Source organism: Actinomycetota bacterium, from assembly GCA_004297305.1.
Classification (GTDB): domain Bacteria; phylum Actinomycetota; class Actinomycetes; order S36-B12; family FW305-bin1; genus FW305-bin1.
Map to the genome: position 1 here is coordinate 514,944 of SCTR01000006.1, position 56,798 is coordinate 571,741.

A 56,798-nucleotide genomic window follows, 5' to 3' on the forward strand; every position below is an offset into this window, starting at 1 on the left:
CGCTGCCGGGCCGCACCTGCGCGACATCATCACCGACGAGCGGCGGCTGACTGCCGATGAGGTCTGTGAACGTCTGCAGGGCATGGTGCTGCTGACCATGGCCACGGTGACCTCGGACGGCCGGCCGATCGGCGCCCCCATCGACGGCTACTTCCTGCACGGCCGCTTCCACGTGAGCACCGGACCGGACTCGGTCCGGCTGCGGCACCTGCAATCCCGGCCGGCAGTCACCGCCACGCACCTGCCGGGTGAACAGCTGGCGGTGACCGTCCACGGCCGCGCCGAGCTGTACGACGGGACCGACCCGGCCTGGGTGCGGCTACGGCAGGCGATGCTCGACCACTACGTGCCGACGCAGGGCCCGCAGTTCGCCGAATGGCTGGACAGCATCGCCCCGGTCGCCGCGGTGATCGTGCCGGACAAGATGTTCACGTTCGCGATGGACTAGCCGCGTCCTCGGCTGCCGCCTCACGTGGCAGCTCCGCGGCGCGCCAGCAGTACCAGGCCGCGACACTGCGGTACGGCCGGAAGGGGTCCCCCAACTCGGCCAGCGCCCGCGGGCTCGGCAGCGGAACCCGCCAGGCCACGGCGTACCCCTTCCGTACGCCGAGGTCGCCGGTCGGCCAGACGTCCAGCCGGCGCAGGTGGAAGATCAGGAACATCTGGGCGGTCCACACCCCGATACCCCGGACCGTGCTCAGCCGCGCCACGACCTCCTCGTCGCTCTCCCGCGCCAGGCCTCGCGCGTCGAGGACGACGGTTCCGTCGACGACCTTGCCGGCCAGGTCGCACAGCGACGCCAGCTTGTTCCCCGACAGACCGGCCGCCCGCAGCGTCTGCGGTGCGGTCGCGAGGATCCGTTCCGGCGTCACCTCCCCGCCGAGCGCGGCGACGACCCGGCCGTGGATCGTCCGGGCCGCCGCGCCCGCCAGTTGCTGGTGGGTGATCGAGCGGACCAGGCTCGCAAAGTGGCTCTGCCGCGGGACGGGCACCACCGGGTACCCCACCTGGCGGACCAGGTCGGCGATCACGGGGTCGCGACCCGCCAACTCCGTGGCCGCCTGACGGTGGCTGACCCGACCGGCACGGCCGGTCCCGGGGCGTGCGCGGCCGGTCCCGGAGCGCGCGGGAGGGGACACCGCCATCCCTCCCGCCGCTTCGACCGGCCGAGCCTAACCGCGTCAGGAACCCTCGCGCACCGGGAAGATCTCGTCGGCGACGAGGCCGTGCGCTTCCCGATGCACGCTGGCCGCAGCCTCGGCGTCGGGCGCCTCCACCAGGCAGAAGATCTTGCCGGCGGCCTCGTCGACCCAGTACCGCTGATAGGTCACCCCGTACCGGTCCTGCGTCTTCAGGTCGGCGACGTGCGCGTTCTCGACATCGCCGAGCTCGACCGGGCCACCCAAGCTGTGAACGTCCATGAACAGGGCCATCAGATCCTCCTACCCGCACCGCCACAACGGCTCTCGTTGTGTCACCATGAGCGTCGTCCCGTTGCCCGTCGGAGGCCATGACCGGATGACCGGCACCGTTGACCCGTTGCCCACAACCGTCCAGTCGGCGGTGGCCGACCCGTTGGGCGTGGTCCTGCAGGGCCTGCGGCTGGAGGGCGCGATCTTCCTGCGGGCCGAGTACACCGAGTCGTGGTCGTACGAGTCGGCGACCGGGGCCGTCACCGCCCAGCTCCTGCGGCCGGGCACCGACCGGGTCGTGCTGTTTCATGTCGTGGCCCGCGGGACCTGCTGGGTCGCCATCGGAGACGGCGAAAAGCATTGGGCCGCAGCCGGTGACGTCATCGTGCTGCCGTACGGCGATCAACACCGGATGGGCGGTGTCGGCGAGGCCGAGAGCGTCCCGCTGGCCACAATCCTGGTCCCGCCGCCGTGGCATCAGATGCCGGTGATCCGGCACGGTGCGGGCGGCAGCCGGACCGACGTCGTGTGCGGCTACCTGCACAGCGACGACGCACTCTTCGATCCGCGACTGCGGGCGCTCCCCCCGGTGTTCGTCGTACGACCGCCGGAAGGCCCTGCGGCAGAATGGGTCAGCGCCAACATTGCGTACGCCCTGGCCCAAGTCGACGGTGCGGCGATGGGCCCGAGCACGATGTCGGTACGGCTGCCGGAACTGCTGTTGGTCGAGGTACTCCGGTTGCATCTGGCGACCGCCCCCGCCGTCGAGCACGGGTGGCTGGCCGCGTTGCACGATCCGGTGCTGCGACCGGCGCTGGCGGCGATCCATGGCGATCCGGCGCACCGGTGGACCGTGCCGGAGCTGGCGCAGCTGGCCGCGGTCTCGCGTTCGGCGCTCGACGCGCGCTTCCGGCAGATCCTCGGCCTCTCACCGATCCGCTACCTGGCCGACTGGCGACTGCACCTGGCCCGTGACCTGTTGTCCACCACCGACCTTGGCAATGCGACTGTGGCACGCCGCGTCGGATACGAAGCTGAGGAAGCCTTCAGCCGGGCGTTCAAGCGGGCCTATGGCCGGTCGCCGACCAGCTGGCGTGCCGAGCATCGGATGCGGTAGCCGCCCGGCGAGATCGACGGGACGATCGAGAACTGCTTGTCCGCGCTGCGACGCGGGTCTAGCGTGGCCGCCGCAGGTGCGCATCAGCGAGCGGCAGGAGACGCCCATGCTCAGCAGCGGCACCGTCACCGCCAACATCCCCGCCAGCGATCTGGGCCGGGCGCGTGACTTCTACCTCAACAAACTCGGCCTCACCCCGACGACCGAACTCGAAGGCGTGATGCTCATCTACCAGACCGGCGGCGGGTCGACGTTCTCGATCTACCAGACCCAGTACGCCGGTCAGGCCGGTCACACCATCGCGCAGTGGCACGTCGACGACGTCGACGGCGAGGTCGGCAGTCTCCAAGCCAAGGGTGTGACGTTCGAACGGTACGACGACATGCCCGGGGTCACCTGGAACGGCGACGTCGCGTCCATCGACGGCATGGGCAAAGCGGCGTGGTTCAAGGACACCGAGGGCAACATCCTCTGCATCGACAGCGGCTTCCCGAGCTAGGCGGCACGGCCCAACTCGTTGAGCTGGCAAACCCGTTCCGGCACAGGCAGTTTCGGCTCGCCTGCTTCGGCAACGCGACTCCGCCGTGCGCCCGGCTCGGTGGCTCCGGCAACGGGACTCCGTCGTACGCCGCTTCGGTGCGCAGCTGACGCCTAGGCGGGGCTGATCAGGTCGAGCACCCGTCGCAGATCGGCGGCGTCGGCCACGTCGATGACGATCCGGCCGCGAGCCCGGCCGAGTTCGACCCGAACCCGGGTATCCAGCCTGTCCTGCAAGCGTTCTGCGGCCTCGCGCGCCCGCGGATCGCTCGGCCGCTCTCCCCTGGGCCGCGCCACCCGGGTTCGAGCCCGGCCGTCCGCCTCGCCGACCGAGATGATCTCCTCGACGGTACGGACCGACAGTCCCTCCGCGACGATCCGGCCCGCCAGGTGCTCCATCACCTCGGGGTCGTCGAGCCCGAGCAATGCTCGCGCGTGCCCGGCCGACAACACGCCCGCGGCGAGCCGTCGCGCCACCACCGGCGGCAGCCGAAGCAGCCGGAGGGTGTTGCTGATCTGCGGCCGCGACCGCCCGATGCGGGTGGCCAGCTCCTCCTGGGTGCAGCCGAAGTCGGTGAGCAACTGCGCGTAGGCCGCGGCCTCCTCCAGCGCGTTGAGGTCGGCGCGGTGCAGGTTCTCCAGCAGCGCGTCGCGCAGCAGCACGTCGTCGGCGGTGTCGCGCACGATTGCGGGGACGACCGGCAGGCCCAGTTGCTGGACCGCGCGCCAGCGCCGCTCCCCCGCGACCAGCTCGTACCGATCGCCGCCGACCGGCCGCACCACGATCGGCTGCAGCAGGCCGATCTCGCGGATGGAGTGCACCAGCTCGGCCATGGCCTCGGGATCGAAGACCTCACGCGGCTGCCGGGGATTCGGGTCGATCGCGGTGACCGGGAGCTCGACGTAGCGCACGCCCGGCACCTCGGCCAGCTCCGACACCTCGGCCGGCGCAACCCCGGCGTCCCGCGCCTCGGCGAAGCCCGGCACGCCAGCCGAGTCGATGGCCCGCGCAACGCCGGCGTCCGGCCCGGACTCACCGGCTTCGGCAGGGGTCGCGGCGAAGGACCGCTGGTCGGGCTGCACGCGCGACTCGACCACGACTGAGTCAGCCCCGACCGGATCCGTCGCCGTCCGGCCGGCCGCCAGGGCGTCGGCGGACGCGTCGACCGCGGCGGCCGATCCTGCGGCGCTCTCCCCGGCCGCGGCGGAACGCTCGGGCGGCCCGGCGGCGAACGGCGGGGCCCCACGCTGGGCCAGCGTGCTGTCCGACACGTCGACCACGACCGACGGCGAGGGCTCCGGAGGAGTCGCCGTACCCGGCTCGACCTCGACCTCGACCTCAGCATCGGGTGACACGGTCGTTGAGGGTGCGCTCGACGTCGGAATGAGGGCTCCCAGCCCTCTCCCTAAGCCTCGGCGTTGGGCCATGACCTTCCACCTCTCCCTGCGAACAACCTGTGGACAGCGACGTGGACGGCGTCACCGATGGATCGACCTCCGGCATCGGTCGAGACATCGAAACCGCAGGCCAGAGCCATGACACCGCGCCGACAGCCATCGTGGACACACTGCGGCCCGGCTGTGGACACCGCTGTGGACAGCACCGCGGGCACGGATCCCCCCGACGTCACGAGCCGGATCCGGTCAGTTCGCGGGCGACTTCGAGATAGGAGAGGGCACCGGACGAGCCCGGGTCGTACGTGAGCACCGTCTGCGCGTACGACGGGGCCTCGGACAGCCGGACAGAACGTGGGACAGCCGTCCGTAGGACGAGATCCCCGAAGTGGTCGCGGACCTCCTGTGCGACCTGCGCGGCCAGCCGGGTCCGCGCGTCGTACATCGTGAGCAGGATCGACGACACATGCAGCGCGGGGTTCAGGTGCGCCTTGACCAGGTCGACGGTGCCCAGCAGTTGGCCGAGACCTTCCAGCGCGTAGTACTCACACTGGATCGGGATGAAGACTTCCCGTGCGGCGACCATCGCGTTGAGTGTCAGCAGACCGAGGCTCGGCGGGCAGTCGACGAGCACGAAGTCGAGGGGACGTCCGTGCCGCGCCTCGTGGACGGGCAGGTACGCCGCGATCGCCCGGGCAAGCCGGGTCTCTCGGGCGACGAGGGACACCAACTCGATCTCCGCACCGGCCAGGTCGATCGTCGCCGGGACGCCGGTCAGCCGTGGCAGGTCGGGCACCGGCCGAACGACGTCAGCCAACGGCAAGCCATCGATGAGCACCTCGTACACGCTGGACGTCCCCGCCTGGTGCGGCAGACCGAGGGCGGTCGACGCGTTGCCCTGCGGGTCGAGGTCGATGACGAGGACGTCCAGGCCCTGCAAGGCAAGAGCGGCGGCGGTGTTCACGGTTGTCGTCGTCTTGCCCACGCCACCCTTCTGATTGGCGACAGTGAGTACCCGGGTCTGTGCCGGACGCGGCAGCGCCTCAAGCGATCCGGCTTGGACCCGGACCGCCGCCCGGGCAGCACGAGCGATGGGCGTGTCGAATGCGGCGAAGGCGCTGTCGTCGTCGGCAGCCGACACCACGTCGCCCGTGGCGCTCAGCGGTGTGCCGAGCTCGCCCGCACTGTCGCTCCGTTGCCCCAGAGCATCGCCACCGGACGACACCGGCGTATCGCTGTCAGCCGACGCTGACGTATCGCTGTGGGACCACACCGCACCACCATCGGCCGGAGTGCCCGCGGAGGCCGGGGTGCCCGCGGAGGCCGGGGTGCCCGCGAGGGCTGCGGCACCAGGGTCCGGGGTAGCAGCACTGCCGGCGGCCGGGACAGTCGTACCAGTGGCGTCGAACTCGGCAGTTGTTTCACGGGAATCCTGCATGTGGTCGTTCACCGCGGGAGCCGGCGGGTCGGGACGGCGCGGGCTGTCGATCCGGCGGTACGTCGCTCGACCACGACCACCCGAGCCGGTGGATCCGCGACACCGGCGCCGCATTCGACGACCCGGGCTGCCGCTCCGAGCCGGCGTAGCGAGGTCTCCGCAGCGCTGATCTCCGCTTCGGCGTTGGCGCCTTTGAGCGCGAGCACGACACCCTCGGGCGCGAGCAGCGGGAAGGTCCAGCTCAGCAGGCGGTCCAGGGGAGCAACGGCCCGCGCTGTCACCACCGGCACGGTGCGCTCACCAACCAACTCCTCCGCTCGACCACGAATCACGTGCACCCGGTCCTGCAGACCCAGTTCGGCGACCGCCTCCGCGAGGAAGGTGGACCGGCGCAACAGGGGATCGACCAACGTGAGCTGCAGGTCGGGACGGACCAGTGCCCACACCAATCCGGGAAGCCCGGCGCCGGATCCCACGTCGATGACGGACGACCCGGACGGAACGAGGCCGACCTCCAGATCGGCAACGACCGCGCAATTGACCAGATGACGGTCCCAGAGCCGCGGTACCTCCCGCGGGCCGAGGAGACCGCGTTCTACCGCTGGTCCGGCCAGCAAGTCTGCGTACGCCGACAGACCGGCCCAGTGCTCCGGGAACAATCGACGTGCCGCCTCACGGCCGCCGTCCGCCGGGACTTTGCGACCGCTCTCCGCTGACACGGCGTCAGTCTGCCCGGTCGCGGCGACTATTGGCGTACCGCGGCGGGTGGCGCCGCGCGTCATGTCCCGCTTTGGGTCAACGCAGGGGACCTGGGAGGCACGGACTCGTTTCACAGGAAACCTTCGCGCGTCAGCGGCCCGGCCGCGACGACGATCGCGCCATCGCGACGGATCGGCTCGGCGAAGCGCAGGACGCGTGCGGTCGGACGGGACGCCAGGCAGCCTGGTACGGCGACGTTCCGCTAAGCCGGCAGGACTACGACCCGACGGTGCGGCTCCTCACCGGTCGACTCGCTGGTGAGACCCGCTGCGGCGACAGCGTCGTGCACGACCTTCCGGTCGAACGGCGACATCGGATCGAGCGTCACGGGTGCGCCCGTCCGCGTGACCTCGGCGGCCGCGGCGCGACCGCGTTCGGCGAGCAGTTCCCGCCGCCGCTCGCGGAAGCCGGCGACGTCGAGCATCAACCGGGACCGATGACCGGTCTCGCGGGCTGCCGCCAGCCGCGCCAGATCCTGTAGTGCGTCGAGAACAGTCCCGTCGGGACCCACCAGGTGCGCGAGCTCGCCCTGCGTTGCCTCGACGACCGACACCCTCGCCCGATCGCCTTCGACGTCGATCTCGATATCGCCATCCAGGTCGACGATGTCGAGAAGGACCTCCAGGTAGTCGGCCGCGGCGTCGCCTTCGGCCACCAGTGCCGCTGTCCGGCTGCCGGGTTCGACGGCGACGGCCGGCTCGGGCGTCGCGTCAGCAGTCGTGTCAGTCACGGAACGGTCCCTCTCGTCTCGACCGAGGTCGGTCGGTGATGGTGGCGCCATCGCCCTGCCGGGGTCTGGCGTGGTTGGTCTGCACGACGCCGCAACGTCGGTCCCTACTCCCCTGCGGCAGCCGGTTCATCCGAGGTGCTCGACCCCGAGGCGCCCGGGCCGGCCGCAGGCGTCTTGGTCGCCGGTGCCTTGCTCGCGGGAGCCTTGGTTGTCGGCGTCTTGGTAGCCGGCCCCGTTGTCGGGGCCTTGGCCCCCGCTGGCTTGGGCTGCTGGGCCTGCCGCTTGCTCTTGGATTGCCGCTTCGGCTGCTGCCGCGGTGGGGCTGCCACCGCGGCAGTTTCCTCCGCAGCGGCCGGTGCCGCATCACCGCGCCGGGCCGCCTTGCGGGCCGCCTTCGCCGCTCGGCGCGCCTCCTGTGCAGCCGCTGCCGGCGTCCCCGGCACGGGGTTGTTCCGGATGACGTAGAACTGCTGGCCCATCGTCCACAGGTTCGTGGTGAACCAGTACACCAGGACACCGATCGGGAAGTTGATGCCGCCGACGGCGAAGACCAGCGGGAACACGTACAGCAGGATCTTCTGCTGCTTGACCATCGGGTTGTCCGGAGCGGTGTTCTTCACGATCAGCTGACGCTGTGTGATGAACGTCGTCGCCGACATCGCGACGATCAACACCATCGCGAGAACCCTTGTGGCAGTAGGGTAAGGTGTTTCATTGGCGTTGAGGAACGTCCCATAGATGGGGACGCCGAAGATGTTCGCGTCCTGCGCCTGGCTCAGCAGATCGGCGTACTGCGGCCACGTGAAGACGCCCTCGGGGACGCCGCGGGCGATGCCCTGCAGCACGCTGAACAGGGCGAAGAAGATGGGGGCCTGCAGCAGGATCGGCAGGCAGGACGCCAGGGGATTGGTCCCGGTCTCCCGGTAGAGCTTCATCATTTCCTGCGACTGCCGCTCGCGGTCGCCGGCGTACTTCTTCTGGATCGCCTTCATCTGCGGCTGGATGATCTGCAGGTTCCGCTGGGCCTTGATCTGCTTCACGAACAGCGGGATCAGCAGGATCCGGATGACGACGACGAGCCCGACGATGGACAGCACCCACGCCCAGCCACTCGAGTCGCCGAAGATCGCGCCGAACACCTGGTGGAACTGCACCAGGATCCACGAGACTCCTGTGCGCAACCAGTCGAGGATGAACACTGCGCGCTCCTGCTACTCGTGCTCTTCGGTGGCCGGGACCGGCTGGTCGTCGGCTGTCGTCCGGGTGGGCGGTCGGGTGGCCGTCGCCGGAGCGGAGCCAGCCGTCGTGGCTGTCGTACGGGACATCGTCGCGCACCCGCCTGAGTGCCCGTCACCCGGCGGCCGATGTCGCGGCCGCCCGTCCGGCTCGATGTCGGCTCGCCAGCGGCCGCGCGGCGGAACGGGGTCCAGACCACCTGGCGTCCACGGATGGCACCGGCACAGCCGCCAACCGGCCAGCAGCGAACCCTTCACCGCTCCGTGCGTCGTCAGCGCCCCCAGAGCGTACGCCGAGCACGACGGGTACCAGCGGCAGCGGGCACCCAGCAGAGGGGACAGCACGAGTCGATAGAGCCGGATCAGGCCGACGAGCACGGCGGTGACAGCGCGCCCGATCGTGGCGCCGGCGAACGCGCCGACACCCCGCCCGACGTGCCAGACGCTGGTGCGGAACGACACGACGTCATTCTCCGGTCATTCGCCCGACGGCACAGCCGGTAGCGGGACGGCCGCGCGACCGGCTGGGTCCGACCGGCCGAGAAGTCGTTGCAGCGACGCGGCCAGATCCGAGCCGAGGTCACGCGAGGTGGCTGTCGCCGCCGGGGGCAGCGCCCGGATGACGAGCCTGACGCCGGGCGGGATGGTGGGGAGCGCTTCGGCGGCCAACGCCCGCAGTCGGCGCTGCACCCGGTGACGCACCACCGACCCGCCCACCGACCGGCCCACGGTGAAGCCGAACTGCGGCGGCGACGTCGGCCGAGACGGTGTGCTTCCGGGCCGCGCGGCTGACGGCGCGTCGAGGGACCCGCCCTGGGGCGAGACGGGTTGCAGCGATGCCGGCTCGAGAAGGTGAACGACCAGCGTGCGGCGGCCGGCACGGCGGCCGCGGCGTACCACCTCGGCGAAGTCCACCGATCGCCGCAGACGGGACCGGGCGGGGATCACGGACGGAGCCGCGCTGATCGGGCCAGCTCAGGCCGACAGGCGGTCGCGGCCCTTGCCCCGTCGAGCGGACACGATGGCGCGGCCGGCGCGGGTGCGCATGCGCAGGCGGAAACCGTGCGTCTTCGCGCGACGACGGTTGTTCGGCTGGAACGTGCGCTTCATCGGGATACTCCTGGGGCGGTGACCGATACTCCTGGGGCGGTGACCGTGGCCGCGAGCGGCGGCCGGGGACGGCCCCGAGCGCCCGCGGGCCGGCCCACGGTACGGAACGCCGCCGGACGCGGTCAAACTCGGGCCAGCGGCGTCCCGCCAGGGCAACAGCACCGGGACGCCGACACGCCGTCGCCAGGCCACCTCCCGCTCGCGGGTTGTGGACAACCGGTTGCTGGCCCCCATCAGCGCTCACTAGGGTCCGCGGAGTCGTCGCACGACCTACCGCTGCGGCGGTCCTCCCCGGGTCGCGCGAGTCGAGCGCCGCTGCCGCACGATGCGGTTGGCCGGCATCTGCCGTGGAGCCCGGTCCACATCCTGTGGACGTGTATGTGGATGAAGGTCGAGGGGAGGATCGACGTGGACGAGCATCTCGATCAGGCGGTCGACCTCGACCGGTTGTGGGCCGCAGCCCTGGCAGCGGCCGACGCGGCGATCTCGCCACAGGTCCGCGCTTTCGTCTCGCTCACCCGGCCACTGGGTCTGGTCGAGGACACCGCTCTGGTCGCCGCGCCCAACACCTTCACCCGGGACGTGCTGGAGACGCGCCTCAAGCCGCTGCTCACCGGGGCGCTGTCCGAGGCCCTCGGGCGCCCGGTCAAGCTCGGCATCACCGTCGACCCCTCGATCGCGCCCGATCTGGACGACGAGGCGACCGACGCGCTCGCGGACGCGACGTACGCCGCCGATGACGCCACCGAGCCCAGCCTGGACCTGCGGGCAGGCCACCGGGACGAGGCCCTCGCCGGTGTCGCCGAGCCGGCTCTGGCAGCCAGGTACGCCGTGGCGCCGTTGACCGAGCGGCGGGTCGGACCGCCCGCCGGGCCTGACGGCGCGCAGCGCGACGGACACGGCCGGCCGGGGGAGCGCGTCGCCGCGATCCGGACCGAGGAGGGCCGGCTCAACCCGAAGTACACGTTCGACACCTTCGTCATCGGTTCCAGCAACCGGTTCGCGCACGCCGCGGCGATCGCGGTGGCCGAGGCGCCGGCGAAGGCGTACAACCCGCTGTTCGTCTACGGCGAATCAGGACTGGGCAAGACCCATCTCCTGCACGCCATCGGGCACTACAGCCGGACGTTCTACAAGGGCCAGCGAGTCCGGTACGTCAGTTCCGAGGAATTCACCAACGAGTTCATCAACTCGATCCGGGACGACAAGGCCGCGACGTTCCAGCGGCGCTACCGCGACGTCGACGTCCTGCTCGTCGACGACATCCAGTTCCTGTCCGGCAAGGTGCAGACGCAGGAGGAGTTCTTCCACACGTTCAACACCCTGCACAACGCCAACAAGCAGATCGTCATCACTTCCGACCTGCCCCCCAAGCAGTTGCAGGATTTCGAGGACCGTATGCGGTCCCGTTTCGAGTGGGGCCTCATCACCGACGTCCAACCGCCCGACCTCGAGACGCGCATCGCGATCCTGCGAAAGAAGAGTCAGCAGGAACGCCTGACCGCTCCCGCCGATGTCCTGGAGTACATCGCCTCGAAGATCTCCACGAACATCCGCGAACTCGAAGGTGCGCTCATCCGCGTCACGGCGTTCGCGTCGCTGAACCGGCAGCCGGTCGATCTTGCCCTGGCCGAGGTGGTCCTCAAGGACCTCATCCCCAGCGACGCGGGGCCCGAGATCACCGCCGCGTTGATCATGACCGAGACGGCGAAGTTCTTCAGCATCACCATCGACGACCTCTGCGGCTCGTCCCGGTCACGGGTGCTGGTCAACGCCCGGCAGATCGCCATGTATCTGTGTCGTGAGCTGACCGAGCTCTCCCTGCCGAAGATCGGGCAGGCGTTCGGCGGCCGGGATCACACGACGGTGATGCATGCGGACCGCAAGATCCGTCAGCTACTCAGTGAGCGGCGCACGCTGTACAACCAGGTCGCCGAGCTCACCAGCCGCATCAAGCTTCAAGCTCGTGCCTCCTGACCCGCAGGTCCATCTGTTCACACCCTGGGGATGAGCTTGGGGATGGACCGGGGACGGGGCCGGGACGACACGACAAGTCCTCGCAACGACCCGGCGACGGTCCACCGCCGCCGTCGCCCATCCCCACGACGTACTCGCTCGGCCACAACCCTTGGGGGCGACGACACGCCAGCTGACCAGCACCGATCCAGGTTGTCCCCACTGTCCACCGCACCGATGACGACCACGACAGACATCAGTCGGTCGATTGATCCCCATCACCAACCGCGGCCAAACCTGGGGATAGCCCCGACATTCCGCGGCGCCGCCGACAGGGACGCCGGCCGACAGCGCAGCGGCGGGAACCCCGTCCTGACACCGCGTCCGACGAACGGGCTCGGGATGGTCGAGCACGACCTTGTCGGCCCGCCCGGTACCACCCGTCAGCGCGTCCTGACAGGATGCGCTGAGCCCGATCAGCCCTGGAGGACCCGTGAAGTTCCGCGTCGAGCGCGACGTGCTCGCCGACGCCGTGGCGTGGGTTGCCCGGACGCTTCCCAGTCGACCGTCGATGCCGATGCTGGCCGGGCTGTTGCTCGAGGTCGGGGACGGACCGGAGCCCGGTCTGACGCTGTCGACGTTCGACTACGAGGTGTCCGCGCGCGTCGCCATCGCTGCTCAGGTGGATGACCCGGGCCGGACGTTGGTGTCCGGCCGGCTGCTGGCCGACATCGCCCGGGCGCTGCCGGCCGCCCCGGTGCAGGTCGATCTGGAAGGTAGCCGGGTCTCGCTGCGGTGTGGTCGGGCTGCTTTCACGCTGCCGACCCTGCCGGTCGAGGACTATCCGTCCCTGCCGGCGATGCCGTCGGCATCCGGGTCGGTCCCCGGCGCGGTCCTGGCGGGTGCTGTCGCCCAGGTGGCCATCGCCGCCGGTCGTGACGACACCCTCCCGACGCTGACCGGGATTCGGGTGGAGATCGACGGCGACCTGGTGACCCTCGCTGCGACGGATCGCTACCGCCTGGCCGTCCGGGAGTTCGCCTGGTCGCCGCAGACCGGTGGCCTGCAGACCGCGGCGCTGGTGCCGGCCCGCACCCTGGCGGAGACGGCGAAGGCGTTGGCCGGAGCCGACGAAGTGCTGCTCGCCCTGTCCGCGTCTGGCGGCGGAGAAGGGCTGATGGGTTTCGAGGGCGTGTCCCGCCGGACGACCACCCGGCTGCTGGACGGCGAGTTCCCGAAGTACCGCTCGCTGCTGCCGACGGAATCGGCGACGGTCGCCAGCGTCGACACTGGTCCGCTGGTCGACGCGGTGAAGCGCGTGGCTCTGGTCGCCGAACGCAACACCCCGGTCCGGCTGTCGTTCGCCGCGGACGAGCTCGTGCTGCGCGCTGGGACCGGCGACGAGGCCCAGGCGACCGAGGTCCTGGAGTGCCAGGTCGAGGGCGACCCGATCGAGATCTCGTTCAACCCGCAGTACCTGCTCGACGGCCTGGGAGCGGTCGAGGCGCCGGTCACCCGGCTGGCGTTCACCTCGTCGGCGCGTCCGGCCGTGCTCACCGGCCTTGCGGAGGCCGGTGGCCAGGTGTCGACGGCGTACCGATACCTGCTGATGCCGGTGCGGCTCACCGGCTGACGTGGAAGTCCGCCGCCTGTCACTGACGGACTTCCGCAGCTATCCGCAGGTCGACCTCGCGCTGGATAGCGGAGTCACCTCGTTCGTCGGTCGCAACGGCCAGGGCAAGACGAACCTGGTCGAGGCGATCGCGTACGTCGCCACCCTCGGCAGTCACCGGGTGGCCACCGATGCCCCGTTGGTCCGCGCGGGCGCGACACGGGCGATCGTGCGGACCGAGGTGGCCCGGGGCGACCGCCGTACCTTGGTCGAGCTGGAGATCAACCCGGGCCGGGCCAACCGGGCCCAGGTCAACCGGGCACCGGTCCCGCGGCCCCGGGAGATCCTGGGGCTGCTGCGGACGGTCGTCTTCGCGCCGGAGGATCTCGCCCTCGTCCGCGGCGACCCGGCGCAACGGCGGGTGTTCCTCGACGACCTCCTCGTCGCCCGCAACCCGCGCTACGCCGGCGTGCGCTCCGATCTTGACCGGGTGCTGCGCCAGCGCAATGCGTTGCTGCGCAGCGCCCAAGCGGCTCGCCGGGCGGCGACGGCCGACGTCGAGCGGACGTTGAGCGTCTGGGACGACCAACTGGCCGACCTCGGTGCCGAGTTGATTGCGGCGCGGCTGAGCCTCGTCGAGGCTCTCGCCGGACCCGTCGCCACCGCCTACGACCGGGTGTCGACCGGCGCCGGACCCGCGACACTGACCTACGTGAGCTCGTTGGCCGAGTCGGCTCCGCCGTCCGCAGATCGACAGCAGTGGCGTGCCGCCCTGCTGGAGGCCGTCGCTCGTCGGCGTCGCGACGAACTCGATCGCGGTGTCACGCTCGTCGGACCGCAACGAGACGACCTCGCGCTGGGCATCGGCGAACTGGCCGCCAAGGGTTACGCCAGTCACGGTGAGTCGTGGTCGCTGGCATTGGCGCTGCGGCTGGCGTCGTACGACGTGCTCCGCGGCGACGACGATCCCGATGCCGAGCCGGTGCTGATCCTCGACGACGTGTTCGCCGAACTCGACGCCGGCCGGCGTACGGCGCTGGCCGAGGTCGCCGCCGGAGCGGGCCAGGTCCTGGTCACCGCGGCGGTCGCCGCGGACGTGCCCGAGGTGCTGACGGGAGCGCGCTACGAGGTGGCCGGGGCGAGCGTGAGCCGTGCCTGACCAGTCCGCGCAGACCCCTGCCGCAGTCCGGCCCGACGACCCACCGGAAGCGCTCGACGGGATCGACCTGGCCCGCGCCTCGCTGGACCGGGCTCGCGCCGATGCGCAACGCCGGGCAGCGGGCGCCGTGGCACGCCCGGCCACCGGCCAGTCCGTCCGGCAGCGCCCGGACGCACGTGGGCAGCAGCTGCGCAGTGGCGCCGGTCCGGACGAACGCGACCCACAGCCGATCGGCCGCTCGGTGGACCGGCTGCTGCAGGAACGCGGCTGGCAGGGCCCGGCGGCCGTGGGCGGGCTGACCGGGCGCTGGGCGGACATCGTCGGTCCCGACGTGGCCGCCCACGTCGTCCCTGAGTCGTTCGAGCTCGACGATGCGCAGCCCGGCCGTCCGTCTCAGGCGGGGGGTTCGCCGCAGTCGGAGGCTTCGTCACAGCCGAGCGAGCGACCGCAGCCGACCGGGCGACCGCGGGGCGGGCGGCTGGTGCTGCGGGCGGACTCCACGACCTGGGCGACGCACCTGCGACTGCTCTTGCCGGTCCTGCGGGAGCGACTGGATGCCGAACTCGGTCGCGGGGTCGTCGGCCAGGTGACGATCGTGGGGCCGGCGGCGCCGCGGACGGGCGGCGCCTGGCGGGTACCGGGCCGCGGGCCGCGGGACACCTACGGCTGAGCCTGGTGGTGTCCGGCCGCATCACTGAGACCGCGGCCAGGAGTCGTGAGGCCATGGCGGGATCGGCGATCTCGTCATCGGCCCGGAGCCGCGCTACGGATCCGGGGCCGCGAGGGGGAGTACGCCGTCAGCCGATTCGGCCGTCCTGGGCGTCCCCAGGGCGCGCCAGGGGCCATCGGCGAGCTCAGATCACGGTAGGATGTCGACGTTCGAGGCCGCTTCCCGCCCCGCGCTGGTGAGGCGGCCTCCGGCACGCACGGGGGCTGTCCGGCTCGGCTGTCGTCGACGGCACGTCCTGTGCTCGTTCCGATCTTGAGGAGGCGCCTCGCCCGTGTCGTATGACGCCAGCGCGATCACCGTGCTCGAAGGGCTCGACGCGGTGCGCAAGCGCCCCGGCATGTACATCGGCTCGACCGGCGAGCGGGGACTGCACCACCTGGTCTACGAGGTCGTCGACAACGCCGTCGACGAGGCACTGGCCGGCTACTGCGACACGATCACGGTGACGCTGCTGCGCGACGGCGGCGTTCGGGTGGTCGACAACGGCCGGGGGATCCCGGTGGACGAGCATCCGGTCGAGAAGCGGTCCGCGGTCGAAGTCGTGATGACGGTGCTGCACGCCGGTGGCAAGTTCGGCGGCGGCGGCTACTCGGTGTCCGGCGGCCTGCACGGCGTCGGCATCTCGGTGGTCAATGCGCTGTCCTCCCGCGTGGAGACCGAGGTACGCCGCGCCGGCCACGTCTGGCGGCAGACCTACGACCGCGGTGTACCGCGAGCCCCACTCGCGCAGGGGGAGCCGGCGACGACCACCGGGACGACGCAGACCTTCTGGCCGGACGAGACGATCTTCGAGACGACCCATTTCGACACCGAGACGCTGTCACGGCGGTTCCAGGAGATGGCCTTCCTCAACCGCGGCCTCACGATCGTGCTGACCGACGAGCGCGTCGCGGCGGCCGAGGCCGACGCGGACCTCGCTGTCGCGGCGCCGAGCACCGTGGACGACAGCGGTGCGCCGCACACCGTGACCTACCACTACGACGGCGGCATCTCCGACTTCGTGACGTACCTCAACGCCAGCAAGGGTGCGGCCCACCCGAGCGTCATCGCCTTCGGCAGCGAGGACGACGACCGGCGGATCTCGGCCGAGGTCGCGCTGCAGTGGAACAGCGGTTTCGCCGAATCGGTGTACACCTTCGCGAACACCATCAACACGACCGAGGGCGGTACCCACGAAGAGGGCTTCCGGGCCGGACTCACCGGCCTGGTGAACAAGTTCGCCCGCGAGTGGGGGGTGCTCAAGGAGAAGGACACCAACCTCACCGGCGAGGACGTCCGCGAAGGGCTGACCGCGATCGTGTCGGTGAAACTGGCCGAACCCCAGTTCGAGGGTCAGACCAAGACGAAACTCGGCAACACCGAGGCCAAGACCTTCGTCCAGAAGCTGGTCAACGACCAGCTGGGCGCCTGGTTCGAGATGAATCCGGGTGAAGGCCGCGACATTGCGCGCAAGGCTGTTGCTGCCGCCTCCGCTCGGCTGGCAGCCCGGAAGGCTCGCGACCTGGCGCGCGGCCGCAAGGGCCTGCTGGAGTCCGGCGGCCTGCCCGGCAAACTCTCCGACTGTCAGTCCACGAATCCGGCCGAATGCGAGCTCTACATCGTCGAGGGAGACTCGGCCGGCGGGTCGGCCAAGGGCGGCCGCGACTCGCGGTTCCAGGCGATCCTGCCCATCCGCGGCAAGATCCTCAACGTCGAGAAGGCCCGGATCGACCGGGTGCTGCAGAACAACGAGGTGCAAGCGCTGATCACCGCGCTCGGCACCGGTATTCACGACGACTTCGACGTCGCCAAACTCCGCTATCACAAGATCGTCCTGATGGCCGACGCGGACGTCGACGGCCAGCACATCCGGACGCTGTTGCTGACGTTGTTGTTCCGCTTCATGCGGCCGCTGGTCGAAGCCGGCCACGTGTACTTGGCGCAGCCGCCGCTGTACAAGATCAAATGGGCGGGTGGCCGGTCCGTCCCGGTGCAGTACGCCTACTCCGACCGGGAGCGTGACGGTTTCATCGCCGCGGGCCAGCAGGCCGGCCGGAAACTTCCCAAGGAGGACGGCATCCAGCGCTTCAAGGGGCTGGGGGAGATGCCGGCGAAGGAACTGTGGGACACCACGATGGATCCCGATCACCGCGTGCTGCTGCAGGTGACGCTGGACGACGCCGCCCAGGCCGACGAGATGTTCAGCGTCCTCATGGGTGAGGACGTCGAAAGCCGCCGATCGTTCATCCAGCGCAACGCACGCGACGTGCGTTTCCTCGACATCTGACCGCACCCGATCGGTGGGCGCCCCGAGGCGCAACGCCGTACGACGGAAGGACTTCCGTGCCCGACGATATCGAGACCAGCATCGCGGCGGGGACCGGCGAGGGCGGCCGGGTCGAACCGGTCGACCTGCAGGTCGAGATGCAGCGCTCCTACATGGACTACGCGATGAGTGTCATCGTGGGCCGGGCGCTGCCTGACGTCCGCGACGGGCTGAAGCCGGTGCACCGCCGGGTGCTGTACGCGATGTACGACGGCGGCTACCGGCCCGATCGCGGCTACTCCAAGTGTTCCCGGGTCGTCGGCGACGTGATGGGGCAGTACCACCCGCACGGCGACAGCGCGATCTACGACGCTCTGGTGCGGCTCGCCCAGACCTGGTCGCTGCGCTACCCGCTGGTGGACGGCAACGGCAACTTCGGTTCTCCGGGGAACGATCCGGCCGCGGCCATGCGGTACACCGAGTGCCGGCTGGCACCGCTGGCGATGGAGATGATGCGCGACATCGACCAGGAGACGGTCGATTTCTCGCCGAACTACGACGGCCGGGCACAGGAACCCCAGGTGCTGCCCAGTCGCTTCCCCAACCTGCTGGTCAACGGCAGTTCCGGTATCGCGGTCGGGATGGCGACGAACATCCCGCCGCACAACCTGCGCGAGGTTGCCGCCGGCGTGCAGTGGTACCTGGAGAACCCCACTGCCTCGCCGTCAGAACTCCTCGAAGCCCTGCTGGAACGCATCAGCGGCCCGGATTTCCCCACCCGCGGCCTGATCGTCGGCCGTCGCGGCATCGAGGACGCCTACCGGACCGGCCGCGGCTCGATCACGATGCGCGCCGTCGTCGAGGTCGAGGAGATCAACAACCGGACCTGCCTGGTGGTCACCGAACTGCCGTACCAGGTCAACCCCGACAATCTCGCCCTGAAGATCGCCGATCTGGTCAAGGACGGGCGGATCGCCGGTATCGCCGACGTCCGCGACGAGGGCAACGAACGGCTGGGCCAGCGGCTGGTCATCGTGCTGAAGCGGGACGCCGTCGCCAAAGTCGTCCTGAACAATCTCTACAAGCACACCCAGCTGCAGGACACGTTCGGGGCCAACATGTTGGCCCTGGTCGACGGTGTCCCGCGCACGCTCACGCTGGACGCCTTCGTCCGTCACTGGGTGAGCCACCAGATCGACGTCATCGTGCGGCGCACCCGGTTCCGGCTGCGGAAGGCTCAGGAACGCGCGCACATCCTGCGCGGCTACCTCAAGGCGCTGGACGCGCTGGACGCCGTGATCGCGTTGATCCGGGCCAGTGCCACCGTGGAGGACGCGCGGGCCGGTCTTGTGTCGCTGCTGGACATCGACGACCTGCAGGCCACGGCGATCCTGGACATGCAGCTGCGCCGGCTGGCCGCCCTCGAGCGGCAGAAGATCATCGACGAGTTCACCGAACTCACCGCGCTCATCGCCGACCTCGAGGACATCCTCGGCAGTGAGCTGCGGCAGCGCGCGATCGTCGGCGAGGAACTGGCCGAACTGGTCGACCGGTACGGCGACGAGCGCGCCACCCGGATCGTGCCCTGGGACGGCGAGGTGACCAACGAGGACCTCATCGCCGAAGAGGACGTCGTCGTCACCTTGACGCGGACCGGTTATGCCAAGCGCACTCGCACCGATCTCTACCGGGCGCAACGTCGCGGCGGGAAGGGGGTGCGAGGCGCGGCCCTGCGCGAGGACGACGTCGTCGAGCACTTCTTCGTCACCACGACCCATCACTGGCTGCTGTTCTTCACCAACGCCGGGCGGGTCTACCGGGCGAAGGCGTACGAGCTTCCCGACGCCGGACGTGACGCCCGCGGGCAGCACGTGGCCAACCTGCTGGCATTCGGTGCCGGAGAACAGGTCGCGCAGGTCCTGGACCTGCGCGACTATCAGCAGGCGCCGTACCTGGTGCTCGCGACGCGGCACGGCGCGGTGAAGAAGACCCGGCTCGAGGAGTTCGACAGCAACCGCAGCGGCGGCATCATCGCGATCAATCTGCGCGACGGCGACGAGTTGATCTCCGCGCAGCTGGTGAACGACACTGACGACCTGTTGCTGGTGTCCCGCAAGGGAATGTCGGCCCGCTTCACCGCGGACGATACCCAGTTGCGCCCGATGGGCCGGGCGACCAGCGGGGTCACCGGGATGCGGTTCCGCGGCGAGGATTCGCTGCTGTCCATGGAGGTGGTCCGGCCGGACGCGTTCGTGGTGACGGTGACCGACGGGGGCTTCGCGAAGCGGACGCCGGTGGCGGAGTGGACGGCCAAGGGCCGCGGCATCCTCGGGGTGCGCGCGATGAGGCTCGTGGCCGATCGCGGGTCCCTGGTCGGGGCGCGGGTCTGTGACGCCGAGGACGAGTTGTACGCGATCGCGTCGAACGGAGTGGTGATCCGGACTCGGGTGGCCGAGGTCCGGGCGACGTCGCGGGACACGATGGGCGTCTCGCTGATGGACCTGGGACCAGCCGAGTCGATCGTCGCGGTCGCCCGGGCCGCCGAACGCGAGGACGACCTCGACGACACCGACCTCGACGACTCGGCAGCAGACGACGTGTCCGCGGACGACGCGGCCCCCGACGACGCTGTCCCGGACGTCGCGACCACGGACGACGCTGCCCCCGAGAACGTTGTCCCGGACGACGCGGCCACGGCCGGCGACGCGCCGAGTGGCGGTGCGGGCGCCTCGGCGGGTCGTACGGGCGATGATGGGGGATAGCCCTGTCGCCGCGTGCCCGGCTTACGCCGGGCACCGGCAGGGCACGACCCATCGTTGACCGGACGAGGCACGGCCGGACGAGGCAAGGGGAGGAGGCAGGCGTATGTCGGATACGCGTACCTCCGGACCCACGCCCCCTGGCCGTGCCGGCGAGCCGGACGACGCCGAGCCGGCCCGCTCGGACGCCGCCCGCCCGTCCACTCCGGTGGGCGCCGGTACGCCGCCTGACCGTGCGGTCGGCCGGCCGGGTCCGGCGCCGCGGCCGGCCGCCTCGCCGGCAGCTGTCCGTAACCCCGCGACCCCGCGGCCGGGGTCCGTTCCGCCGGTGAACCCGACTCCGGGGCCGGCAGTCGCCGCGCCACCTGCGTCCACGCCCCAGCCGGCGGCCGCAGCACCAGCGACCTCACAGCCGGCGCCCCCGCAGCAGGCCTCTCCACAGCGGGCCCGACCACAGTCGGCCCCGGCGCGACCGTCGGCCGCGGCGCAGTCGGCCCGGGCACAGCCGGTGCCGCGGCAGTCGCCGCCCGGCCAGCCAGCCCCGCCGTCCGGTCAGCCAGCCCCGCCGTCCGGTCAGCCGGCCCAGCCAGCGCCGTACCCGGGAGTCGCCGGTTCGGCTCCCGCGGTGGCGGTGCGGGCAGCGCCTCGCGCCCCCGGTGCCCGGCGGGCGCGGCTCTACATCACCCGAATCGACCCGTGGACGGTCATGAAGGTGGCCTTCATGACCGCGCTGGCCGTCGCGATCGTGCTGTTGATCGCCACGGCGGTGCTCTGGTGGGTGCTGGACGTCACCGGCGTCTTCCGGTCGATCACGCAGTCCGTCAACGACGTCGTCGGGTCGGGTTCGGTCAGTTTCGACATCGCCGGTGCCCTGTCGTTCGACCGGGTCATGGGGATCTCGTTGGTCATGGCCGCGATGGAGGTCGTGCTCGTCGCGGCGCTCGCGACCCTGTTCGCCTTCCTCTACAACCTCAGCGTCGGTATCACCGGCGGCCTGGAGGTCACGCTCTCCGAGGAGTCGTAGGCGGTCCGGTACCCTTGCCCGGCACTCCGGGGCCTATAGCTCAGACGGTTAGAGCGCTTCCCTGATAAGGAAGAGGTCAGTGGTTCAAGTCCACTTAGGCCCACGAACCGGTCGATCGACGCCAGACTGACCGCGGGACGCCGTCGCCACGACGGCTGTCGTCCTCCATGGGCAAGGGAAGGAATGAGCGACGTGAAGAAGCTCCTGCTCCTGCTGATCCTCGCTGGTGTCGGCTTCCTGGTGTACAAGGTCGTCACGCGCTCCAAGGCCGAGCAGGACCTGTGGACCGAGGCGACCACGGAGCCCGACCTGCGCTGAAACGCCCTGGCCTGCTGACGCGGCCCGGTCGGCCGCAGCCTGATCGTCGGCGGCCCAGCTGTCCGCAGCCCGGTGGTCCGCAACCCGTCGTCCGCGGCCTGGCTGCACGGGGTACCGCGCGCTGGGCTCCCAGCAGCACCAGCTGATCCCGGGTCGGTGACGGCCCGGGATCCCACCGTGCCCGGGGGCGTAGCTCAACTGGCAGAGCACCGCCTTTGCAAGGCGGGGGTTAGGGGTTCGAGTCCCCTCGCCTCCACCCCGGGCCGGGGTCCGTGACAGGATCCCGGTCGTGGCTGACTCCCTTTTCGCGACCCTGCACACCAACCGCGGCGACATCCGGCTGCAGCTGTTCCCCGATCACGCGCCCAAGACGGTGCGCAACTTCGTCGGCCTGGCCGAGGGCACCCAGGAATGGACCCACCCGGCGACGAAGGAGACCACGACGGCGCCGCTGTACGACGGGGTGATCTTCCACCGCGTCATCGCGGGGTTCATGATCCAGGGCGGCGACCCACTGGGCCAGGGCTTCGGCGGCCCCGGCTACACCTTCGGCGACGAGTTCCACCCCGAACTCGTCTTCGACCGGCCGTACCTGCTGGCGATGGCCAACGCCGGCCCGGGGACCAACGGTTCGCAGTTCTTCATCACCGTGGGACCGACGCCGCATCTGAACCGGCGGCACACCATCTTCGGCGAGGTCGCCGACGCGCCCAGCCGTGAGGTCGTCGACGCCATCGCAAACACGGCGACCGGGCGCAACGACCGTCCGACGGAGGACGTCGTGATCGGGTCGGTCACCGTCGAGCGAGTCGCCGGCTGACCGGCCCGACCCGGCCGGCTGCGCGGCAGTGGTGAGCGAACCGCGGTACGGCGCCAACCCGGCCGACGGGCCGGCTCCGGAGTGCTACCGCCATCCTGGCCGGCCGACCTGGATCCGGTGCGCCCGCTGTGAGCGGCCGATCTGCCCGGACTGCATGACCCAGGCCGCCGTCGGCTGGCACTGCCCGGAGTGCGTCCGTGCCGCCGCGGCGACGGTGCGTGCCCCGCAGGGGCGGTTCGGTGGCCGGCTGGCCACCGGGACGCCGGTCACGCTCCTGCTGATCGCGGCCAACGTCGTGATCTTCGTCCTCACCCTGGTGGGCGGGCAGGCGGCGGCCAACGACGCCGCGGGCCTGCACCCGTACTCGGTGGCGCTGCTGGGCGAGTGGTGGCGGTTGCCGGCGTCGATGTTCCTGCACACCGGATTCCTCCACATCCTGTTCAACATGTACGTGCTGTACCTGTTCGGCCAGCCGCTGGAGCGGCTCTTCGGTTCGCTCCGCTTCGCCGCGCTGTATCTGCTGGCGGGCCTGGGCGGCGCGGTCGCGTCGTACTGGTTCTCCGACCCCCGCACCGTGTCCGTCGGTGCCAGTGGGGCGATCTTCGGACTGATGGGCGCCCTGGCGGTGGTCGGGCGCCGGCTGCAGTACGACATCGGGACGGTGATCGCGGTCATCGCGATCAACCTCGTGCTCGGTTTCATCGTGACCGGGATCGACTGGCGCGCGCACCTGGGCGGCCTCGTCACCGGTGCCGTCGTCGCGGCGGTCCTTGCCTACGCCCCCCGCCGGGGTCGGCTCGTGGTCCAGTGGGCCGGGCTGGCCGCCATCTTGCTCGCGCTGGTCGCGGCCACGGCGCTGCGGACGCAGGACCTGCGCAGCCCGCTCGGGCTGGCCGCCGTACCGCAGCCTGTCCACAGTTCATCCCCAGCTGGGGACGAAATGCCAGCCGTGTCATTCAGCCGAGTCACAGCGGCGTGACTACGCCGTTCGGGTAGGGGCTGGTTCACCCGAACGGGTGAGGGAAGGTGGCGGAGCGCTACTTCCAGCGGGTCGCGGTGACGAACCCGGCGCCGATGAGCACGAATCCGATCACGACGTTCCAGAACGTGAGCGGCCGCATCAAGGCGTTGTCGGGCGCGATGTACCACACGACGATCCAGACCAGCCCGACCACGAACAACGTGACCATCGTCGGCGCGACCCAGCGGCCGGAGCCGACCCGGACCGGCTTGCGGCTGTCGTCGAGGGCAACGGCGGACGCCTTCTTGCGGCGGATGCGCGACTCGGGCATGGGCTCAGGGTAACCACGCGACGGCCCGCCGGAACCCCCGCGGAACTCGGGCGTGGCCGGAGGCGTCGTACGCCGCGGGCCCGTACCGTCGCGTCGATGCCGAGGCCGGCCGGGCGTACGGCGCAGCAGAAGGTGGGACGCAGGCGGTGGTCCGCAGACTGATCCGGGGTACCGGCGAGCTGCTGCTGACCGCCGGGGTGGTCCTGCTGCTGCTGGTCGTCTACCAGCTGTGGTGGACCAACGTGTCGGCCGCTCGGGCCGCGGATGCCGGCCGTGCCGCGTTGGAGCAGACCTGGGCGCAGCAGCCGGCCGGAGCCACGCCGGCGCCCACCGCGGCGGCCAGCAAACCGGCGCTCGGCGACCCGATCGCCCTGCTGTACGTGCCACGGCTGCGCGACAAGGTCTGGGCGGCCCCGGTGCTGCAGGGTGTCGGGCTCGAGCAACTGGCCGAGGGTGTCGGGCACTATCCGAGGTCGGCCATGCCGGGGGAGCTCGGCAACTTCGCGCTGGCGGCGCACCGCGCCACCCACGGGGAACCGTTCCGCGACATCGACCGGCTGCGCGACGGCGATCAGGTCATCGTCGAGACCAAGGACACCTGGTACGTCTACGTGCTGGACAAGGACCGGATCGTGCAGCCCACCGACGTCTGGGTGGTCGACCCGGTGCCCGGCGCGGCCGCCGGCACGACGCCGACCCGCGCGCTGATCACCCTCACCACGTGCAACCCGCGGTGGGCGTCGTACGAGCGCTGGATCTGGTGGGGGACCCTGAGCCAGACCCTGCCGAAGTCGCAGGGCACACCGGCCGCGATCACGGCAGGCTGAGCGGGTGTACGGCTGGTTGTGGCGAGTGCTGCCGGGTTCCTGGCCGCTGAAGGTCGCGCTGCTCGTGCTCGGGTTCGTCGTGGTGGTGCTGGTGCTGTTCAGCTGGGTCTTCCCCTGGCTGGAGCCCCGGTTGCCGTTTACCGATGTGACCGTGGACTCCGCGGGCGTCATGATGCACCGGTGAGCACGCGGATCCTCGTCGTCGACAACTACGACTCGTTCGTGTTCAACCTGGTGCAGTACCTCGGGCAGTTGGCCGCCACGGTCGAGGTACGCCGCAACGACGAGGTCGGTCCCGCCGATGTCGTCGCCGGGGGGTACGACGGCGTCCTGCTGTCACCGGGACCCGGGACCCCCGAGGACGCCGGCGTGTGCATGGAGCTGATCCGGACCCTGGGCGGCACCGTACCGATCCTCGGTGTCTGCCTGGGGCACCAGGCGATCGGCGCGGTGTACGGCGCGACGGTGAACCGCGCCCCGGAGCTGTTGCACGGCAAGACCTCGCAGGTCCATCACGACGGGGCCGGAGTGCTCGCGGGACTGCCGGATCCGTTCACCGCGACCCGCTACCACTCGCTGGCGATCGACCCCGCGACCGTGCCGGCCGTGCTCGAGGTCACCGCCCGCACCGACAGCGGCGTGATCATGGCCGTCCGCCACCGTGAGCTCCCGGTGGAGGGGGTGCAGTTCCACCCGGAGTCGGTTCTCACGCAGGGCGGTCACCGGATGCTGGCGAACTGGCTCGCCAGCTGCGGTGATCCGGACGCGGTGCCGCGCGCGGCGGGCCTCGCCCCGGTCGTCAGTCGCTAGCCGGTCCGGCCGACACGAGCGCGGTCACGGCGACGGTGCCGGCGAGCCGGTTGCCGGCGTACTCGGTGACACCGACGCGGACTGGCTCGGGGACACCGGGGGAGACGACGGCGGCGGCGCCACCGCCACGGTGATCGTCACCGTGGAGCCGCGCTTGGCCTTGCTGCCGCCGCGGGGCGACTGCGCCAGGACGGTGCCGGCCGGCCGGGTGGACGGGCTGGTCTGCGGGGTGGGGACGACGAAACCGGCGTTGGTGAGGTCGGCGATCGCCTGGGCCTGCGTCGAGTTCACGACATCCGGCACCGTGACCTCGCCGGAAGACACCGAGATGTCCACCACCGAGCCCGCCTCGACCTTCTGGTTGGCCGGCACCGACTGCGCGGTGACGAAGCCCTCCGGCTCGTCGCTGTCGACCTCGGACACCTTGCCGAGCACCAGCCCCGCGCCCAGCAGGGCGCCGCGGGCGGCCGCCTGATCCTGCAGCCCCACGAGGTTCGGCACGCTGACCTGTTCCTTGCCGGCGCTGACGGTCACGCTGACCGCTTGGCCGGACTCCAGCTGCTCACCCCGCTGCGGCTGCTGGGCGATGATCCGGTCCTTCAGCTTGTCCGAGACCACCGGGGTCTGCTGGCCGAGGATCAGCCCGACCTGGCGCAGCTGGACCTCGGCCTCGGCTGTGGTGAGGCCGGTCAGGTCCGGCACGGTCACCTTGGCCGCGTTGGAGGCGAACAGCGCGCGGCCCAGCAGCAGGGCGGCAACCGCCACGGCGACCGCGGCCAGCGTGACCGCGACCCAGACCCAGGGCGACCGCGGCGCCGGGGCGGCCGCGGCGCCGCCGCCCGTGGGGTTCACCGGGCCGGCCACGGGGGCCAGCCGGGCGGTCTGGTCGGCGACGATCACCGGGACGCCGGCGGTCACCGGCGTCCCGGCAATCGCCCGTTCGACGTCGGCCCGGAATTCCGCGGCGGTCTGGTAGCGGTCGTCGGCGCTCTTGGACAGCGCCCGCATCACCACCGCGTCGACCGCCGGCGGGATGACCGCGTCGAGCTGCGAGGGAGGCGCTGCCTGCTCGCTGACGTGTTGGTACGCCACGGAAACCGGCGAGTCGCCGGTGAACGGCGGGCGCCCGGTGAGCAACTCGTACAGCAGGCAGCCGGTGGAGTAGAGGTCCGACCGGGCATCGACGACCTCGCCGCGCGCCTGTTCCGGCGACAGGTACTGCGCGGTCCCCATCACCGCCGACGCCTGGGTCATGGTCTGTCCGACGTCGGCCAGCGCCCGGGCGATACCGAAGTCCATCACCTTGACGTCGCCGGCGCGGGTCAGCATGACGTTGGCCGGCTTGATGTCGCGGTGCACGATGCCGTGCCGGTGGGAGTAGTCCAGCGCCGCCAGCACACCGGCGGTCAGTTCCAGTGCGCGTTCGGGCAAGAGCCGTCGCCCGCTGTGCAGCAACTGCCGCAACGTCATTCCGTCGACGTACTCCATGACGATGTACGGCACGGTGACCGCCTGCGGGCCGTCGAGGACGTCCTCGCCAGTGTCGTAGACCGCGACGATGTTCGGGTGGTTCAGCGAGGCCGCCGACTGCGCCTCGCGGCGGAACCGTTGCTGGAAGGCGGGATCCTTCGCGAGGTCCGGGCGCAGGATCTTCACCGCAACCCGCCGGCCGAGCCGGAGGTCCCGACCCTCGTGGACCTCCGCCATACCGCCGCGGCCGATGGTCTCACCGAGCTCGTAGCGGTCGCCGAGCCGCCGTGCCTGGCCGGTGTCGTGGTCGCTCACGCGAACTCCCTCATTGTCACTACCCTCGCGACCGCAGGACGGCCTGGATGACGCTACGCGCGATGGGCGCGGCGAGTCTGTTGCCGGACACCTCGGTCTCCCCGGCGTCCTCGACCACCACGGCGACCGCGACCTTGGCGTTCGTACTGGGCGCCAACGCGACGAACCAGGCGACCGCGGGATTGTCGTTGCCGGTCTGTGCCGTCCCCGTCTTGCCGCCGACCGAGACGCCGGGGATGCGCGCGTTGCTGCCGGTGCCGCTGTCGACGACGCTGACCATCATGCTGACCAGCGACGCCGCGTTCTGCGCCGTCATCGACGTGGCGAACTGTTCCGGCTTCGCCGTGGACAGCACCGCGAGGTCGGGACCGCGGACCTCTTTGACCAGGTAGGGCTTCATGGTGACGCCGTTGTTCGCTGCGCCCGAGGCGACCATCGCCATCTGCAGCGCGGTGGCCCGTACGTCGAACTGACCGATCGCACTCATCGCCGTCTGGGCCGCGTCGGGGTCGGCGGGGAAGCGCGATGCGGCTGCGCGCAGCGGCACCTCCATACTCTCGTCGAACCCGAATGCCTGTGCCTGCGCGCGGATCGCGTCGTCGCCGAGCTGATTGCCCAGCCAGGCGAATGCGGTGTTGCACGACACCGCCAACGCCTCGCGCAGCGTCACCTGATTGTTCGGTCCGCATGCCGAGCCGGTCCAGTTGTTCAACGACCGGGTCGAGCCGGGCAGCGGGTACGTCGCCGGCCCCGGCAGCACACTGTCGGGAGTGAACCGGCCGGATTGCAGGGCCGCTGCCGCCACGACCAGCTTGAACGTCGATCCCGGCGGGTTCAGCGCCACCAACGGCCGGTTCAGCATCGGCTGGGCCGGGTCGGCCTGCAGCGCGTCGTACGCCGCCCGGATCGCTGCCGGGTCGTGCGAGGACAGCGCATTCGGGTCGAACGACGGTGTCGAGACCAGCGCCAGGATGGCGCCGGTCGTCGGATCGATGGCCGCGACCGCGCCGCGTTTGCCCTGCAGCCCCTGCCAGGCGGCCTGCTGTGCTGCCGCGTCGAGGGTCAGCGTCACCGCCCCGCCCTGCGGTTGCCGGCCGGCGAACAACTGCTCGAGCCGGTCGACGAAGAACAGGTCCGACGAGCCGGACAGTACGGCGTTCTCGGTCCGCTCCAAGCCGGTGGCGCCGTAGACGATCGAATAGAAACCGGTGGCCGGGGCGTAGATCGGGCCGGCCGGGTAGCGGCGCAGGTAGCGGAGGTTGTCGGTGGTCTCCACCGACCGGGCGACCGGTTCGTTGCCCACCAGGATCGGCCCGCGTTCGCGGTCGTACTCCTCCAGCAGGACTCGCTGGTTGCCCGATCGGGCCCGCAGGTCGGTCGCCTGCAGCACCTGCACCACCGTGAGATTCACCAGCAGCGCGACCAGCAGCACGCCCAGCAGCAGCGACAGTCGTCGTACCGAGCGGATCATGACGGGATCCGCATGACCGTGGTGAGTTCGTCGTCGGCCGGCGTCGCCACCGGTTCCGGTCGTCGCGCGCTGTGCGAGATCCGGATGAGCAGCGCGACCATCATCCAGTTCGCGACCAGCGCCGACCCGCCGTACGACAGGAACGGGGTGGTCAGACCGGTGAGCGGGATGAGCCGGGTGACGCCACCGACGACGACGAAGACCTGTAGCGCCAACACGATCGACAAGCCGGCCGCCAGCAGCGTGCCGAACGCGTCGCGGCAGGCGATCGCGGTCCGCAGCCCGCGTTCGACCAGGATCGCGTACAGCACGAGGATCGCGAACAGGCCGGTGATACCGAGTTCTTCACCGAACGCCGCGACGATGAAGTCGGTGTTGGCGAACGGCACGAGTTGCGGATACCCCTGTCCCAGGCCGGAGCCGAGGATGCCGCCGCCGGACAGCCCGAACAGCGACTGCACAATCTGATAGCCGGCGTCGGCCTGCTGCGCGAAGGGATCCAGCCAGACCTGCACCCGCAGCCGGACGTGGCCGAAGGCCAGGTACGCGAAGGCTGCGCCCGCGCTGAACAGCACAGCGCCGAGGATGAGCCAGGACCGGCGCTGCGTGGCGATGTACAGCAGCGAGACGAACAGCCCGAAGAAGATGATCGACGTCCCGAGGTCCCGCTGGAACACCAGGACGCCCAGCGACACCAGCCACGCCACGATGAGCGGGCCGAGGTCCCGGCCGCGCGGGAACTCGATACCGGCGACCTTGCTGCGGACCAGCGCGAGGGAGTCCCGGGCGCGGACGAGGTACCCGGCGAAGAACACCGTCAGCACGATCTTGGCCAGTTCCGCGGGTTGGAAGGAGAAACCGGCCACCCGGATCCACAGTTGCGCACCGTTGACCGTCGTCCCGATCACCGGGACGAGCGGCAGCAGCAGGAGGACCAGCCCCAGCAGCATCGCGGTGTAGGTGAACCGCTGCAGCCGCCGGTGGTCGCGGACCGCCAGGATCACCGCGACGAACAGCAGCGCGCCGACCAGGAACCACGTCAGCTGCGCGTAGACGTCCGGCGTCGGTTCCGGTGCCCCGTTCGCCGCCGCCCGCTGCGAGGCGGCGATGTCGAGGCGATAGATCATGGCCAGTCCGAGCACGTTGAGCAGCAGCGCGGTCGGCAGCAGGATCGGGTCGGCGTACGGCGCCGCGCGGCGGACCACCAGGTGCATCACCAGGGCCACCACGCCCACGACCCCGACGCTAAGGCCGAACGACTCGGGCAGCCCGTCGGAGGTCGCCCAGCTGATCTGGGCGTAGGCCAGCACGCCGATGCCCCAGGCCACCACGAGCAGCACGAGCTCGGTGTTGCGACGGGTGCCCTGCCGCGGCGGGCTGCCGGCTGCCGCGGTACCCGGGGTGGCGGCGGCAGAGTCGGGGGCGCTCACGGTCCTGCCGGCAACGCGGCCGGGCTGGAGCTGGCAGCCGGATCCGGGGCGGTGCCCGGCGGCGACGCGGTCGGACAGCCGACCGGGGGCGCTGCCGTGGCACACGCGGCGGCGCGGCCGGTCAACTCGGCGGCGATGCGCTGCGCGTCGTCGGTGCCGCTGGCCGGGATGGTCCGGTGGACCCGCTCCTGGTCGAAGGCCGGCAGCGACGCCACCGCCGTGGTGGTGGTGAGGTCGACGGAGGACAACGAGACGCCCAGCAGTGACCCGGGAATGCCCTGGTACACCGCGACGTAGCCGCCGGATTCGCCGACGTACCACTGGGTCCGCAGCCAGCCGCCGACCCCGGCACCGAGCCCGGCGATGACGACCAGCACGAAGGCGATGGCGCCCACCAGCCGCCAGCGGACCCGCCGCCGGCGGGCCCGCGCGACCTTCTCCTCGGCGTACAACTCGCTGAGACGCTGCAGGTCCGCGCCGGGCATCGCCGCCACCACCGGCTCGCGGTGGATCTTGATCGGTGGGGTGGTCGGGGCGGCCTGCCGCAGGTCCGGCTGGGAGTCGTGCGGGAAGGCCAGGTCGGGCAGCCGGGCCCGGTTGCCCGGTTCGCCGGCAGCGCCCACCACGACCGGCTTGGGGGCGCTGCCTGAGGCAACCCCGGCCGCAGCTGGCTGCCCGGACGGTCCAGCCGGCTCGGGCGGCTCGCCGAGCTCGACGACGTCGGCGACCACCACGGTCACGTTGTCCGGTGCACCGGCCTCCAGGGCGAGCTCGACGAGGCGGGTCACCGCGCCGGTCGGGTCGCCGGTCTGCAACGCCGTGCGGATGACCCCGTCGGGGACCACTCCGGACAGGCCGTCCGAGCACAGCAGGTACCGGTCGCCGACGCGCACCTCGCGCATCGACACGTCCGGCTCGACCTCGTGGACGCCGTCCAGCGCGCGCATCAGCAGCGAGCGGCGCGGGTGGGTCAGTGCTTCCGCGGGGGTGATCCGGCCGGCGTCGACCAGGGTCTGTACGTAGCTGTGGTCCCGGGTGATCTGGGACAGCTGACCGTCGCGCAGCAGGTAGCCGCGGGAGTCGCCGACGTGGACGATGGCCATCCGTTCGCCCTGCCAGGCCAGCGCGGTGACGGTCGTGCCCATCCCGGCGTACTCCGGTTCGGCGGCGATGACGTCGCCGATGCGTTCGTGCGCCCGGTCGATGGCGTCGGTCAAGGCGGTGAGGACGTCGTCGCCGGCCAGCCCCTCACCGTCGAGCCCCGCGCCGTCCAGCTCCGCGCCGTCCAGCTCGGCCAGGGTGGCGATGGCGGTGCTGCTGGCCAGTTCACCGGCGGCGTGCCCGCCCATGCCGTCGGCGACGACGAGCAGCCGCGGTCCGGCGTACCCGGAGTCCTCGTTGCCGACCCGGACCAGTCCGACGTCGGAGCGGGCGGCGTACCGCAACGCCATCGTCATCGCGCCGCCTACTTCCGCAGCTGCAGCGTCGTACGCCCCACCCGCAGGGGGGCGTCGACCGGCAGCACCGTCGGGGCGGTGATCCGACTGCGATCGATCCACGTGCCGTTGGTCGAGCCGAGGTCCTCCACGACCCACTGGCCGTCCACGGCCGACAGCCGCGCGTGGCGGGAGGAGGCGTAGTCGTCGTCGAGGACCAGGGTCGAGTCCGGGGCGCGGCCGATGGTGACCGCGACGGCGCCCAGCGGGATGACCGTGCCGGTCAACGGACCCTCGGTGACGACCAGGCTCGATGGGCGGCCGCGCTTGGATCGCGGCGGTTTCGCCGGACGCGGCGGCCGGGCGGCCGCCACGGCGGCCCGGGCCTCCCGAGGCATGCGCAGATCACGACGGAGCACTCCGATCGTGAGCAGCACGGCCAGCCACAGCGCGGCGAGGAATCCCAGCCGCAGCAGGGTGAGCGCGAGCTCGGACACGACTCAACCGCTCCGGAACACCAGGGTCGTGGAGCCCAGCTGGATGCTGGCACCGTCGATGAGCGCGGTCTCGGTCACCTTGTGCCCGTTGACGAACGTGCCGTTGGTCGAGCCCAGATCACGGATCACCGTCGGGGGGCCCAGCACGATCTCCGCGTGGTGACGGGACACCCCCGGGTCGTCGACGCGGATGTCGGTGTCCGTGCCGCGGCCGAGCCGGGTGACCGCTGTGGTCAGCGGATGGGCCGTCCCGCCGGCGACCAGCCGCGCGGTGATCGCCGGCGGCGGGGTATCGGCCGGGCGCGGCTGGGGCGCGCCGACGACGTCGGCACGGGCGTCACTGCGGACCCGGAAGATCCCGGTGTCCAGCTCCGCGTCGCGGTTCAGCGCGATCTGCACCGCGCCCAGGAACGTGTAGTGCTGCTGCTCGGCGTGCTCGCGGACCATGTCGGCCAGCTCGGCCTGCAGCGCCGTCGCGTACACCGCGAGCCGGTCGTGGTCGTGGGCGGACAGGTCGACATCGAAGACGTTGGGCACGACGGTGCGGCCGCGGCTGACGACCGCGGCCCGGTCGTCGGTCTCCCGCTGTAGTGCCGCGGCGACCTCGACCGGCTGCACCTCGGCCTTGAAGGCCTTGGCGAAGGCGCCGTTGACCAGGCGGTCGAGCCGCTGCTCGAACCGGTCGAGGAGCCCCACAGAACCTCCAGCGCGTGCGACGGCCGGCCGTCGTCATCGACCGCTCGGACTTCCGGTGATGGTAGCTGCGGGTGCTCGTACGGCCCCGTTCCGCGCGCCGGAGCCCGGTGATCGTGGTGCTAGCCTGCTCCGGCGCGCGCGAGTGGCGGAATAGGCAGACGCGCACGGTTCAGGTCCGTGTGCCCGAAAGGGCGTGGGGGTTCAACTCCCCCCTCGCGCACAGTGACACTCCGGGGTGACCGCACGAGTGACACCCCGGAGTGGTGTCACTCGTGTCAGGGTCCAGGCTGCCGCGGTCGTCGTGGTGATGACGACCTGCTGTGACTGGGGTTCGGCCGATTCCCGGACGCGTAGGCTCGGTGCATGGTGACGCCCACGCTCAAGGCAACGGTCGACCAGCTCAGCGACGCGGAGCGTCGCGATTTGCTCCACTACCTGGAGCAGACCGTCACGGATGACTTCACCCTGACCGATGAGCAGGTGGCGGAGCCGGAGCGACGAGACGCCGAGCTGGCGAGTGGGGTTGTCGAGGCGCTGACGGTCGACGAGTTGATGCAGCGAGTCCGTGCCCGTATCAAGTGACCTACGTCCTTCACCTGTCGTCCGCGCTCGAAGGCGACTAGCGGTTCTGGGCGGGGCACAGCAGAAGCCCCAGGTCGGCTGACCTGGGGCTTCCGTGTTGGCGGCGACCGGTCGGGGCCCGGGCTGCTGTCGTCCGGGCCCCGAGAGCCGTCGGCCTCAGGCGTCGCCGTAGTCGGCCGGGGCCGTGGCCAGCGCCCAGATGATGGCGGCGTCCAGCGCGAGCAGCACGATCGCCCACACCGGCTCGTACGGCAGCCAGACGAAGTTCGCCACGGCCGACAGGACCACGAGGACCAGCGCCGCCGCGCGGGCCCAGCGCTGGCCGAGCAGCAGGCACAAGCCCACCAGGAACACGACCACACCGAGTACCAGGTGGATCCAGCCCCACGTCGACAGGTTGAACTTGAAGACGTAGCTCGTCCCGATGACGTAGCGCTCATCGTCGATGAGGGCCGAAAGTCCTTGCACGGCATGGAAGAAGCCGATCAGCACCATCCAGAGGCCGGCGAACAGAAGCAGCCCTGTCGCCCATGCCGTCGAGGCCGTGCCGCGTTGCACCTGCGTCATCCCGACCACCGCTCCTTCGTTCAGGGCGCCGCGGGGGGAACTCCCGCAGCCTGGTGATCGTCATCATGCTCCCGCTTGAGCGCTTGTGAAAGGGTCGCGGCGGTCGCGGCGCGGCGGCGTACGGCGCGGTCGGCGAGCACGAGCACGACCCCGGCGAGCAGCAGGACGGCGGACGCGACGATCATGGCGGCCCGCATGCCGGCGATGAACGGGCCGGTGCCTGCTGCCAGGTACGAGCCGCCGGGCGGGATACCGGCGACGGTGGCCGCCACGGCGCCCAGCAGTGCCAGTCCGACCGAGGACCCGATCTGGCGCCCGGAGTTCAGGGCGGCCGAGCCGACGCCGGCCGAGTCGGCTGGAACGCGCGACATGGCCTCGGCCGACAGCGCCGGTGTCGCCGCGCCGAAGCCGACGCCCACCAGGAGGTACCCGACGAACGCCGGCACGACCGAACCGTCGGCCGTGAGGACCGCGAAACTCGCCATCCCCGCCGCGGCGATCAGGACGCCGGTCAGCACGAGCCGGTGTGCGCCGAAACGCCGGATCAGCTTGGAGATCAGCAGTGAGATGAGCAGGAACGGGGCGTTCATCGTCAGCCACGACAGCCCGGTGGCCAGCGCGGACCACCCCCGCACGTCCTGGAAGTACAGCGAGATGAAAAGGAACATCCCGGTGAACGCCAGGTAGAGCAGGACGAAGGCCAGATTCGAGCCGACGAACATGACGTCGTGCCACAACGCCCTCGGCAGCAACGGAATGCGGACCCGCCGTTCCCACAGCACGAACAGGCCGAGCAGGGCTGCGCCGCCAGCGAGCGACCCACCGACCGACGGGCTGTCCCAGCCGGCGTTGCCGGACTGGGTGAGGCCGAAGGTGATGAACAACAAACCGGAGCCGACGAGCACCGCACCCACCACGTCGAGCGGTCGGGCCTGCGGGTCACGGGATTCGCCAACGAAGATCATGGTCAGCAGGAAGGCCGTCGCGCCGAGGGGCACGCTGACCCAGAAGATCGACGACCAGCCGCTGACCGACAGCAGGAATCCGCCGATGACCGGGCCGAGGCCGAACCCGATGCCCGCGGTGGCCGTCCACAGCCCGATCGCGGCAGCGCGCCGGTGCGGCGGGAAGGCGGAGGTCAGGATCGACAGCGTGAGGGCGGCCATCATCGCCCCGCCGACGCCCTGCAACGCCCGCGCCGCGACCAGCGCGATGTCGTTGCCGGACAGCGCACACAGCGCGGAGGCCGTTACGAACACCGTGAGCCCGAGCAGCATCACGCGCTTGCGCCCGTACCGGTCGCCCAGTGTCCCGCTGGCTGGCACCAGGGCAGCCAGCGCGAGGGTGTAGGCGCTGACGACCCAGACCAGGGAGCCCGAGGACAGCCCGAGGTCGCGCTGGATATCGGGCAGCGCGACGTTGACGATCGTGACGTCGAGCAGGATCGCGGCCTGGGTCAGGCACATCGCGGCGAGGACGCCCGCGGGCCGGGTCGCCGCCGGGCTCGCCTCGCTCACCCGGCGAGGATCTCACCGGGCCCGTTCTGCTGGCCGGTGGGGTGGCCCGCCGCGGTGGCCTTACAGGCCAGCCTCTTCCAGCAGCTTCAGCCAGACCTCGCTCACGGTCGGGAACGACGGGACCGCGTGCCAGAGCGTGCCCAGCGGTACGCCGCCGGCGACGGCCACGGTCGCCGAATGGAGCAGTTCGGCCATCGCCGGTCCGGTGAACGTCGCTCCCACCACGACGTCGCGATCGGTGTCGATGACCAGCCGGCAGCTGCCCGCGATGTCCTCGCCCTCGGTCGAGGCGCCGGCGACCGAGGCGGTCGCCACCTCGACGACCCGGACCGCGACGCCGTCCTCGCGAGCCTGGGCCTCGGTACGCCCCACGGCGCACACCTGCGGGTCGGTGAAGGTGACGCGGGGGATCACGTTGCGGCTGGCGCGGTCCACGGCGTTCTTGCCGAGGATCACGTCGGCGGCGATGCGGGCCTGGTACTTGCCCATGTGCGTCAGCAGCGCCCGCCCGTTGGCGTCGCCGACGGCGTACAGCCAGCCGTCGGGCACCGCCACGGCGCGCTGCTGGTCGTCGACCTCGATGGGGTGACCGGGGTGCATCCCGGCGTCCAGCGTGTCCAGTCCGAGGTCCGCGGTGGCCGGCCGCCGTCCAGCGGCGACCAGGATCTCGTCGGCGGTCAGCCGGGTGCCGTCGGCCAGGTCGACGGTGACCTCGCCGTCGGCGGCCCGCCGTACGCCGGTGGTCGCCGCACCCAGCAGCACCCGGACGCCGTCGGCCGTCAGGCCGGCCGCGACCTGGTCGCTGGCGAACGGCTCCTCGCGGGCGAGCAGACGGGGGCCGCCTTCGACCAGCGTGACCGCGACGCCCATCCGCGCGAACGCCTGGGCCAGTTCGCAGCCGACAGCTCCGCCGCCGATGGCGACCAGCCGCCGGGGCAGCGTCGAGGTCTGGGTGGCGGTGCGGTTGTCCCACGGCTCGGCCTCGGCCAGGCCCGGGATCGGCGGGATCGCCGCGCGGGTCCCGGTGGCCACCACCACGGCCCGGCGGGCGACCAGCCGCCGTCGGCTGTCGTCGGCCGCGGTGACCTCGACCTCGCGGGGTCCGGTCAGCCGCCCGACGCCACGCACGAGGTCCACGTGGTGCTCGGCGAGCCAGGGCAGTTGGCCGTCGTCGTGCCAGTGCGAGGTCATCTCGTCGCGCCGGGCCAGCGCAGCGGCGACGTCGAGCGTGCCGTTGACGGCCTGCGCGGCACCCGGTACCCGGCGGGCGGCGGCGAGCACGTCGCCGGGCCGGATCAGGGTCTTGCTGGGGATGCAACCCCAGTACGAGCACTCGCCCCCGACCAGTTCGCGCTCGACGATCACCGTCTGCAGGCCGCCGTCGCCGCAGCGGCCGGCCACGACTTCCCCGGCTGGCCCGGCACCGATCACCACGACGTCGACGGTCAGCTCGTCGTCGGTCATCGTCGTCCTCCGTCGGTTCGGTGTGCGCGTGTCGGTCAGCCGTTGCAGGGTGTCCGGTGGATCGGAGCAGATCAGCCCCATCCGAAGGTCAGCGTGACACGAAGGACGATCAGACCCGGCGCGTTCGATCCGGACGTGCCGGTGGCCGGCGTAGCCAGGACAGGGGAGCTCACATGATCGCGACCGAGACCGCCGACGCCACCCAGCCGGCCGACCCCGCCGCGCCGCTGACCCGGGCAGCGCTGGAACGGTGGACGCCGCGGACGTTCTTCAAGACCGGGCCGCCCGGACGGGTCGGTGTCGAGCTCGAGCTCCACGTCGTCGACGCGGTCCGGCCCGCGGCGCATCTGTCGCCCGGCCGGCTGGCCGCCGTCACCGCCGCGCTGGCCGAGGTGGTGGCCGTCGGCGAGGCCACCCGCGAACCCGGCGGCCAGGTCGAGTTGTCCACAGCCCCGGCCGATTCGCTGCCCGCCCTCCTCGCGTCGACCCGCGCCGACCTCGACCGGATGCGACAGGCAGCGGCGTCTCACCAGACCCGGCTCGTCGGGGTGGGATGCGATCCGGTCCGACCCGCCAGGCGGGTGCTGCACACGCCCCGGTACGACGCGATGGAGGCGTACTTCGATCGCTTCGGCGACGTCCCTGCGACGTCGCCGGACGGTCTGGCCGTGCCGGCCGGCCGAACGATGATGTGCGCCAGCGCTTCGGTGCAGGTCAACGTGGAGGCGGGCCCGGACGAGGCCGCCGCCATGGCGCGGCGGTGGCAGCTGCTGCACACCGTCGGGCCCGCCCTGGCCGCCACCTTCGCCTGCTCGCCGTTGCGCGACGGACGGCCGACGGGGTGGTCCAGCACGCGGCTGGCCGCCTGGCTCGCCCTCGATCCGGCCCGGACCGCCGAACCGGCCCCGGCCGGCGATCTGGCGACGACGTACCTTCGCTTCGCGCTCGGTGCCCCGCTGCTGCTGGTACGGCGAGAGGCCGGGGGCTGGCACGCACCGCCGGGGGCCACCTTCGCCGACTGGCTGGACGGCGGGGAGCGGGTGGTCCCGGACCGGCCGGGCCCAACGGCAGCGGATCTGGCCCTGCACCTCAGCACGCTCTTCCCGCCGGTGCGGGCCCGCGGCCACCTCGAGGTGCGGTACGTCGACGCCCAGCCCGGCGACGACTGGGTGGTCCCGGTCGCGGTGATCGCGGCCCTGGTCGACGACCCGGTCGCCGCGGACGTGGCCCAGGCGGCCTGTGAGCCGGTGGCGTCGCAGTGGCGGGCGGCTGCCCGGTTCGGTGCCGGGCACCCGGGGCTGCGGCAGGCAGCCGTCGCGACGCTGGCCGCGGCCGCTGATTCGTGGCGCCGCCGGGACGACCCGGTCGCCGACGCGGTGGAGGGGTTCCTGGAAGCCCGGACGGTACGGGGACGTTGTCCGGCCGACGATCTGCTCGACGCCGCCGCTCGTGGGGAGGACCTGCTGTGACCGGCACACCGGTGGCCACCGAGTCGGCGGCGCAGCTACTCGCCGGGCTGGCGGCGCTGCAGCGGGCCCGTGAACGTACCCGCGCCCTCACCGATGCCGTCACCGACGCCGACCTCGTCGCGCAGCACTCGCCGTTGATGTCGCCGCTGGTCTGGGACCTGGCCCACATCGCCAACCAGGAGGAACTCTGGCTGGTGCGCACCGCCGCCGGGGCGCCCGCACTGGTGCCGGCCGAGGTCGACGACCTGTACGACGCGTTCCGGCATCCGCGCCGGGACCGGCCGACGCTGCCGATCATGGGGCCGGCGGAGGCACGCGACTACGCCGAACGCGTCCGGGCGAGCCTGCTGGCGCTGGCCGACGCCGGTGCGCTGGACCCGGATCCCGGCGTACCGCTGCGGGCCGGCGGCTTCGTGCTCGGCATGGTGGCGCAGCACGAACAGCAGCACGACGAGACGATGCTCGCCACCCACCAACTGCGCGCCGGGGCACCGGTGCTGCACGCCGCGGAGCCGCCGCCGTCGGCCGGCGGTGCCGTGCCGGCCGAGGTGCTCGTCCCGGCCGGATCGTTCGTGATGGGGACGTCGAGCGACCCGTGGGCGCTGGACAACGAGCGGCCCGCGCATCGGGTTGAGCTCGACGCCTTCTGGATTGACACGCTGCCGGTGACCAATGCGGTGTACACCCGGTTCATCGAGGCCGGCGGCTACGACGATCCCCGGTGGTGGACGGCGGTGGGCTGGGCGCACCGCCTTGCCGAGGGGCTGTCCGCGCCGCAGTTCTGGTACCCGGACCCGGCGGGGTGGCGTCGTCGCCGCTTCGGCGTCGACGAGCCGGTGCCGCCCGACGAACCGGTGCTGCACGTGTGCTTCCACGAGGCGGCCGCGTACGCCCGGTGGGCCGGCCGTCGACTGCCCACCGAGGCCGAGTGGGAGAAGGCCGCCCGGCACGACCCCGCGACGGGCTCGTCGCGGACCTACCCGTGGGGCGAGCAGCCGCCGGACGAGTCGCGGGCCAACCTCGGTCAGCGGCACCTGCGGCCGGCCGCGGTCGGCGCCTATCCGGCGGGTGCCTCGGCGTACGGCGTACACCAGTTGCTCGGCGACGTCTGGGAATGGACCGCGAGCGGTTTCGATCCGTACCCGGGTTTCGTGGCGTTTCCGTACGACGAGTACTCGAAGGTGTTCTTCGGCGGCGACTTCCGGGTCCTGCGCGGCGGCTCCTTCGGTACCGACCCGGTCGCTTGCCGTGGGACGTTCCGCAACTGGGACCTGCCGATCCGGCGGCAGATCTTCAGCGGCTTCCGGACCGCCCGTGACGCGGGACCCGGTGATGCCGGCGGGGTCGACCGGACCGCGCGCGACGCAAGCCCCGGCGACGCGAGCGCACATCGTGCGACCAGGGCGGGGACCGGCTGAGATGTGCCGTCATCTTGCCTACCTCGGCCGGCCGCGGCGGCTCGGGGAACTGCTGGTCGACCCCGACTACTCGCTGGTGCGGCAGAGCTACCAGCCGCGCCGGCAGACCAGCGGCGTGGTCAACGCCGACGGGACCGGCGTCGGGTGGTACGTCGAGGGAGACCCGGTGCCGGGTCGTCACCGCTCCGCCATACCGATCTGGTCGGACGCGACGTTCCACGATCTGGCGCGGGTGGTGACCTCCCGGGCGTTCCTGGGCTCGATCCGCTCGGCGACCGACCCCCGGGTGCACGGGCAGGCCGCGGCCGCGCCCTTCGCGCACAGCCGGTGGTTGTTCAGCCTCAACGGTTTCATCGACGGCTGGCCGGCGAGCGCGGCGCGCATCGCCGGCTGGATCGACCCGTTCCGGCTACTCGGTCTGGAGGCCGGCAACGACGCGGCGTTCATGTGGGCGCTGCTGCGCGAGCGGCTGGACGCGGGGCAGCCCGGGCCGCAGGCCTTGGGCGACATCGTGATCCGGCTGAGCGCCGAATGCGGTGGCCGGTTCAACGGCCTGCTGACCGACGGTTCGACCGTCGCGGCGACCGCGTGGGGCAACAGCCTGTGCTGGCGGGCTGTCGAGGGAGGGATCGTGGTGGCATCCGAACCGTACGACGACGAACCGGGGTGGGTCGACGTCCCGGACCGGTCACTGCTGACGGTGCGAGGCGGCGAGGTGGCCGTCGAGCCCCTGCGAGAGGACGAGCCCCGATGACGCCGTACACCCTGGTCGACCACCTGCCGCCGGACTACGCCGCGAAAGCACTGCGCAACGACGCGCTGCGCGGGCTCACCGCCGATCCGAAGACGTTGCCGCCCAAGTGGTTCTACGACAAGGCGGGCAGCGACCTGTTCGAACAGATCACCGTGCTGCCGGAGTACTACCCGACGCGCGCCGAACGGGAGATCCTCGTGGCGTACGCCGACGACATCGCCGCGGCCAGTGGCGCCGCGACACTGGTGGAGCTCGGTTCCGGTGCGTCGGTCAAGACCCGGCTGCTGCTGGACGCGTTGCATCCGAACGCCTACGTCGCCCTGGACGTCAGCGAGGCCGCCTTGCGGGAGGCGGCCGACGGGCTGGCGCGGGACTATCCGGCGTTGCAGCTGACGGCCCTGGTCGCCGACTTCGAACACCAGCTGTCCGTCGTACCGGCCGGTGCCCACCGACTCGTCGCGTTCCTCGGCGGGACCATCGGGAACCTGGAACCGGTGCCTCGGGCGCAGTTCCTGGCCGACCTGCGCGGCGAACTGCGCGACGGGGACGCGTTCCTGCTCGGTGCGGACCTCGTCAAGTCGCCGCGCGTGCTGCTGCCGGCCTACGACGACGCCGCCGGGGTCACCGCGGCGTTCAACCGCAACGTGTTGCACGTCCTGAACAACGGGCTCGGCGCCGACTTCGACCCCGCGTCGTTCGACCATGTGGCGCACTGGGATCCGGTGGCGGAGTGGATCGAGATGCGGTTGCTCTCCCGGGTAGCGCAGGTCGTCACGATTCGCGACCTGGACCTGCGGGTGCGGTTCGATCGCGGCGAGCAGCTGCGTACCGAGGTGTCGGCGAAGTTCCGGCGGGAGGGGCTGACCGCCGAACTCGCGGCCGCCGGATTCGACCCCGGTGGCTGGTGGACGGACTCGGCCGGCCGATTCTCGTTGTCGCTGTGGCATCCCGCGGCGAGGTCCTGACAACCGGCCGACGCGCCGGACGAGCGTCCGACGAACTGTCGGGCGGCGCTGCTCAGCGGGTCGACCGGCCGACCAGGCTTTCGTAGTCGGCTGCGGTGGCTGCTCGGTCGACCAGCCGGCCCTCCGGCGAGGGAACCGCCAGCGACTGCCCGCGCGGATCGACGAACGACACCGCGACCGCCCCGGCGTCGGTGAGCGTCAGGACGACCTGGCCCAGCACCCGCACCTGCTCGGTGGCCGGCAGCTCCCCGAAACCGTCCTGCAGCACCACGATCGGGACCGTCGCCACCGCCGGCTGGCTCGCCGCCGGAAGCGTCGGGGTCCCGAGCGTCGCCGAGGGCTCGGCGCTCGGCGTGGAACTCGGCGCCGAGACCAGCGGGGTGTTGCTCAGCGGTCCGACCGTCGCGGTACGCAGGCCGGCGGCCTGTTCGGTCTGGGTCGGCCCGGCGTCCAGTAAGCCGAGCAGGTCGCCGACGTCCTGCGGTCCGTTCACCGCTCGCCGGGTCTCCACCAGCATGCCCTGGGACAGGAACCACAGTCGGGCGAGTGCGTCGCGTACCGGGTCGGTGGGGTTCGGACTGCCGCTGACGTAGCCCGAAACCGCCTCCACCGGAAGGGGTCGAGCCGTCCCCTCGACCGGGACGCCGCATCCGCCGAGGACGGCGAGGGCGCCCACCGCGAGCACCGTGGCGCAGGCGCCACCCGCCGCGGTCACTGCCCGCCAGCGCCGTACCGCCGTCGCGTGTGCCGGGGTTGCGCTCAGCCGGCCCACTCGCGTCATGGCAACTCCCGAGGCAGCCGGACGGTGAAGCGGGCGCCGCCCTGCGGCGACGTGGTCACCGCGACCGAGCCGCCCAGCGCGGTCGCCTGTTCGCGGACCAGGGCCAGTCCCAGTCCGGCACCGCTGGGCCCGGCGGCCAGTTGCCCGCGATGGAACGGTTCGAAGATCGCGGCCCGTTCCGCTTCGGGGACACCGGGACCCGCGTCGTCGACGTACACCAGGACCTCCTCGTCGAGGAGCGCCAGGGTCACCTGGCGCAGTCCACCGCCGTGCCGCACGGCGTTGTCCAGCAGGTTGCCGATGATCCGCTCCACACGGCGGGCGTCCGAGCGCACCAGCGGCGCACTGCCGGACAACAACTCGACCGGCAGGTTGCGTTCGGTGAGCAGTTCCCGGATCAGGGCGGCCAGATCCACCGCATCGGCCTGCACCGGGGCGTCGTTGCCGATCCGGCTGAGTTCCAGCAGGTCGAGCAGGGTCTGCGACATCCGCCCGACCTGGGCGTGCAGCGCCACGACGAGGCGTGCCTCGCGTTGCGGCAGGGCGTCGCGGCGGCGGTGCAGGAGTTCGGCGGTACCGACCACCGACGTGAGCGGCGAGCGCAACTCGTGCGAGACGTTGGCCGCGAACCGGCTCTCCCGGGCGATCCGGGACTGCACGGCGTCGGCCATCTCGTTGAACGCCACCGCGATCGAGCCCAGGTCCGGGTCCGGTACGACGGCGACCCGGGCACTGAGGTCGCCGCGGGCGATGAGCTGGGCGCCGGCAGCCAGCGCGCGCAGCGGGCGCAACAGCCGCTGTGCTGCCAGCGCGCCGACCGCGGCGCCGATGATCAGCGCGGCCAGCCCGGCGACGATGAGCAACCAGCCGATGGCCGTCAGCGTGCTGTCCAGGTCGCGCAGCGGGAACACCTCGGCGTACGTGCCGTCCGCGACGGTCAGCACGACCGCGAGGTACGGCGCCCCGCCGACGTCGAAACGCTGCCAGGAACCGCCCGACGTCGCCGCCAGTCCGAGCACGCTGCCGGGCAGATCCTCCGGCGAGACCGCCACCCCGCGGCTGAACCAGGTGCCGTCGACGTTGAGCAGGGCCTGCGACGACCCGACCGTCGGCACGGTCTCCAAGGCGGTCCCCGGTTTGGCGCCACTGGTCAGGGCGGCTTCGACGGCGCGGCCGTCCACCAGGGCGCGGGTCAGCGACGACGCCTCCCGCTGGCTCACCAGGTAGTAGCGCGCGAACGCGTACGTCGCGCCGGCGACGACGACGGACACCACCAGGGACAGGACTCCGAAGGCCAGCGCGACCCGCGCTCGCAGGCCCAGCGTCATGCGCGCCGGCGCCATGACTCCGCCTGCCCGGTCACGGCTTGAGCCGGTAGCCGAACCCTCGGACGGTCACCAGATGGGCCGGGTCGGCCGGATCGACCTCGATCTTGGCGCGCAACCGGTACACCAGGTTGTCCACGACCCGGCCGTCGCCGGCATTGCCGTACCCCCACACTCGCCGCAGCAGGTCGTCGCGGGACAGCACCCGGCCGCGAGCCAGCACGAGTTCCTGCAGGACCCGGAACTCGGTGCGCGACAACACCAACGGCTCGCCGTCCTTGGCCGCCTCCGCGGTGTCGGGCCGGACCGTGATCGGCCCGCAGCTGAGCACCTCGGGGCCGTCCTGCTCCCCCTCCGGCGGCGCGATGCGGCGCAGCTGGGCGCGAATCCGTGCCGACAACTCCTTGGCCACGAACGGTTTTGTGACGTAGTCGTCGGCTCCGGCCTCCAGGCCGGCCACGACGTCGTGACTGTCGGTCTGGGCGGTGACCACGATGATCGGTACGTGCGAGGTCGCCCGCATCGAACGGACCACGTCGAGGCCGTGGATCCCGGGCAGCCGCAGGTCGACCAGCACCACGTCGGGTGACTCCTCGACCGACTGGGTGAGAGCGGACTCGCCGGTGGGCGCCTCGAGCACGCGGTAACCCTCGTCCTCGAGGAAGGTCCGCAGGACGAGGCGGATGTCGGCGTCGTCCTCGACCACCATCACGGTCTTGGGCATGGGGACATTGAACCCTGTGCCGGCCCGCCTCGGCCCCGCCCGCAGGCCGGGGGACGCCAGGTGCCGGCGGCACCGGGCCGAGACGGGCACCGGGTCGAGACGGCACCGGGTCGAGACGGGCGGCGGGCCGATACGGCGGACTAGCGTCGAGCCCGTGACCGGCGTCGACGTGATCGTGCTGGCCGGTGGCGCGTCGCGGCGGATGGGCACCGACAAGCTCGCGCTGCGCCGTGGTGACCGGTCACTGCTGGACTACACCGTCGCCGGCCTGATCGAGGCGGTGCCCGTGGCCTCGGTGGCGGTGGCCGGTCCGCCGCGGCCGCTGCCGGCGTCGCTGGAGGCCGCGGTCACCTGGGCGCCCGAGGACCCGCCTGCCGGCGGGCCGGTGGCCGGCCTGGCGGCCGCGGCCGCCGTGGGCAGCGCCTCGGTGGTGCTGGTCGCCGCGGGCGATACGCCGTACGCCGCGGCGGCCGCTCCGGCGTTGCTCGCCGCACTGCGCGCCGGGCGCCCTGCCGGGGTGGCGGTGGCCGTGCTCGATATCGGCGGCCGGGTACAGCCGCTGTCGGCCGCGTGGCACCGCCCGGCGCTGCTGGCGGCGCTCGCCGCGATCGGCGACCCGGTGGGGGCCCGGGCGCGTGACCTGCTCGCCGGTGCGACGGTGGTCACCGTCGCCGACCGGTGGCGGGCCGCCGAGGACCTCGACACCCCGGCCGACGCCGATCGCGCCGGCTTCGTACGGCGCGGCTAGCCCGGCACGAGAACGCCACTGCCGTCAGTCGCCGGGCGGCACCCAGCGGGCGGCGAGGTCCTGGCACAACGACGTACAGCGGGCGACCTCGATCGCGAGCGCCTGGCCGTCGATCCCCGCGCCGCTACCGGGCCGGCCACCGGTCGCCGCCGCGCCCGGCTGGTCGCCCTGCCGCGCGATCGCCAGGCCGGCGGCCAGGCCGATGAGGAACGTCGTAACAGGGGCGGCGGGCCGCTCGACGGCGTGCGCGGCATCCCGCGCGGCATCCAGCAGCAGCGGCAGGTCGACCGGGGTGCCGGCCGGCAGGTCGAGTTCGGCGACCAGGGCGTCGGTCCACGCGGTCAGGCTCATGGCGCCAGTGAACCGCGGACCTGGGCTTCTTGCACCGCACAGCACCGCGTGCCGCGGCGCCCGCTCGGGGCGTCGGTGGCAGGCTGCCGACGTGCCCTCGATCCCCTGGCCGGAGGCGAGGCGCCTGGCCCGGGCCGCCGCGGCGCCGCTCGAGGTCGTCCGGGCGCCCCTCGACACGGCACTCGGCGCGGTGCTGGCCGAGCCGCTCGCCGCGCGGACCGACCTGCCCCCGTTCGACGCCGCGGCGATGGACGGCTGGGCGGTCAGTGGCATCGGTCCGTGGGAGGCGTTGCCGGCCCGGGACCGCGGCAGCCGGTACGACGAGCCGCAGCCGCTGCTGGACGGTACGGCGATCCCGGTCCACACCGGCGAACAGCTGCCGCCGGGCTGTTCCGGCGTACTGCGGCGCGAACAGGCCGTGGTCGAGCAGACGTCGTACGGCCCGCGGCTGCTGGTCGGCGACGCGGACACGGCGACTCCGAGCGGTCGCCCGGGGTACGTGGAACCGGGTACCGACGTCCGGCCGCGCGGGCAGGAGTGCCGCGAGGGCGACGTCCTGCTGGAACCGGGCGGGGTGGTGACCCCGGCCGTGGTCGGGCTGGCCGCGGCCGCCGGCCACGACGAGCTGGTGGTGGTCCGGCCGCCGGTGGTGGGCCTGCTCGTGCTCGGTGACGAGCTGTTGAGTTCGGGACCGGCGCGGCATGGCAAGGTGCGGGACGCGCTCGGCCCGCTCGTGCCGGCGTGGGTCGCCGCCCTGGGCAGCCGGTGCAACCCCCCGATCCGGGTCCCCGACACGGTCGCGGAGCTGCAGGCGGCCCTCGACGACGCCAACGTCGACGTCGTGGTCACGACCGGATCCACGGCACGCAGTACGGCCGACCACCTGCACACCGCGCTCGCCGCGCTCGGGGCCGACCTGCTCGTCGACACCGTCGCGGTACGGCCGGGGCACCCGATGCTGCTCGCGGCGCTGCCCGACGGCCGGTTCGTGGTCGGTCTGCCCGGCAACCCATTGGCCGCGGTGAGCGCGCTGGTGACCCTGCTCGCGCCGCTGCTGGCCAGCCTGCGCGGCGAGTCCGGCGCCGACCTCGCCGCCGAGCCCGATGCGTTGCTGACCGCCGAGGTGACCTCGCACCCGGCGTACACCCGGCTGGTCCCGGTGATCCGCGAGCGGGGCGAGTTGAGTTCGTCGGCGCGGCCGGTTCCCGCGGTGGGTCCGGCGATGCTGCGTGGGCTGGCCCTCGGTGACGCCCTCGCCGTGGTCCCGCCCTCCGGCGGAGCCCGCGGCTCTCTCGTCGAGATCCTGCCCCTGCCGTGAACAGGGCTGCCATGACCCGACCTGCCGTGAACAGGGTCGCTGGATGAGCGTGGCCCGCGACCACCGGGTGCTGTTCCCGCGGCGGCGGCTGTCCCCGCTGACCTCGATCGGGGTGCGGGTGGGCATCGCGATCGGGTGCCTGGTCGTGACGACGGTCGTGGTCTACCTCGGGCGATCCGGCTATCGGGACGTCAAGGAGGTCCCGATCACGCTGCTGGACGCGCTGTACTACGCGACGGTCAGCCTCTCGACGACCGGGTACGGCGACATCACCCCGGTCACCGAACCCGCCCGGCTGATCAACACCCTCGTCATCACCCCGCTACGGCTGATCTTCCTCGTCGTCCTGGTCGGTACGACCGTCGAAGTGCTCACCGCCCGTAGCCGCCAGGAGATCCAGACCCATCGGTGGAGGCGCCGGATGAAGGACCACACCGTGGTCGTCGGCTACGGCGTCAAGGGCCGCAGCGCGGTGACCGCCCTGCTGGAGGGCGGCATACCGCGGGGCGACATCGTCGTGGTGTCGACCGAACCGGGCGAGGTCGCCGACGCGACCGCGCTCGGCCTGGTCGGTGTGGTCGGCGACGCCCGGCAGGAAGTGGTGCTGCGCGACGCGCTGGTCGATCGGGCGAGTCGTCTGGTGGTGGCCACCGACCACGACGACGTCTCGGTGCTGGTCACGCTGACCGCCCGTCGCCTCGCGCCGCACGCCACGATCGTCGTGGCGGCCCGCGAGTCGGTGAACGCCGAACTGCTGCGGCAGGGGGGCGCCGACACCGTCATCACCACCGCGGAGGCGGCCGGCCGGCTGCTCACGATGTCGCTGCTGTCGCCGACCGCCGGCGGGATCCTGGAAGACCTGCTCGAGGTCGGCCGCGGCCTCGACGTCGTCGAACGCCAGGTCGCCGCCGCCGAGCTCGGCCGGGCCCCACGGGACCTGGAGTCCGAGGGCGTCATCGTGCTGGCGGTCGTCCGCGGCGGCCAGCCGCACCGGTTCGACGCCGGCTCGGTCGGGGTACTGCAACGCGACGACCGCGTGGTGCTGATCCGGTCCGAGGCAGCGCCCGGCTGATCCTGGGGCGCACGGAGCTCGGTAGCACCGATCCGGGGGCAACACTGACCGACGAGCAACTCTCGGTACTGGAGGGCAGATGTACGCCGTGGTGGCATCCGGGGCCGGCGGGCCGGACGTGCTGTCGTGGCAGGAGGTGCCGGAGCCACGGCCAGCGGCCGGTGAGGTCCTCATCGACGTGGTCGGCAGTGCGGTCAACCGCGCGGACCTGTTGCAGCGCCGCGGTTTCTACCCGCCACCGCCGGGCGTGAGCGAGGTGCTGGGGTTGGAGTGCTCCGGGCGCATCGCCGCGCTCGGTGCCGGGGTCGCCGGTCTCGCGGTGGGTGACGAGGTCTGCGCGTTGCTGGCCGGCGGTGGGTACGCCGAACGCGCCGTCGTGCCGGCCGGCCAGGTCATGCCCGTCCCCGCCGGGGTCGACCTGCTCACCGCCGCGGCGCTGCCGGAGGTGGTGTGCACGGTCTGGAGCAACCTGGCGATGGTCGCCGGCGTGCGCTCCGGCGACTGGGTGCTCATCCATGGCGGTGCCGGCGGGATCGGCACCATGGCCGTGCAGCTGGCCACCGCGCTCGGGGCGACCGTGGCGGTGACCGCCGGCTCGGCGGACCGGTTGCGGCGCTGCGCGGAACTGGGGGCGCAGTTGCTGATCGACTACCACGAGCAGGACTTCGTCGAGCTGGTCCAGATCGCCACGGGCGGCCGCGGCGTCGACGTCATCCTGGACAACATGGGGGCGTCGTACCTGTCCCGCAACGTCACTGCGCTGGCACGGCACGGCCGGCTCGTCGTCGTCGGACTGCAGGGCGGAGTCCGGGCCGAGTTGGACCTGCGGGAACTCGTGCAGCGCCACGCCCACCTCGTGGCGACCAGCCTGCGCGCCCGGCCGCTGGCCGAGAAGGCCGAGATCTGCCACGAGGTCGTCGCCCGGGTCTGGCCGATGCTGGCCGACGGCCGGGTCAAGCCGGTCGTGGACCGGGTGCTGCCGATGCATGACGCGGCCGCCGCCCACCGCGCCCTGGAGGACGGCGGGGTCGTCGGCAAGATCGTCCTGTCGGCCGGCTGAGAACGCCGTACGGGAGAGCCGCGGGTCGCCGGGCGGCGACCGCAAGAGAGTGCCGCGGGTCGCCGGGGAGGCGACCGCAAGAGAGGATGGCCGCATGACTCAGCCCACGTCGTCCGAGGTCCCCGACGGCCGGCGCCCGGACGCCGCCGGTCCCGTCGTCATCGGGCCGGACGGTCAGCCCGTGACCGCGGTGGCAACGGACGACGACGACGGCCAGGCCGGCCCGGCCGACCTCGTGGAGGAGCCGGCCAAGGTGCTGCGGATCGGCAGCATGATCAAGCAGTTGCTGGAGGAGGTACGGTCCGCGCCGCTGGACGAGGCCTCCCGGGCCCGGCTGAAGGAGATCCACGCCCGGTCCATCGCCGAGCTGGAAAGCGGTCTGGCGCCGGAACTGGTCGAGGAACTCGAGCGGCTCCAGCTGCCGTTCGGTGCCGACGACACCCCGAGCGAGGCGGAGCTGCGGATCGCGCAGGCCCAGCTGGTCGGCTGGCTGGAGGGTCTGTTCCACGGCATCCAGACCGTGCTCATGGCCCAGCAGTTCCAGGCCAGAGCACAGCTGGAGGAGATGCGGCGACGGGCGATCACCGGGGGGCCGGCAGGCATGCCGCCGGGAGTCGTCGTCCCCGAGCAGGCACCGCCCGGCCGCGGCTCCGGCCCGTACCTGTAGCCCGGGCCGATCCGAGCTCGGGCCCTGACCTGCAGCTGGGACCTGCCAGGCGGTCTCCGCCATCGCGGAGGCGGGCGTAGCTAAGGTGACCGCGTGCTCGATCCGCGCCTGCTCCGCGATGACCCCGAACGCATCGCGGACTCCCAGCGCCGCCGCGGGGAGGACGCCGAGGTCGTGGCCGTGCTGGTGGAGCTGGACCGGGTCCGGCGGCAGACCGCGACGGCGTACGACGAGCTGCGGGCCGCCCAGAAGCAGCTGAGCAAGCGGATCGGGCCGTTGCAAGGTGCCGTGCGCCGCGCCGGTGACGAGCCGTCGCGCCTGGCGGCGCAGGCCGAACTCGACCGACTGCTGGCCGAGGCGGCCGGGCTGGCCGATCAGGTGAAGCACGCCGAGCGCGCGGCGGACTCGGCGGCCGCCGCGGTGGAGCAGTCCTGGCGCGACGTGTCCAACCTCGTCGAGCCCGATGCTCCGGTCGGCGGCGAGGACGACTTCGCCCTCATCGAGCACGTCGGTACGCCGCGCGACTTCGCCGCCGAGGGTTTTGTCCCGCGTGACCATCTCGAACTCGGCGAGTTGCTGGGCGCCATCGATGTCGAGCGGGCCGCGAAGGTGTCCGGCTCGCGTTTCTACTACCTCACCGGGGTCGGCGCGCTGCTGGAGCTCGCCCTGGTCAATCTCGCGATGACGCGGGCGGTCGCCGCGGGTTTCGTCCCGGTGATCCCGCCGGTGCTGGTGTCTCCGAAAGCCATGGCGGGCACCGGATTCCTGGGCCAGGCCGCCGAGAACGTGTACCACCTCGAGGCCGACGACCTGTACTTGGTCGGTACGGCGGAGGTCCCCCTTGCGGCGTACCACAGCGACGAGATCCTCGACGCCGACACGCTGCCGCGGCGGTACGCCGGCTTCTCGCCGTGCTTCCGGCGCGAGGCCGGCTCGCACGGCAAGGACACCCGCGGCATCATCCGCGTGCACCAGTTCGACAAGGTCGAGATGTTCTCCTTCTGCGATCCGGCGGACGCACCGGCGGAGCACCGCCGGCTGCTGCAGTGGGAGAAGGAGTTCCTGGATCTGCTGGAGCTGCCCTACCGGGTGATCGACGTGGCGACCGGCGACCTGGGCGCGTCGGCGGCGCGCAAGTTCGACATCGAGGCCTGGATCCCGACCCAGGGTCGCTACCGCGAGGTCACGTCGGCGTCGAACTGCACGGATTTCCAGGCCCGGCGGCTGCAGATCCGGACCCGCGGCGGTGACGGATCGGTTCGCCCGCTGGCCACCCTCAACGGCACGTTGTGTGCGCTTCCCCGGACCATCGTGGCGATTCTGGAGAACCACCAGCTCGCCGATGGCTCGGTGGCGGTACCGGTTGCGCTGCAACCGTTCCTGGCCGGCCGGACGCTGCTCGAACCTGTCACGCGGTGAATCCGCCGTGGCAGCCGGGGTGGCGTCCGGCGTTGGTCGGGCTGGACGTCGACGGCACCGTCTTCGACGCAGGCCAGGTGGTGGGGCAGCGGCTGGCCGCCGCCGTCGAGCGTGCCGTCGCCGCCGGTGCCCACGTCCTGCCGGCGACCGGCCGGTCCTTGTCGACGACGGCGCCGGTCGCCGCGGCGCTGGGAGTCGAGGGCTGGGCGGTGTGTGCCAACGGTGCGGTGCTGGCCAGTCTCGATCCGCCCCAGGTGGTCGAGGCGGTGACCTTCGACCCGCGGCCGGTGCTGCAGCAGCTGCGCCCGGACCTGCCCGGCGCGCTGTTCGCCGTGGAGGACGCCGACGGCGTCTTTCGTTCCACCCGGCCGTTCCGGCCGGGCGCGCTCGGTGTCGGCGAGGCGGTGGTGACGCCGTACGAGCAGCTGCTGGACCTTGCGGCGATCCGCATCGTGGTCAACAGCGACGCCCACGTCGACACCGGTCTGGGCGAGGTGGCGGCCCGGTTCGGCATGCACTCGCTGCTGTTCGGCATCGCCGGCACCGCGTGGCTGGACATCGGGCCGCAGGGGGTGTCGAAGGCGTCGATGCTCGAGAGGCTCCGCAGGCACCTCGGCGTCGCTGCCGCCGACACCCTCGTGATCGGCGACGGCGACAACGACCTGGAGATGCTGCGGTGGGCCGCGGTCGGCGTGGCGATGGGTCACGCCGCCGCCCACGTCCAGGACGCCGCGGACTGGGTCACCGGCGAGACGCCGGGCGACGGTGCCGCCGAGGTGCTGGAGGCGTTGTTCGGTTGAGCTGGACCGCCGCGGCAGGAGCACCCCGGTGACGACGTCCGGCCGCATACCGGCGGATCCGGCTGTGGCAGTTCGTCTCTTCGCCACCGATCTGGACGGCACGTTGTTGCGCACCGACGGCACCCTCAGTGCTCGTACGGCGGCGGCCCTGGCCCGCGCGGCGGCCGCCGAGGTCGAGATCGTGGTCGTCACCGGCCGGCCACCGCGCTGGCTGGACGCGGTGCCCGGCGTGACCGGCAACCCGGGAATCGCCTTGTGCGCCAACGGCGCCGTGGAACTGGACCTCGCGACCGGCCGCATTCTGGCGGTACGACCACTGGCGAGCTCCGCTGTGGACGAGGCGATGGCCCGGCTGACGGCGCTCGGTCTGGCCTTCGTGTTCGACGTGGAAGAAGTCGACGGCCACGTCGTCAAGCTCCTGGCGCGTGGCGAACCCGGCGCAGCACCGGCCGATGCGGTGCTGCCGCGGGCCGCCGCGGCGCTGCGGGGGGTGGCGGAGGTGACGCATTCGGGGGGACCGGTGACGTTGCTGGAGTGCAGTGCCGGGGGCGTCACGAAGGGCACGGCGCTCGCCCGGCACGCGTCGGGTCGCGGCGTTCCGGCCGCGGCGGTGGCTGCGGTGGGAGACATGCCGAACGACGTCCCGATGCTGCAGTGGGCCGGCCGGTCCTACGCGGTGGCCAACGCCCATCCCGATGTGCTCGCCGTGGTCGACGAGGTGGTGCCCTCGCACGAGCAGGACGGGGTGGCCGTCGCGCTGGAGCAGCTGCTGGCCGGCCGGACCGCTTCTCTCAGTTCGGGCTCAGCGGATGCTCACCCGGGGTGATCTGGCGGCCACGGTGGAGTGATTCGTACCACTCGCCCGGCGTAACACCGTCCGTTGGGCGACGAGAATCTTTGCGCTGCGGCCCGATTGCTGCCTAGCCTCCCCGCCGTCGCTCGATGTCCGGTCCGCCACCGCGGGCCACGAGCGGCCCGCCGAATCGGCGACCGGGGGGGTCGCCGTACCGGGGAACCACGGTTACTGGGGCTAGTCCGCGTACGCGGTAGGGCGTCCTCTTGCCCGCGCCCGTCAGCTAACTCGGGAGGCGGCACAGAGGGAGTTCACGCGTGCCCCATGCCCGTCGCCGGGTTCTTCGCCGTACCCGTGTCCTGACCATCGCGTGCGGCCTGGCCACCTTGGCCGGCGGCGTCGCCACACTGAGCGCGACCGCTCCGGCGGCCTGGGCCGCCCCGAGTCCGGCCGCCGCGAAACCCGCTGCGGCCGCCACACCCGGCGCCGCGGTGCCCGTCCTGGCTGCGCTGCGCGCCGGCGCCACACCGCCGAGCGCCGGCAGCGCTGCGCGGGCGGCGTACGTGGCGCAGGTGCGGGCGCGGGTGGTCAAGGTGGCCAAGTCGAAGGCCGGCCGGGCCCGGTACGTCGCCGGGGCCAGCGGGCCGAACGCCTTCGACTGTTCCGGCTTTACCCGCTACGTGTGGCAAAAGGGCGGCGGACGCAGCCTCGTGCACTACTCGGTGGGGCAGTGGCGATCCCTGCCGCACGTCTCAGCGCGGCAGGCACGGCCGGGCGATCTGGTGTTCTTCCTTCGCGGCGGCGCGCACCACGTCGGGCTCTACATCGGCAAGGGCCGGATGGTGCACGCGGCCAACGCGCGTGCCGACGTACGGGTCGACCGGGTGCACGCGTCGTGGTTCGGCGCTCACTTCACCGGCTACGCCCGGGTGATCGCCGGCTGATCCACGGCGGTCACCCCGCCGGTCACCCCCGCCGGTGGTTCCCGGCTCGGATGCGCGACAGCCAGGCGGCGGCGTCGGTGTAGTCGTCGTCGGTGACACCGTGCCGCAGCAACGGTTCCTTGCCGTCGTGGCGCGCGTACGAACCGAGGAAACGGACCTCGGCGCATACCCGGCGTAGGCCCATCAGCGCTTCACCGACCCGGGCATCGTCGATGTGGCCTTCGCAGTCGACGGAGAAGTAGTAGTCGCCCAGCGCTTTGCGCGTGGGGCGCGATTCGATCCGGGTCAGGTTGACCCCGCGCACGGCGAACTCGGTGAGGATCGCCAGCAGGGCACCGGGATGGTCCTCGCGCATGAACAGCACCAGCGTGGTCTTGTCCGCCCCCGTGGCCGGTGGCAGCTCGCCGGGCTGGGCGACCAGGACGAAACGGGTCCAGGCCTCGTCGTTGTCGCCGATCCCGTCGGCCAGCGTGTCCAGCTGATACGTGCTGGCGGCCAACGGATCGGCGATGGCCGCCTCGAAGCCGGGATGGTCACCGGCGGCCAGGGCGGCCGCGGCAGCAGCGGTGGAGGCCGCCGGGATGGCGAGGGCTTCCGGAAGGTTCTCGGCCAGCCAGCCGCGGCACTGCGCCAGTGCGTGCGGATGGGTGGCGACGCCACGGACGTCGGCCAGGGTCGTCCCGGGACGGGCCATGAGCGCGAACCGCACCGGCAGCGCCCATTCGGCGATGATCACGACCGGGGCACCCTGGGCCAGTTCGTCCTGGGTGGTCGACACCGGTCCCTCGACGGAGTTCTCGATGGGCACCATGGCCGCGACGACCCGGCCGGCGCGGACCTCCTGCAACGCGGTGGTCACCGTCGCGCACGGGACGAACCGAGCGCCGGCCGCCTGCGGTACGGCGCGCAGCGCAGCCTCGGAGAACGTGCCGGCGGGCCCCAGATACGCGTACGCGGTCACGGAGCGGTCCGGCCCGAGCCGCGCAATGCGTACTGGATGGCCTGCTCCTCCTCCGGCGACAGCGGAGCCTCGGAGCCGCCCTTGACCACGCCCTTCATGTACATCCGGGTCTCGCTGCGGCCGTGGATCGAGGTCACGACCAGGCCGTCGGCGGCGTCGTCGAGCAGCGCGGCGCTGAACGACAGCCGGCCGCCGAGGTCACCGAAGGCGTCGTACCGCACGACCGAGACGTGCCGGATCGCGTCTCCGAGCTCGACGCGGGTCCGGTCGAGCAGGTCACCCAGCCGGCCCACTTCGGACCGCAGTGCGCCGACTTCGGCGGTCTTGCGGCTGACGGCAGCCAGGAACGACTCTGCGCCGTCACCGTCCAGCAGCACCGCGTAGTCCTGGCGCATCCGGCGGATCCGTCGCGCGGTGATCGCCAGCAGCAGGAGCGCAACGAGCCCGAGGACGACCCCGGCGACGGCCAACACATCACTGAGCCGGGGGTCGAGCGTCACCGGTGCAGCGTAGCCGCCGACTTCGGCTCGCCCACGCTGCCACGACGGCGCGGCAGGGCTGCGGCAGCGATTGGCCGACAGGACAACGGGATCGGGCCGAAGGCGATAGTCAACCTCGTTAGCGGCAACAAAAAGGTCCGGACGCCACCGACGGGGGATGCAGCGGCGTCCGGACGAGTTCCAACGTACGCCATCCCCGTGCTGGCCTCAACCCCGATCAACAGATTCGGGACGGTCTTTGGACAACGTTTAGGATGTGGCCGGATCGACGGGAGTTGGTGGGGCGGTAGCGCAGCGGCTGCCCGGGTCTCGGCCGGGGGCGAGGCCACGCAGATCACTCGTTCGGCCCCTGGTTTGCCGACGGTGCACGGCGGCGGTCCAGCTCCTCGCGCAACTGCCTCGGCCGGTTGGTGATAACCGCGTCGACGCCCAGCTCGACGCACAGCGCGAGATCGGCCGGGGTGTCCACGGTCCACACGTGGACGGCGTTGCCCTGAGCCTGAACCCGCTGCACGAAGTGGGGGTGCTTGCGGATCACCTCGATCGACGGGCCGGCGATCCGGGCGCCGTACGGCAATTCGCCGGCCCGGAAACGGATCGGTACCCGCAGCATGAGAAACACCCGCGGTATCCCGGGTGCCAGCAGCCGCAGCCGTCGCAGCGCCACTTCGCTGAAGGACATCAGCCGCACCGCGGACGACCCGTCGCGCGGCGGTCGCGCCAGTCCGTAGCGCGCCAGAGCGTGGACGACGGCCTGCTCGACGTAGCCGGCGTACCTGGTCGGGTGCTTGGTCTCGACGGCCAGCCGCACCGGTCGCGGCGCGTCGACGATCAAGCTCAGCAGGCCGTCGAGCGTGAGCACCCGGTGCCGCTCCTCGTCCAGCACGACCGGCCCGGCGGACCCCGCCCGCCGGGCGGTGAAGGCCAGCCGGCGCAGCTCGTCGAGCGTCTGGGTGGACACCGGGCCGCGCCCGTCGGACACCCGGTGGACCCGGCGGTCGTGGACGCAGACCAGGTGGCCGTCGGCGGTGAGCCGGACGTCGCATTCCAGCGCGTCGGCGCCGTCGGCGATCGCCTGCTCGTACGCGGCGAGCGTGTGCTCGGGGGCGTCGAGGCTCGCGCCGCGGTGCGCGACGATCTCGGGCAGGCCGTCGGCTCGGGCGGGGAGTACCCGCACCGGGACGCCGCTGGCCACGGCCAGCTTGGCCGGCCGGTCGCCGGGACGCCGCCGCCGGGCTGGCTGCGGCTGCCGGGTCCGGACCGGGAACACGGCAGGATGGTGCCACCGCGCCATGGCCGCTGCGTGGCGAGGGCACGGCTACCCGGTGAACGGCCGCGATCGACGGCAGCCGGACCGAGGCGGCCGACACCCGGAGAGGGCGGTGACGTGGTGAGCGCGGTGCCGCGGACCCTGCTGCGAGCGCTCGCCGACGCGGTGGGCCCCGGTCACGTCCTGACCGATCCGGACGCCGCTGCGCCCTACACCGTCGATTGGACGCGCCGGTTCGGCGGCCCGGCCGCCGCGGTCGTGCGCCCGGCGGCCACCGCGGAAGTCGTCGCCGTGGTGACGGCTTGTGCCGCAGCCGGTTTCCCGATCGTCGTGCAGGGCGGCAACACCGGTCTGGTCGGTGGCGGGGTGCCGCCGGCGGCCGCGGCGGGCCCGGCGCCGGTCGTCCTGGCGACCACGCGGCTGACCGAGATCGGTGAGGTCGACCCGCTCAGCGGGCAGGTCGCCGTCGGGGCGGGCGTCACCCTTGCCACGCTGCACCAGCACGCCCGCGACGCCGGCTGGTCGTACGGCGTGGACCTCGCCGCCCGCGACACCGCGACGGTCGGTGGGACCGTGGCGACCAACGCCGGTGGGGTGCGGGTCTGCGCGTACGGCATGACGCGCGCCCAGGTGACCGGACTGGCGGCGGTGCTGGCGGACGGTTCGACTGTGACCCACCTGGCCGGCCTTGCCAAGGACAACACCGGCTACGACCTCACCGGGCTGCTC

The 56,798-nt window shown here is 72.1% G+C and carries 56 protein-coding genes, 3 tRNA genes and 1 pseudogene (2 of these 60 cut by a window edge); 33 read left to right on the plus strand and 27 right to left on the minus strand.

Annotated elements, in window-relative coordinates; all coding sequences use genetic code 11:
- On the plus strand, positions 1-448 hold the 3' portion of the coding sequence (locus EPO13_05265) for a pyridoxamine 5'-phosphate oxidase family protein (GenBank protein ID TAK70348.1). The gene continues 59 nt to the left of window position 1, outside the view; only the last 448 of its 507 coding nucleotides appear in the window; its start codon lies off the left edge, out of view; its stop codon occupies positions 446-448.
- On the opposite strand, the gene EPO13_05270 is transcribed toward EPO13_05265, so the two are convergent.
- Positions 429-1,145 (minus strand): DNA-3-methyladenine glycosylase 2 family protein, encoded by a 717-nt coding sequence (locus EPO13_05270; protein TAK70349.1) that lies wholly within the window; start codon positions 1,143-1,145, stop codon positions 429-431. The genes EPO13_05265 and EPO13_05270 overlap by 20 nt on opposite strands.
- A 36-nt stretch (positions 1,146-1,181) precedes the next feature.
- Complete coding sequence (locus EPO13_05275) at positions 1,182-1,433, minus strand: DUF4242 domain-containing protein (protein TAK70350.1); 252 nt, start codon at positions 1,431-1,433, stop codon at positions 1,182-1,184.
- Between the two features lie 85 nt (positions 1,434-1,518).
- Between EPO13_05275 and EPO13_05280 the strand changes: the two genes are divergently transcribed.
- Positions 1,519-2,529 carry an AraC family transcriptional regulator gene (locus tag EPO13_05280; protein ID TAK70351.1) on the plus strand — a complete coding sequence of 337 codons (1,011 nt, stop codon included), beginning with the start codon at positions 1,519-1,521 and terminating at the stop codon, positions 2,527-2,529.
- A 106-nt stretch (positions 2,530-2,635) separates the two neighbouring features.
- Positions 2,636-3,028 (plus strand): VOC family protein, encoded by a 393-nt coding sequence (locus EPO13_05285; protein ID TAK70487.1) that lies wholly within the window; start codon positions 2,636-2,638, stop codon positions 3,026-3,028.
- 152 nt (positions 3,029-3,180) lie between these two features.
- On the opposite strand, the gene EPO13_05290 is transcribed toward EPO13_05285, so the two are convergent.
- The 8 genes from EPO13_05290 to EPO13_05325 all read right to left on the minus strand — a co-directional run bounded on the left by EPO13_05290 (position 3,181) and on the right by EPO13_05325 (position 9,733).
- Positions 3,181-4,494, minus strand: coding sequence for a ParB/RepB/Spo0J family partition protein (locus EPO13_05290; protein TAK70352.1), 1,314 nt, complete (start codon positions 4,492-4,494; stop codon positions 3,181-3,183).
- A gap of 199 nt (positions 4,495-4,693) precedes the next feature.
- Complete coding sequence (locus EPO13_05295; GenBank protein TAK70488.1) at positions 4,694-5,899, minus strand: hypothetical protein; 1,206 nt, start codon at positions 5,897-5,899, stop codon at positions 4,694-4,696.
- 8 nt (positions 5,900-5,907) lie between these two features.
- Positions 5,908-6,681, minus strand: a complete 774-nt coding sequence (gene rsmG / locus EPO13_05300) for a 16S rRNA (guanine(527)-N(7))-methyltransferase RsmG (protein TAK70353.1) — start codon at positions 6,679-6,681, stop codon at positions 5,908-5,910.
- A 179-nt stretch (positions 6,682-6,860) separates the two neighbouring features.
- The gene (locus EPO13_05305) at positions 6,861-7,439 is read right to left on the minus strand and encodes a single-stranded DNA-binding protein (protein TAK70354.1); all 579 of its coding nucleotides are present in this window, start codon (positions 7,437-7,439) and stop codon (positions 6,861-6,863) included.
- A gap of 53 nt (positions 7,440-7,492) precedes the next feature.
- On the minus strand, positions 7,493-8,587 hold the full coding sequence (gene yidC / locus EPO13_05310; protein ID TAK70355.1) for a membrane protein insertase YidC: 1,095 nt from the start codon (positions 8,585-8,587) through the stop codon (positions 7,493-7,495).
- A gap of 12 nt (positions 8,588-8,599) precedes the next feature.
- The gene (yidD, locus tag EPO13_05315) at positions 8,600-9,022 is read right to left on the minus strand and encodes a membrane protein insertion efficiency factor YidD (protein ID TAK70489.1); all 423 of its coding nucleotides are present in this window, start codon (positions 9,020-9,022) and stop codon (positions 8,600-8,602) included.
- A 78-nt stretch (positions 9,023-9,100) separates the two neighbouring features.
- A complete protein-coding gene (gene rnpA, locus EPO13_05320; protein ID TAK70356.1) occupies positions 9,101-9,571 on the minus strand; it encodes a ribonuclease P protein component in 471 nt (156 codons plus the stop codon).
- Positions 9,572-9,598: 27 nt separating this feature from the next.
- Complete coding sequence (locus tag EPO13_05325; GenBank protein TAK70357.1) at positions 9,599-9,733, minus strand: 50S ribosomal protein L34; 135 nt, start codon at positions 9,731-9,733, stop codon at positions 9,599-9,601.
- A 384-nt stretch (positions 9,734-10,117) separates the two neighbouring features.
- On the opposite strand from EPO13_05325, the gene dnaA reads away from it, so the two are divergent.
- The 11 genes from dnaA to EPO13_05380 all read left to right on the plus strand — a co-directional run bounded on the left by dnaA (position 10,118) and on the right by EPO13_05380 (position 23,335).
- Complete coding sequence (gene dnaA / locus EPO13_05330) at positions 10,118-11,710, plus strand: chromosomal replication initiator protein DnaA (protein TAK70358.1); 1,593 nt, start codon at positions 10,118-10,120, stop codon at positions 11,708-11,710.
- A 472-nt stretch (positions 11,711-12,182) separates the two neighbouring features.
- Positions 12,183-13,322, plus strand: coding sequence for a DNA polymerase III subunit beta (locus tag EPO13_05335; protein ID TAK70359.1), 1,140 nt, complete (start codon positions 12,183-12,185; stop codon positions 13,320-13,322).
- Between the two features lies 1 nt (position 13,323).
- A complete protein-coding gene (gene recF, locus EPO13_05340) occupies positions 13,324-14,460 on the plus strand; it encodes a DNA replication/repair protein RecF (protein ID TAK70360.1) in 1,137 nt (378 codons plus the stop codon).
- On the plus strand, positions 14,453-15,130 hold the full coding sequence (locus EPO13_05345) for a DUF721 domain-containing protein (GenBank protein TAK70361.1): 678 nt from the start codon (positions 14,453-14,455) through the stop codon (positions 15,128-15,130). The genes recF and EPO13_05345 overlap by 8 nt, the downstream gene beginning before the upstream one ends.
- Positions 15,131-15,461: 331 nt before the next feature.
- Positions 15,462-17,456 (plus strand): DNA topoisomerase (ATP-hydrolyzing) subunit B, encoded by a 1,995-nt coding sequence (gene gyrB / locus EPO13_05350; GenBank protein TAK70362.1) that lies wholly within the window; start codon positions 15,462-15,464, stop codon positions 17,454-17,456.
- Between the two features lie 137 nt (positions 17,457-17,593).
- The gene (gene gyrA / locus EPO13_05355) at positions 17,594-20,197 is read left to right on the plus strand and encodes a DNA gyrase subunit A (GenBank protein ID TAK70490.1); all 2,604 of its coding nucleotides are present in this window, start codon (positions 17,594-17,596) and stop codon (positions 20,195-20,197) included.
- Between the two features lie 103 nt (positions 20,198-20,300).
- Positions 20,301-21,218, plus strand: coding sequence for a hypothetical protein (locus EPO13_05360; protein ID TAK70363.1), 918 nt, complete (start codon positions 20,301-20,303; stop codon positions 21,216-21,218).
- 29 nt (positions 21,219-21,247) lie between these two features.
- Positions 21,248-21,324 (plus strand) — tRNA-Ile (locus EPO13_05365).
- Between the two features lie 395 nt (positions 21,325-21,719).
- Positions 21,720-21,795, plus strand: a tRNA-Ala gene (locus tag EPO13_05370).
- 30 nt (positions 21,796-21,825) lie between these two features.
- Positions 21,826-22,356: a peptidylprolyl isomerase gene (locus tag EPO13_05375; protein TAK70364.1), complete on the plus strand. Its 531-nt coding sequence runs from the start codon at positions 21,826-21,828 to the stop codon at positions 22,354-22,356.
- A 154-nt stretch (positions 22,357-22,510) separates the two neighbouring features.
- The gene (locus tag EPO13_05380; GenBank protein TAK70365.1) at positions 22,511-23,335 is read left to right on the plus strand and encodes a rhomboid family intramembrane serine protease; all 825 of its coding nucleotides are present in this window, start codon (positions 22,511-22,513) and stop codon (positions 23,333-23,335) included.
- Between the two features lie 58 nt (positions 23,336-23,393).
- Here EPO13_05380 and EPO13_05385 read toward each other — a convergent pair whose 3' ends face one another.
- Positions 23,394-23,648, minus strand: a complete 255-nt coding sequence (locus EPO13_05385; protein ID TAK70366.1) for a cell division protein CrgA — start codon at positions 23,646-23,648, stop codon at positions 23,394-23,396.
- A gap of 146 nt (positions 23,649-23,794) precedes the next feature.
- On the opposite strand from EPO13_05385, the gene EPO13_05390 reads away from it, so the two are divergent.
- Genes EPO13_05390 through EPO13_05400 form a run of 3 tightly spaced genes read left to right on the plus strand, consistent with a single transcriptional unit; the run spans position 23,795 to position 25,285 of the window.
- Positions 23,795-24,475, plus strand: coding sequence for a class E sortase (locus EPO13_05390; protein ID TAK70367.1), 681 nt, complete (start codon positions 23,795-23,797; stop codon positions 24,473-24,475).
- A 4-nt stretch (positions 24,476-24,479) separates the two neighbouring features.
- A complete protein-coding gene (locus EPO13_05395; GenBank protein TAK70368.1) occupies positions 24,480-24,659 on the plus strand; it encodes a hypothetical protein in 180 nt (59 codons plus the stop codon).
- A complete protein-coding gene (locus EPO13_05400) occupies positions 24,656-25,285 on the plus strand; it encodes an aminodeoxychorismate/anthranilate synthase component II (protein TAK70369.1) in 630 nt (209 codons plus the stop codon). The genes EPO13_05395 and EPO13_05400 overlap by 4 nt, the downstream gene beginning before the upstream one ends.
- A 24-nt stretch (positions 25,286-25,309) precedes the next feature.
- Here the strand turns inward: EPO13_05400 and pknB are convergent, their stop codons facing one another.
- The 6 genes from pknB to EPO13_05430 are packed head-to-tail and all read right to left on the minus strand — an operon-like array spanning position 25,310 to position 32,600.
- Positions 25,310-27,070 (minus strand): Stk1 family PASTA domain-containing Ser/Thr kinase, encoded by a 1,761-nt coding sequence (gene pknB, locus EPO13_05405; GenBank protein ID TAK70370.1) that lies wholly within the window; start codon positions 27,068-27,070, stop codon positions 25,310-25,312.
- A 19-nt stretch (positions 27,071-27,089) separates the two neighbouring features.
- Positions 27,090-28,541: a penicillin-binding protein 2 gene (locus EPO13_05410; protein TAK70371.1), complete on the minus strand. Its 1,452-nt coding sequence runs from the start codon at positions 28,539-28,541 to the stop codon at positions 27,090-27,092.
- On the minus strand, positions 28,538-29,971 hold the full coding sequence (locus EPO13_05415) for an FtsW/RodA/SpoVE family cell cycle protein (GenBank protein TAK70372.1): 1,434 nt from the start codon (positions 29,969-29,971) through the stop codon (positions 28,538-28,540). Before EPO13_05415 ends, EPO13_05410 begins: the two co-directional genes overlap by 4 nt.
- Entirely contained in the window at positions 29,968-31,428 is a 1,461-nt protein-coding gene (locus tag EPO13_05420; GenBank protein ID TAK70373.1) for a serine/threonine-protein phosphatase, read from the minus strand. Before EPO13_05420 ends, EPO13_05415 begins: the two co-directional genes overlap by 4 nt.
- A gap of 8 nt (positions 31,429-31,436) precedes the next feature.
- The gene (locus EPO13_05425; protein TAK70374.1) at positions 31,437-31,904 is read right to left on the minus strand and encodes an FHA domain-containing protein; all 468 of its coding nucleotides are present in this window, start codon (positions 31,902-31,904) and stop codon (positions 31,437-31,439) included.
- 3 nt (positions 31,905-31,907) lie between these two features.
- Positions 31,908-32,600, minus strand: a complete 693-nt coding sequence (locus EPO13_05430) for a DUF2662 domain-containing protein (GenBank protein TAK70375.1) — start codon at positions 32,598-32,600, stop codon at positions 31,908-31,910.
- A 136-nt stretch (positions 32,601-32,736) separates the two neighbouring features.
- Between EPO13_05430 and EPO13_05435 the strand changes: the two genes are divergently transcribed.
- Both EPO13_05435 and EPO13_05440 read left to right on the plus strand, forming a co-directional pair.
- A tRNA-Leu gene (locus EPO13_05435) sits at positions 32,737-32,820 on the plus strand.
- A gap of 143 nt (positions 32,821-32,963) precedes the next feature.
- A complete protein-coding gene (locus EPO13_05440; protein TAK70376.1) occupies positions 32,964-33,182 on the plus strand; it encodes a hypothetical protein in 219 nt (72 codons plus the stop codon).
- 156 nt (positions 33,183-33,338) lie between these two features.
- Here the strand turns inward: EPO13_05440 and EPO13_05445 are convergent, their stop codons facing one another.
- From EPO13_05445 to EPO13_05455, 3 genes are read right to left on the minus strand one after another with little or no spacing between them, the layout of a single operon-like run.
- A complete protein-coding gene (locus EPO13_05445; protein TAK70377.1) occupies positions 33,339-33,749 on the minus strand; it encodes a hypothetical protein in 411 nt (136 codons plus the stop codon).
- A 20-nt stretch (positions 33,750-33,769) separates the two neighbouring features.
- On the minus strand, positions 33,770-35,266 hold the full coding sequence (locus tag EPO13_05450; GenBank protein ID TAK70378.1) for an MFS transporter: 1,497 nt from the start codon (positions 35,264-35,266) through the stop codon (positions 33,770-33,772).
- A gap of 60 nt (positions 35,267-35,326) precedes the next feature.
- Entirely contained in the window at positions 35,327-36,730 is a 1,404-nt protein-coding gene (locus EPO13_05455) for an NAD(P)/FAD-dependent oxidoreductase (protein TAK70379.1), read from the minus strand.
- Between the two features lie 173 nt (positions 36,731-36,903).
- Between EPO13_05455 and egtA the strand changes: the two genes are divergently transcribed.
- From egtA to egtD, 4 genes are read left to right on the plus strand one after another with little or no spacing between them, the layout of a single operon-like run.
- Positions 36,904-38,199, plus strand: coding sequence for an ergothioneine biosynthesis glutamate--cysteine ligase EgtA (gene egtA, locus EPO13_05460; protein ID TAK70380.1), 1,296 nt, complete (start codon positions 36,904-36,906; stop codon positions 38,197-38,199).
- Positions 38,196-39,617, plus strand: a complete 1,422-nt coding sequence (locus tag EPO13_05465) for an ergothioneine biosynthesis protein EgtB (protein ID TAK70381.1) — start codon at positions 38,196-38,198, stop codon at positions 39,615-39,617. The genes egtA and EPO13_05465 overlap by 4 nt, the downstream gene beginning before the upstream one ends.
- Position 39,618: 1 nt before the next feature.
- Positions 39,619-40,371 carry an ergothioneine biosynthesis protein EgtC gene (gene egtC / locus EPO13_05470; protein TAK70382.1) on the plus strand — a complete coding sequence of 251 codons (753 nt, stop codon included), beginning with the start codon at positions 39,619-39,621 and terminating at the stop codon, positions 40,369-40,371.
- Positions 40,368-41,336, plus strand: coding sequence for an L-histidine N(alpha)-methyltransferase (gene egtD / locus EPO13_05475; protein ID TAK70383.1), 969 nt, complete (start codon positions 40,368-40,370; stop codon positions 41,334-41,336). Before egtC ends, egtD begins: the two co-directional genes overlap by 4 nt.
- Positions 41,337-41,388: 52 nt before the next feature.
- Here the strand turns inward: egtD and EPO13_05480 are convergent, their stop codons facing one another.
- Genes EPO13_05480 through EPO13_05490 form a run of 3 tightly spaced genes read right to left on the minus strand, consistent with a single transcriptional unit; the run spans position 41,389 to position 44,166 of the window.
- Positions 41,389-42,117, minus strand: a complete 729-nt coding sequence (locus EPO13_05480) for a hypothetical protein (protein TAK70384.1) — start codon at positions 42,115-42,117, stop codon at positions 41,389-41,391.
- Complete coding sequence (locus tag EPO13_05485; GenBank protein ID TAK70385.1) at positions 42,114-43,460, minus strand: HAMP domain-containing histidine kinase; 1,347 nt, start codon at positions 43,458-43,460, stop codon at positions 42,114-42,116. Before EPO13_05485 ends, EPO13_05480 begins: the two co-directional genes overlap by 4 nt.
- Positions 43,461-43,476: 16 nt before the next feature.
- Positions 43,477-44,166 carry a response regulator transcription factor gene (locus tag EPO13_05490; protein TAK70386.1) on the minus strand — a complete coding sequence of 230 codons (690 nt, stop codon included), beginning with the start codon at positions 44,164-44,166 and terminating at the stop codon, positions 43,477-43,479.
- On the opposite strand from EPO13_05490, the gene EPO13_05495 reads away from it, so the two are divergent.
- Positions 44,126-44,914 (plus strand): molybdenum cofactor guanylyltransferase, encoded by a 789-nt coding sequence (locus EPO13_05495; protein TAK70387.1) that lies wholly within the window; start codon positions 44,126-44,128, stop codon positions 44,912-44,914. The genes EPO13_05490 and EPO13_05495 overlap by 41 nt on opposite strands.
- Positions 44,915-45,103: 189 nt before the next feature.
- Here EPO13_05495 and EPO13_05500 read toward each other — a convergent pair.
- Positions 45,104-45,205: pseudogene (locus EPO13_05500) on the minus strand (molybdenum cofactor guanylyltransferase).
- 58 nt (positions 45,206-45,263) lie between these two features.
- Between EPO13_05500 and EPO13_05505 the strand changes: the two are divergent.
- The 8 genes from EPO13_05505 to EPO13_05540 all read left to right on the plus strand — a co-directional run bounded on the left by EPO13_05505 (position 45,264) and on the right by EPO13_05540 (position 53,338).
- The gene (locus EPO13_05505) at positions 45,264-46,583 is read left to right on the plus strand and encodes a molybdopterin molybdenumtransferase MoeA (protein TAK70388.1); all 1,320 of its coding nucleotides are present in this window, start codon (positions 45,264-45,266) and stop codon (positions 46,581-46,583) included.
- Between the two features lie 43 nt (positions 46,584-46,626).
- Complete coding sequence (locus EPO13_05510; protein ID TAK70389.1) at positions 46,627-47,655, plus strand: potassium channel protein; 1,029 nt, start codon at positions 46,627-46,629, stop codon at positions 47,653-47,655.
- 79 nt (positions 47,656-47,734) lie between these two features.
- Positions 47,735-48,715, plus strand: coding sequence for an NAD(P)H-quinone oxidoreductase (locus tag EPO13_05515; GenBank protein TAK70390.1), 981 nt, complete (start codon positions 47,735-47,737; stop codon positions 48,713-48,715).
- A 94-nt stretch (positions 48,716-48,809) separates the two neighbouring features.
- Positions 48,810-49,382, plus strand: coding sequence for a bacterial proteasome activator family protein (locus EPO13_05520; protein TAK70391.1), 573 nt, complete (start codon positions 48,810-48,812; stop codon positions 49,380-49,382).
- A gap of 93 nt (positions 49,383-49,475) precedes the next feature.
- Positions 49,476-50,801, plus strand: coding sequence for a serine--tRNA ligase (locus tag EPO13_05525; protein TAK70392.1), 1,326 nt, complete (start codon positions 49,476-49,478; stop codon positions 50,799-50,801).
- A complete protein-coding gene (locus EPO13_05530; GenBank protein ID TAK70393.1) occupies positions 50,798-51,601 on the plus strand; it encodes an HAD family phosphatase in 804 nt (267 codons plus the stop codon). The genes EPO13_05525 and EPO13_05530 overlap by 4 nt, the downstream gene beginning before the upstream one ends.
- Positions 51,602-51,629: 28 nt before the next feature.
- A complete protein-coding gene (locus tag EPO13_05535) occupies positions 51,630-52,427 on the plus strand; it encodes a hydrolase (protein ID TAK70394.1) in 798 nt (265 codons plus the stop codon).
- 284 nt (positions 52,428-52,711) lie between these two features.
- Positions 52,712-53,338, plus strand: coding sequence for an NlpC/P60 family protein (locus EPO13_05540; GenBank protein ID TAK70395.1), 627 nt, complete (start codon positions 52,712-52,714; stop codon positions 53,336-53,338).
- 22 nt (positions 53,339-53,360) lie between these two features.
- Here EPO13_05540 and pheA read toward each other — a convergent pair whose 3' ends face one another.
- The 3 genes from pheA to EPO13_05555 all read right to left on the minus strand — a co-directional run bounded on the left by pheA (position 53,361) and on the right by EPO13_05555 (position 56,093).
- Positions 53,361-54,299, minus strand: coding sequence for a prephenate dehydratase (gene pheA / locus EPO13_05545; protein ID TAK70396.1), 939 nt, complete (start codon positions 54,297-54,299; stop codon positions 53,361-53,363).
- Positions 54,296-54,769, minus strand: coding sequence for a DUF4446 family protein (locus EPO13_05550; GenBank protein ID TAK70491.1), 474 nt, complete (start codon positions 54,767-54,769; stop codon positions 54,296-54,298). Before EPO13_05550 ends, pheA begins: the two co-directional genes overlap by 4 nt.
- A gap of 364 nt (positions 54,770-55,133) precedes the next feature.
- Entirely contained in the window at positions 55,134-56,093 is a 960-nt protein-coding gene (locus EPO13_05555) for a glycerophosphodiester phosphodiesterase (GenBank protein TAK70397.1), read from the minus strand.
- Here EPO13_05555 and EPO13_05560 point away from each other — a divergent pair.
- Positions 56,076-56,798 carry the 5' end (the start) of an FAD-binding oxidoreductase gene (locus EPO13_05560; GenBank protein TAK70398.1) on the plus strand. 756 nt of this gene lie beyond the right edge of the window, so only the first 723 of its 1,479 coding nucleotides appear in the window; its start codon is at positions 56,076-56,078; its stop codon lies off the right edge, out of view. The two genes, EPO13_05555 and EPO13_05560, sit on opposite strands and share 18 nt — an antisense overlap.

What these genes read in the sequence shown, in the direction of transcription:
- EPO13_05380 (TAK70365.1), top strand. Translation starts at nt 22,511, where the DNA reads ATGACCCAGGCCGCCGTCGGCTGGCACTGCCCGGAGTGCGTCCGTGCC.
- gyrA (TAK70490.1), top strand. Translation starts at nt 17,594, where the DNA reads ATGCAGCGCTCCTACATGGACTACGCGATGAGTGTCATCGTGGGCCGG.
- EPO13_05490 (TAK70386.1), bottom strand. Translation starts at nt 44,166, where the DNA reads ATGCCCAAGACCGTGATGGTGGTCGAGGACGACGCCGACATCCGCCTC.
- EPO13_05510 (TAK70389.1), top strand. Translation starts at nt 46,627, where the DNA reads ATGAGCGTGGCCCGCGACCACCGGGTGCTGTTCCCGCGGCGGCGGCTG.
- egtD (TAK70383.1), top strand. Translation starts at nt 40,368, where the DNA reads ATGACGCCGTACACCCTGGTCGACCACCTGCCGCCGGACTACGCCGCG.
- rsmG (TAK70353.1), bottom strand. Translation starts at nt 6,681, where the DNA reads ATGACGCGCGGCGCCACCCGCCGCGGTACGCCAATAGTCGCCGCGACC.
- EPO13_05285 (TAK70487.1), top strand. Translation starts at nt 2,636, where the DNA reads ATGCTCAGCAGCGGCACCGTCACCGCCAACATCCCCGCCAGCGATCTG.
- EPO13_05495 (TAK70387.1), top strand. Translation starts at nt 44,126, where the DNA reads ATGTCGGCGTCGTCCTCGACCACCATCACGGTCTTGGGCATGGGGACA.
- EPO13_05360 (TAK70363.1), top strand. Translation starts at nt 20,301, where the DNA reads ATGTCGGATACGCGTACCTCCGGACCCACGCCCCCTGGCCGTGCCGGC.
- EPO13_05290 (TAK70352.1), bottom strand. Translation starts at nt 4,494, where the DNA reads ATGGCCCAACGCCGAGGCTTAGGGAGAGGGCTGGGAGCCCTCATTCCG.
- EPO13_05445 (TAK70377.1), bottom strand. Translation starts at nt 33,749, where the DNA reads ATGACGCAGGTGCAACGCGGCACGGCCTCGACGGCATGGGCGACAGGG.
- EPO13_05295 (TAK70488.1), bottom strand. Translation starts at nt 5,899, where the DNA reads ATGCAGGATTCCCGTGAAACAACTGCCGAGTTCGACGCCACTGGTACG.
- EPO13_05505 (TAK70388.1), top strand. Translation starts at nt 45,264, where the DNA reads ATGGCGCCAGTGAACCGCGGACCTGGGCTTCTTGCACCGCACAGCACC.
- EPO13_05515 (TAK70390.1), top strand. Translation starts at nt 47,735, where the DNA reads ATGTACGCCGTGGTGGCATCCGGGGCCGGCGGGCCGGACGTGCTGTCG.
- egtA (TAK70380.1), top strand. Translation starts at nt 36,904, where the DNA reads ATGATCGCGACCGAGACCGCCGACGCCACCCAGCCGGCCGACCCCGCC.
- EPO13_05280 (TAK70351.1), top strand. Translation starts at nt 1,519, where the DNA reads ATGACCGGCACCGTTGACCCGTTGCCCACAACCGTCCAGTCGGCGGTG.
- egtC (TAK70382.1), top strand. Translation starts at nt 39,619, where the DNA reads ATGTGCCGTCATCTTGCCTACCTCGGCCGGCCGCGGCGGCTCGGGGAA.
- dnaA (TAK70358.1), top strand. Translation starts at nt 10,118, where the DNA reads ATGAAGGTCGAGGGGAGGATCGACGTGGACGAGCATCTCGATCAGGCG.
- EPO13_05485 (TAK70385.1), bottom strand. Translation starts at nt 43,460, where the DNA reads ATGGCGCCGGCGCGCATGACGCTGGGCCTGCGAGCGCGGGTCGCGCTG.
- EPO13_05440 (TAK70376.1), top strand. Translation starts at nt 32,964, where the DNA reads ATGGTGACGCCCACGCTCAAGGCAACGGTCGACCAGCTCAGCGACGCG.
- EPO13_05305 (TAK70354.1), bottom strand. Translation starts at nt 7,439, where the DNA reads ATGGCGCCACCATCACCGACCGACCTCGGTCGAGACGAGAGGGACCGT.
- EPO13_05410 (TAK70371.1), bottom strand. Translation starts at nt 28,541, where the DNA reads ATGATCCGCTCGGTACGACGACTGTCGCTGCTGCTGGGCGTGCTGCTG.
- EPO13_05520 (TAK70391.1), top strand. Translation starts at nt 48,810, where the DNA reads ATGACTCAGCCCACGTCGTCCGAGGTCCCCGACGGCCGGCGCCCGGAC.
- EPO13_05325 (TAK70357.1), bottom strand. Translation starts at nt 9,733, where the DNA reads ATGAAGCGCACGTTCCAGCCGAACAACCGTCGTCGCGCGAAGACGCAC.
- EPO13_05455 (TAK70379.1), bottom strand. Translation starts at nt 36,730, where the DNA reads ATGACCGACGACGAGCTGACCGTCGACGTCGTGGTGATCGGTGCCGGG.
- EPO13_05385 (TAK70366.1), bottom strand. Translation starts at nt 23,648, where the DNA reads ATGCCCGAGTCGCGCATCCGCCGCAAGAAGGCGTCCGCCGTTGCCCTC.
- EPO13_05480 (TAK70384.1), bottom strand. Translation starts at nt 42,117, where the DNA reads ATGACGCGAGTGGGCCGGCTGAGCGCAACCCCGGCACACGCGACGGCG.
- EPO13_05420 (TAK70373.1), bottom strand. Translation starts at nt 31,428, where the DNA reads ATGACGATGGCGTTGCGGTACGCCGCCCGCTCCGACGTCGGACTGGTC.
- EPO13_05275 (TAK70350.1), bottom strand. Translation starts at nt 1,433, where the DNA reads ATGGCCCTGTTCATGGACGTTCACAGCTTGGGTGGCCCGGTCGAGCTC.
- EPO13_05270 (TAK70349.1), bottom strand. Translation starts at nt 1,145, where the DNA reads ATGGCGGTGTCCCCTCCCGCGCGCTCCGGGACCGGCCGCGCACGCCCC.
- EPO13_05555 (TAK70397.1), bottom strand. Translation starts at nt 56,093, where the DNA reads ATGGCGCGGTGGCACCATCCTGCCGTGTTCCCGGTCCGGACCCGGCAG.